Source organism: Pseudonocardia sp. ZF1, from assembly GCF_056835605.1.
In genome coordinates, this window is the sequence record NZ_JAJNBY010000001.1 from 4,486,715 (window position 1) to 4,544,385 (window position 57,671).

Annotated in this window: 55 protein-coding genes (2 of these 55 running past the window's edge); 21 read left to right on the forward strand and 34 right to left on the reverse strand. The window is 74.0% G+C overall.

Annotation, left to right across the window (positions count from 1 at the left end):
* Positions 1-2,248 carry the 5' portion of a maltose alpha-D-glucosyltransferase gene (gene treS, locus ZF1_RS21625; RefSeq protein WP_346105505.1) on the reverse strand. 71 nt of this gene lie to the left of the window's left edge, so only the first 2,248 of its 2,319 coding nucleotides appear in the window; the start codon lies at positions 2,246-2,248; the stop codon falls past the left edge of the window.
* Positions 2,249-2,642: 394 nt separating this feature from the next.
* Between treS and ZF1_RS21630 the strand changes: the two genes are divergently transcribed.
* The 6 genes from ZF1_RS21630 to glgB all read left to right on the forward strand — a co-directional run bounded on the left by ZF1_RS21630 (position 2,643) and on the right by glgB (position 10,682).
* Positions 2,643-3,998 carry a maltokinase N-terminal cap-like domain-containing protein gene (locus ZF1_RS21630; protein WP_482638214.1) on the forward strand — a complete coding sequence of 452 codons (1,356 nt, stop codon included), beginning with the start codon at positions 2,643-2,645 and terminating at the stop codon, positions 3,996-3,998.
* 168 nt (positions 3,999-4,166) lie between these two features.
* Positions 4,167-4,814, forward strand: coding sequence for a DedA family protein (locus ZF1_RS21635; RefSeq protein WP_073578481.1), 648 nt, complete (start codon positions 4,167-4,169; stop codon positions 4,812-4,814).
* Positions 4,802-6,049 (forward strand): glycosyltransferase, encoded by a 1,248-nt coding sequence (locus tag ZF1_RS21640; protein ID WP_482638215.1) that lies wholly within the window; start codon positions 4,802-4,804, stop codon positions 6,047-6,049. The genes ZF1_RS21635 and ZF1_RS21640 overlap by 13 nt, the downstream gene beginning before the upstream one ends.
* Complete coding sequence (locus tag ZF1_RS21645) at positions 6,046-6,909, forward strand: alpha/beta fold hydrolase (protein WP_482638216.1); 864 nt, start codon at positions 6,046-6,048, stop codon at positions 6,907-6,909. The genes ZF1_RS21640 and ZF1_RS21645 overlap by 4 nt, the downstream gene beginning before the upstream one ends.
* Complete coding sequence (locus ZF1_RS21650; protein WP_482638217.1) at positions 6,906-8,006, forward strand: glycosyltransferase family 4 protein; 1,101 nt, start codon at positions 6,906-6,908, stop codon at positions 8,004-8,006. Before ZF1_RS21645 ends, ZF1_RS21650 begins: the two co-directional genes overlap by 4 nt.
* An 87-nt stretch (positions 8,007-8,093) precedes the next feature.
* Entirely contained in the window at positions 8,094-10,682 is a 2,589-nt protein-coding gene (gene glgB, locus ZF1_RS21655; protein WP_482638218.1) for a 1,4-alpha-glucan branching protein GlgB, read from the forward strand.
* Between the two features lie 262 nt (positions 10,683-10,944).
* Here the strand turns inward: glgB and ZF1_RS21660 are convergent, their stop codons facing one another.
* From ZF1_RS21660 to ZF1_RS21670, 3 genes are all read right to left on the reverse strand, one after another.
* Positions 10,945-12,201: an MFS transporter gene (locus tag ZF1_RS21660; protein ID WP_482638219.1), complete on the reverse strand. Its 1,257-nt coding sequence runs from the start codon at positions 12,199-12,201 to the stop codon at positions 10,945-10,947.
* Between the two features lie 43 nt (positions 12,202-12,244).
* Entirely contained in the window at positions 12,245-13,564 is a 1,320-nt protein-coding gene (locus ZF1_RS21665) for a glycosyltransferase family 87 protein (RefSeq protein ID WP_482638220.1), read from the reverse strand.
* A gap of 117 nt (positions 13,565-13,681) precedes the next feature.
* The gene (locus tag ZF1_RS21670) at positions 13,682-14,629 is read right to left on the reverse strand and encodes a tetratricopeptide repeat protein (protein WP_405415416.1); all 948 of its coding nucleotides are present in this window, start codon (positions 14,627-14,629) and stop codon (positions 13,682-13,684) included.
* Positions 14,630-15,103: 474 nt separating this feature from the next.
* On the opposite strand from ZF1_RS21670, the gene ZF1_RS21675 reads away from it, so the two are divergent.
* On the forward strand, positions 15,104-15,349 hold the full coding sequence (locus ZF1_RS21675; RefSeq protein ID WP_062397308.1) for a hypothetical protein: 246 nt from the start codon (positions 15,104-15,106) through the stop codon (positions 15,347-15,349).
* Positions 15,350-15,512: 163 nt separating this feature from the next.
* On the opposite strand, the gene ZF1_RS21680 is transcribed toward ZF1_RS21675, so the two are convergent.
* Positions 15,513-16,316: an alpha/beta fold hydrolase gene (locus ZF1_RS21680; protein ID WP_476652447.1), complete on the reverse strand. Its 804-nt coding sequence runs from the start codon at positions 16,314-16,316 to the stop codon at positions 15,513-15,515.
* A complete protein-coding gene (locus ZF1_RS21685) occupies positions 16,313-16,627 on the reverse strand; it encodes a thiamine-binding protein (RefSeq protein ID WP_357436714.1) in 315 nt (104 codons plus the stop codon). Before ZF1_RS21685 ends, ZF1_RS21680 begins: the two co-directional genes overlap by 4 nt.
* Positions 16,628-16,692: 65 nt before the next feature.
* Here ZF1_RS21685 and ZF1_RS21690 point away from each other — a divergent pair, with 65 nt between their 5' ends.
* On the forward strand, positions 16,693-17,196 hold the full coding sequence (locus ZF1_RS21690) for a MarR family winged helix-turn-helix transcriptional regulator (protein ID WP_357436720.1): 504 nt from the start codon (positions 16,693-16,695) through the stop codon (positions 17,194-17,196).
* Between the two features lie 10 nt (positions 17,197-17,206).
* Here ZF1_RS21690 and ZF1_RS21695 read toward each other — a convergent pair whose 3' ends face one another.
* Positions 17,207-17,401 carry a hypothetical protein gene (locus ZF1_RS21695; protein ID WP_357436724.1) on the reverse strand — a complete coding sequence of 65 codons (195 nt, stop codon included), beginning with the start codon at positions 17,399-17,401 and terminating at the stop codon, positions 17,207-17,209.
* A gap of 84 nt (positions 17,402-17,485) precedes the next feature.
* Between ZF1_RS21695 and ZF1_RS21700 the strand changes: the two genes are divergently transcribed.
* A complete protein-coding gene (locus tag ZF1_RS21700) occupies positions 17,486-18,604 on the forward strand; it encodes a hypothetical protein (protein ID WP_482638221.1) in 1,119 nt (372 codons plus the stop codon).
* A gap of 13 nt (positions 18,605-18,617) precedes the next feature.
* Here ZF1_RS21700 and meaB read toward each other — a convergent pair whose 3' ends face one another.
* Positions 18,618-19,610, reverse strand: a complete 993-nt coding sequence (meaB, locus tag ZF1_RS21705) for a methylmalonyl Co-A mutase-associated GTPase MeaB (RefSeq protein ID WP_482638222.1) — start codon at positions 19,608-19,610, stop codon at positions 18,618-18,620.
* A gap of 75 nt (positions 19,611-19,685) precedes the next feature.
* The gene (locus ZF1_RS21710; RefSeq protein WP_208824852.1) at positions 19,686-20,873 is read right to left on the reverse strand and encodes an acetyl-CoA C-acetyltransferase; all 1,188 of its coding nucleotides are present in this window, start codon (positions 20,871-20,873) and stop codon (positions 19,686-19,688) included.
* Positions 20,874-21,011: 138 nt separating this feature from the next.
* Here ZF1_RS21710 and mce point away from each other — a divergent pair, with 138 nt between their 5' ends.
* The 3 genes from mce (at position 21,012) to ZF1_RS21725 (ending at position 24,468) form a co-directional block, all read left to right on the forward strand.
* Complete coding sequence (gene mce, locus ZF1_RS21715; protein WP_062397320.1) at positions 21,012-21,470, forward strand: methylmalonyl-CoA epimerase; 459 nt, start codon at positions 21,012-21,014, stop codon at positions 21,468-21,470.
* Positions 21,471-21,659: 189 nt separating this feature from the next.
* Positions 21,660-22,991: a crotonyl-CoA carboxylase/reductase gene (gene ccrA, locus ZF1_RS21720; protein WP_062397321.1), complete on the forward strand. Its 1,332-nt coding sequence runs from the start codon at positions 21,660-21,662 to the stop codon at positions 22,989-22,991.
* 130 nt (positions 22,992-23,121) lie between these two features.
* Positions 23,122-24,468 (forward strand): hypothetical protein, encoded by a 1,347-nt coding sequence (locus ZF1_RS21725; protein WP_482638223.1) that lies wholly within the window; start codon positions 23,122-23,124, stop codon positions 24,466-24,468.
* A gap of 112 nt (positions 24,469-24,580) precedes the next feature.
* Here the strand turns inward: ZF1_RS21725 and ZF1_RS21730 are convergent, their stop codons facing one another.
* The 4 genes from ZF1_RS21730 to nucS all read right to left on the reverse strand — a co-directional run bounded on the left by ZF1_RS21730 (position 24,581) and on the right by nucS (position 29,110).
* A complete protein-coding gene (locus ZF1_RS21730) occupies positions 24,581-24,817 on the reverse strand; it encodes a hypothetical protein (RefSeq protein ID WP_083474308.1) in 237 nt (78 codons plus the stop codon).
* A 113-nt stretch (positions 24,818-24,930) separates the two neighbouring features.
* A complete protein-coding gene (locus tag ZF1_RS21735; RefSeq protein WP_405415401.1) occupies positions 24,931-26,715 on the reverse strand; it encodes a 3-hydroxyacyl-CoA dehydrogenase family protein in 1,785 nt (594 codons plus the stop codon).
* A 140-nt stretch (positions 26,716-26,855) separates the two neighbouring features.
* Entirely contained in the window at positions 26,856-28,388 is a 1,533-nt protein-coding gene (locus tag ZF1_RS21740; RefSeq protein ID WP_405415399.1) for an aldehyde dehydrogenase family protein, read from the reverse strand.
* Positions 28,389-28,450: 62 nt separating this feature from the next.
* Positions 28,451-29,110: an endonuclease NucS gene (gene nucS / locus ZF1_RS21745; protein WP_251784096.1), complete on the reverse strand. Its 660-nt coding sequence runs from the start codon at positions 29,108-29,110 to the stop codon at positions 28,451-28,453.
* A 45-nt stretch (positions 29,111-29,155) separates the two neighbouring features.
* Between nucS and ZF1_RS21750 the strand changes: the two genes are divergently transcribed.
* Entirely contained in the window at positions 29,156-29,692 is a 537-nt protein-coding gene (locus tag ZF1_RS21750) for an NUDIX domain-containing protein (protein WP_455752482.1), read from the forward strand.
* Positions 29,693-29,750: 58 nt separating this feature from the next.
* Here the strand turns inward: ZF1_RS21750 and ZF1_RS21755 are convergent, their stop codons facing one another.
* Positions 29,751-30,989, reverse strand: a complete 1,239-nt coding sequence (locus ZF1_RS21755; RefSeq protein WP_405415396.1) for a cytochrome P450 family protein — start codon at positions 30,987-30,989, stop codon at positions 29,751-29,753.
* A 29-nt stretch (positions 30,990-31,018) separates the two neighbouring features.
* On the reverse strand, positions 31,019-31,738 hold the full coding sequence (locus ZF1_RS21760) for a TetR/AcrR family transcriptional regulator (RefSeq protein ID WP_346105469.1): 720 nt from the start codon (positions 31,736-31,738) through the stop codon (positions 31,019-31,021).
* Positions 31,739-31,840: 102 nt separating this feature from the next.
* Between ZF1_RS21760 and ZF1_RS21765 the strand changes: the two genes are divergently transcribed.
* From ZF1_RS21765 to ZF1_RS21790, 6 genes are read left to right on the forward strand one after another with little or no spacing between them, the layout of a single operon-like run.
* Complete coding sequence (locus tag ZF1_RS21765) at positions 31,841-32,614, forward strand: enoyl-CoA hydratase-related protein (protein WP_482638224.1); 774 nt, start codon at positions 31,841-31,843, stop codon at positions 32,612-32,614.
* Between the two features lie 23 nt (positions 32,615-32,637).
* The gene (locus ZF1_RS21770; RefSeq protein WP_208824832.1) at positions 32,638-33,543 is read left to right on the forward strand and encodes a transporter substrate-binding domain-containing protein; all 906 of its coding nucleotides are present in this window, start codon (positions 32,638-32,640) and stop codon (positions 33,541-33,543) included.
* Positions 33,544-33,577: 34 nt separating this feature from the next.
* A complete protein-coding gene (locus tag ZF1_RS21775) occupies positions 33,578-34,732 on the forward strand; it encodes a hypothetical protein (protein WP_482638225.1) in 1,155 nt (384 codons plus the stop codon).
* A 19-nt stretch (positions 34,733-34,751) separates the two neighbouring features.
* Positions 34,752-35,312 carry a hypothetical protein gene (locus ZF1_RS21780; protein WP_482638226.1) on the forward strand — a complete coding sequence of 187 codons (561 nt, stop codon included), beginning with the start codon at positions 34,752-34,754 and terminating at the stop codon, positions 35,310-35,312.
* Positions 35,309-36,610, forward strand: coding sequence for a serine/threonine-protein kinase (locus ZF1_RS21785; protein WP_482638227.1), 1,302 nt, complete (start codon positions 35,309-35,311; stop codon positions 36,608-36,610). Before ZF1_RS21780 ends, ZF1_RS21785 begins: the two co-directional genes overlap by 4 nt.
* Positions 36,607-37,215: a hypothetical protein gene (locus ZF1_RS21790; protein ID WP_482638228.1), complete on the forward strand. Its 609-nt coding sequence runs from the start codon at positions 36,607-36,609 to the stop codon at positions 37,213-37,215. The genes ZF1_RS21785 and ZF1_RS21790 overlap by 4 nt, the downstream gene beginning before the upstream one ends.
* Position 37,216: 1 nt before the next feature.
* Here ZF1_RS21790 and ZF1_RS21795 read toward each other — a convergent pair whose 3' ends face one another.
* The gene (locus ZF1_RS21795; protein ID WP_062397343.1) at positions 37,217-39,235 is read right to left on the reverse strand and encodes a protein meaA; all 2,019 of its coding nucleotides are present in this window, start codon (positions 39,233-39,235) and stop codon (positions 37,217-37,219) included.
* A gap of 217 nt (positions 39,236-39,452) precedes the next feature.
* Between ZF1_RS21795 and ZF1_RS21800 the strand changes: the two genes are divergently transcribed.
* Positions 39,453-39,785 carry a hypothetical protein gene (locus tag ZF1_RS21800; RefSeq protein ID WP_062397345.1) on the forward strand — a complete coding sequence of 111 codons (333 nt, stop codon included), beginning with the start codon at positions 39,453-39,455 and terminating at the stop codon, positions 39,783-39,785.
* 4 nt (positions 39,786-39,789) lie between these two features.
* Here ZF1_RS21800 and ZF1_RS21805 read toward each other — a convergent pair whose 3' ends face one another.
* Positions 39,790-40,641 carry a DUF1206 domain-containing protein gene (locus tag ZF1_RS21805; protein WP_346105459.1) on the reverse strand — a complete coding sequence of 284 codons (852 nt, stop codon included), beginning with the start codon at positions 40,639-40,641 and terminating at the stop codon, positions 39,790-39,792.
* Positions 40,642-40,840: 199 nt separating this feature from the next.
* Complete coding sequence (murA, locus tag ZF1_RS21810; RefSeq protein WP_062397349.1) at positions 40,841-42,109, reverse strand: UDP-N-acetylglucosamine 1-carboxyvinyltransferase; 1,269 nt, start codon at positions 42,107-42,109, stop codon at positions 40,841-40,843.
* A gap of 124 nt (positions 42,110-42,233) precedes the next feature.
* Here murA and ZF1_RS21815 point away from each other — a divergent pair, with 124 nt between their 5' ends.
* Positions 42,234-42,827: a cob(I)yrinic acid a,c-diamide adenosyltransferase gene (locus ZF1_RS21815; RefSeq protein WP_100878593.1), complete on the forward strand. Its 594-nt coding sequence runs from the start codon at positions 42,234-42,236 to the stop codon at positions 42,825-42,827.
* 24 nt (positions 42,828-42,851) lie between these two features.
* Here the strand turns inward: ZF1_RS21815 and ZF1_RS21820 are convergent, their stop codons facing one another.
* The 16 genes from ZF1_RS21820 to prfA form a co-directional block, all read right to left on the reverse strand.
* Complete coding sequence (locus ZF1_RS21820) at positions 42,852-43,592, reverse strand: GIDE domain-containing protein (RefSeq protein ID WP_337825587.1); 741 nt, start codon at positions 43,590-43,592, stop codon at positions 42,852-42,854.
* 61 nt (positions 43,593-43,653) lie between these two features.
* Complete coding sequence (locus tag ZF1_RS21825) at positions 43,654-44,103, reverse strand: DUF2550 domain-containing protein (protein ID WP_482638229.1); 450 nt, start codon at positions 44,101-44,103, stop codon at positions 43,654-43,656.
* Positions 44,104-44,122: 19 nt separating this feature from the next.
* Complete coding sequence (locus ZF1_RS21830) at positions 44,123-44,494, reverse strand: F0F1 ATP synthase subunit epsilon (protein ID WP_100878596.1); 372 nt, start codon at positions 44,492-44,494, stop codon at positions 44,123-44,125.
* Positions 44,495-44,544: 50 nt separating this feature from the next.
* Positions 44,545-45,978 (reverse strand): F0F1 ATP synthase subunit beta, encoded by a 1,434-nt coding sequence (gene atpD / locus ZF1_RS21835; protein ID WP_073578511.1) that lies wholly within the window; start codon positions 45,976-45,978, stop codon positions 44,545-44,547.
* Positions 45,978-47,000, reverse strand: a complete 1,023-nt coding sequence (locus ZF1_RS21840) for a F0F1 ATP synthase subunit gamma (RefSeq protein WP_482638230.1) — start codon at positions 46,998-47,000, stop codon at positions 45,978-45,980. The genes atpD and ZF1_RS21840 overlap by 1 nt, the downstream gene beginning before the upstream one ends.
* Before the next feature lie 12 nt (positions 47,001-47,012).
* Complete coding sequence (atpA, locus tag ZF1_RS21845) at positions 47,013-48,650, reverse strand: F0F1 ATP synthase subunit alpha (RefSeq protein ID WP_482638231.1); 1,638 nt, start codon at positions 48,648-48,650, stop codon at positions 47,013-47,015.
* 75 nt (positions 48,651-48,725) lie between these two features.
* Positions 48,726-49,556 (reverse strand): F0F1 ATP synthase subunit delta, encoded by an 831-nt coding sequence (locus ZF1_RS21850; protein WP_178376185.1) that lies wholly within the window; start codon positions 49,554-49,556, stop codon positions 48,726-48,728.
* Positions 49,556-50,104, reverse strand: coding sequence for a F0F1 ATP synthase subunit B (locus tag ZF1_RS21855; RefSeq protein ID WP_062397364.1), 549 nt, complete (start codon positions 50,102-50,104; stop codon positions 49,556-49,558). Before ZF1_RS21855 ends, ZF1_RS21850 begins: the two co-directional genes overlap by 1 nt.
* 63 nt (positions 50,105-50,167) lie before the next feature.
* Complete coding sequence (locus ZF1_RS21860) at positions 50,168-50,413, reverse strand: ATP synthase subunit c family protein (protein WP_020621511.1); 246 nt, start codon at positions 50,411-50,413, stop codon at positions 50,168-50,170.
* Positions 50,414-50,537: 124 nt separating this feature from the next.
* Positions 50,538-51,311 carry a F0F1 ATP synthase subunit A gene (atpB, locus tag ZF1_RS21865; protein WP_062397367.1) on the reverse strand — a complete coding sequence of 258 codons (774 nt, stop codon included), beginning with the start codon at positions 51,309-51,311 and terminating at the stop codon, positions 50,538-50,540.
* 360 nt (positions 51,312-51,671) lie between these two features.
* Entirely contained in the window at positions 51,672-52,148 is a 477-nt protein-coding gene (locus ZF1_RS21870) for a Cg1360 family ATP-synthase-associated protein (RefSeq protein ID WP_405415367.1), read from the reverse strand.
* Between the two features lie 279 nt (positions 52,149-52,427).
* Positions 52,428-54,275, reverse strand: a complete 1,848-nt coding sequence (locus ZF1_RS21875; protein WP_482638232.1) for a glycosyltransferase family 4 protein — start codon at positions 54,273-54,275, stop codon at positions 52,428-52,430.
* A 38-nt stretch (positions 54,276-54,313) separates the two neighbouring features.
* Positions 54,314-55,597: a serine hydroxymethyltransferase gene (locus ZF1_RS21880; protein ID WP_476652471.1), complete on the reverse strand. Its 1,284-nt coding sequence runs from the start codon at positions 55,595-55,597 to the stop codon at positions 54,314-54,316.
* Positions 55,598-55,672: 75 nt separating this feature from the next.
* Positions 55,673-56,335 carry an L-threonylcarbamoyladenylate synthase gene (locus tag ZF1_RS21885; RefSeq protein WP_476652472.1) on the reverse strand — a complete coding sequence of 221 codons (663 nt, stop codon included), beginning with the start codon at positions 56,333-56,335 and terminating at the stop codon, positions 55,673-55,675.
* Positions 56,336-56,439: 104 nt separating this feature from the next.
* Positions 56,440-57,342 carry a peptide chain release factor N(5)-glutamine methyltransferase gene (gene prmC, locus ZF1_RS21890; protein ID WP_062397371.1) on the reverse strand — a complete coding sequence of 301 codons (903 nt, stop codon included), beginning with the start codon at positions 57,340-57,342 and terminating at the stop codon, positions 56,440-56,442.
* Positions 57,343-57,410: 68 nt separating this feature from the next.
* Positions 57,411-57,671: the 3' end of a peptide chain release factor 1 gene (gene prfA / locus ZF1_RS21895; RefSeq protein ID WP_251784133.1), read on the reverse strand. It continues 816 nt past the right edge of the window; only the last 261 of its 1,077 coding nucleotides appear in the window; its start codon lies off the right edge, out of view; it ends in the stop codon at positions 57,411-57,413.

Consider the following 57,671-nt stretch of genomic DNA (forward strand, 5'->3'; position numbering starts at 1 on the left):
TCCGGAACCCGTTGAGGTCGTCGACGGTGCCGACGGTCTCGCCGGAGAACAGGTCGGTGACCGTCGCGCCCGGCGCCAGGTGCTCGGACCGCACGAACGCGTCCACCTGCTCGTCGGCGAAGTTCAGGACGGTCACGCTGGTCCGGTCGTCGTCGAGCAGGTGCACCATCACCAGCAGGCCGCGGTGCGACACGTCCGGCACGTCGACCTGGCGGGCCGTCGCCACCCCGGAGCGCTTGCGCACGGCCAGGATCGCCTGCATCTGGCGGACGAAGCTGGTCTCCTCGGTCAGCTGGTCGGGCAGCGACCCGTAGAGGCTGCGCCCGCGGGGCATCCCCGACGAGGAGCGCTCGGCGTCCGGCCGGTGCCCCATCAGGTCGTGCGCCGGCCGCGAGATCCACCGGGTGTCCCCGGAGTTCAGCAGGTCCGAGACCGAGTCCGGCGGCAGCGTCAGCATGCCCAGCAGGTCCCAGCCCGACAGCGCGAACACCCCGGGCTGGAAGGCGTTGAACATGACCAGCAGCAGGTGCACCCGCCGGATGCGCTCGACGTCGTCGGGGCCGATGTCGTCGAGCGCGGAGATGCCGAGCGAGGCGGCGATGACGGTCGCGGTGGTGCAGGCGATCCCGTTCGTCGTGAAGATCAGGTTGTACGGCGCGTCCGGTCCGGTGAGGACGTCGCACAGGTCGCGGCGGATCGTGTCGGCCAGATCCCCGCCGCGCATGTCCTCGCCGCGGAAGTGGAAGAGCTCGTCGGTGTGGCCCGCGGTCCAGTGCACGAGCTCGTAGGTCAGCTCGTCGTGGTTCTGCAGCGCGTGCACCAGCGACGCCGGGTCGACGCCCAGATCCAGCGCGGTGCGCAGGGTCAGCCGCAGGAACTCGGTGTCGGAGGTCGCGAGCGCGTGGTGGTAGGCGGGGCGGTTGATGAAGTCGTAGGACAGGTCCGCGCCCGCCTCGGAGGTGACCTTGATGTCGTCGACGGTCAGGTTCAGTTCCTGGAAGGTGAACCCGCCGACCTTGCGCACCATGCTCGCGATGAGGTGGTTCGCGGCCTCCGACAGCGGGTGCCCCTCGGACCAGCCGGGGTTCCCGGAGCCCGCCTTCTCCACGCCGAGGAAGCCGTTCGCGTCCAGGCGCAGCGCACCCGAGCCGAGGTCGGCCAGCGAGTGCAGGGCGTCGCCGATGACCATCCGCATGCCCGCGAAGGTCGGGTCCAGCCAGTTGACCGACGGCTGGCCGTCCTTGAAGTAGTGCAGGTACACCCAGCGCCGCACGACGCCGTCGACGCCGGTGACCTCGCCGGTCGCCGACCAGTTGGTCTCCTTCACGCCCTCGCGGTAGAAGATGACCCGCTGCAGCCGGCCGACGATGTAGCCGGCCTTCTCCAGTGCCTCCTCGGTCGCGGCGTCGAGGTTGGCCGAGTCCTTCCCCGGCGGTACGTCCGGCAGCATCCCCCAGTCGGACTGCTCGATCTCGACCATGTGGTAGATGCCCGGGTAGTCGCCGTAGGCGAGCTCGGCGAGCCGGAAGTCCGGGCCCTTGCCGGTGTGGCCGGGGACGATGTCGTCGATGATCGTGCCGCCGTGCCAGGTGGCGGTCGCGCACATCGCGCGGAACTCGTCCTCGGTGCCGAAGGCCGGGTCGAGCTCGTTGGAGATGCGGTCGAAGTGGCCGTCGACGCTCGGGGTGGGCTGCCAGCCCGAGAGTCCGCCCGCCTTCTTCACCGGCCCGGTGTGGACACCCTCGATGCCGATCGTCTCGAACGCCTGCCACAGCGCCTCGTCGCCCAGCGCCGCCAGGAACGACTCGCCGGAGGCGGTGATCAGCGAGATCGGGTAGGCGGTGAACCACACCGACGCCGTCTCGACCGCGTGCCGCGGGCCGGGGCTGGCGTAGGGGTTCTGCCACATCGAGCCCTGCCCGGAGAACTGGCGGGCCAGCTCGTCGGCGTGGCCGAGCATCGACTGGGACAGCAGCCACGACACGTAGACCGGGTTCTCCCCCGATGCCGGGCCGTCCTGCGACACCGACCGGCGCCGCACCGTGGACCGCACCCGGGCACGGTGACGCAGCGTGCGCGGACGCGCCTCGTGGTAGTACTCGGCGAAGTTCACGTCCGGTGGCTCCGGGACGTGCTCGGCCTCGGCGGGCACCGGTTCGACGGCGGCGAGCGGATCGGCCGGTGCGATCCGGGCCTGGGTCTCCGGGATCGTCGGGGGGATGTCGGCCTTCGGCTCTCGCTCGGTCACGCCGCCGGTCCTCCGGTCGCTGTGGGGGGCAGGTCAGGGCAGGTTCTGGGCATGTCCGGCCCACGGTGCGCCCTGCGACGGCGATCCGCACGCGGGCGCGTGCGCACCGTCGCGGGGTACCCGCGGGCACCACGTCCAGTATGGGTTTCCCGGCACGGGGATGCCGGACAGAAGCGTGATCACCGCCCGTGACCAACGGGTGGTCGATCCGACACGGACAGTACCGCCCACCCGACCTCCTGACCCGGCCGGGTCGGCCTGTCCCGGTTAGGGTTTTCGCCTGCGGGCCCGGGTGGCACCGACCGGTACCCCGACGTGGTGCGGGCGGTGGCCGCGACCGGTCCGCGGTGGTGTTCACAGGCCGGGCGGACGCCCGGCAGGAGGGGGACGACGCGTGCGGCCGACCGGAGCTTCCGAGGACCTGACGGCGCTCCCGGGCCTGTTGCGCGACTGGCTGCCCGGGCGTCGCTGGTTCGCGGAGAAGGGGCGCCCGCTGACCGGTGTCGCCGTCGCGTCGCGGCACCCGCTGCCCGCCGCCGAGGGTGTCACCGGGCTCGAGGTGCTGGTCCTCGCGGTGTCCTTCGCCGACGGTCCGGACCGGCACTACCAGCTGCTCCTGGCCCGCGCCCCGCACGCCCCGGCCGGGGCCGCCCCGATCGGCGACCACGACGGGCAGGTCCTCTACGACGGCCTGCACGACGGGCGCGTCACCGCGCTGCTGCTGCGGCTGATCGCCGAGGGCGCGGCCGTCGGTGACCTGTCGTTCGTGCCCGAGCCGGGCGCGGACCTGCCGCTGACCGAGACCGGCCGCGTCGTCGACGCCGAGCAGTCCAACACCTCCGTCCGCTGGGGCGAGCGCTCCATCCTCAAGGTCTACCGGCGCCTGTCCCCCGGTCTGAACCCCGACCTGGAGCTGCACCGGGCGCTGCGCGCGGCCGGGTCGACGTCGGTCGCGGCGCTGCAGGGCGGGATCGAGGGTGTCCTCGACGGCGAGCCCGCCACCTTCGCGCTGCTGCAGGAGTTCGCGGCCGGCTCGCACGACGGCTGGGAGCGGGCCACCGCGGCGGTCCGCGACCGGACCGACTTCACCGGCGACGCCCGCGCGCTCGGTGAGGCGCTCGCCGACGTGCACGTCGCGCTGCGCGCCGAGCTCGGCACCGCCGAGGCCGACCCGCGCGAGCTGGCGGCGTACTGGACCCGGCGGTGCGCCGAGGTCGCCGGCCAGGTGCCGGTGCTCGCCCCGCACGTGCCCGCGATCCGCACCGTCTACGACGAGGTGGCCGCGCTGGACGCGCCCGTCGTCGTGCAGCGGGTGCACGGCGACCTGCACCTCGGGCAGACGCTGCGCCGCCCGGACGGCCGCTGGCTGGTCATCGACTTCGAGGGCGAGCCGGCCGCCTCGCCCGAGGAGCGCCGCGCGCCGGACTCCGCGGTGCGCGACGTCGTCGGGATGCTGTTCTCCTTCGACTACGCCGCCTTCCACCACCTGCTGACCCGGTCCGACACGCCCGGGGCAGGTCTCGGTTCGGACACCGCCGAGGCACGCCTCGCTCACGACTGGTCGGCCGCGAACCGTGACGCGTTCTGCGCCGGCTACGCCGCCCGCGCCGGTGAGGACCCGCGCGCGCACGCCGCGCTGCTGCGCGCCTACGAGCTGGACAAGGCCGTCTACCAGGTGCTCTACGAGACCCGCAGCCGTCCGACCTGGCTGCCGATCCCGCTCACCGCGATCGCGCGCGGCACCGCTTAGCACGTCCGGGCCGTCGGCGACACCCGGTGGTCACCGGACCTTCCCGCCGACGACGCCGGGGCGACGCCCGACTCCCCGGGCGGCCCGGCGCGGGATCGTGGAATCCTCCCCGACCAGGAGGACACCCACCGTGAGACGACCACCCCCCACCCGGCCCGAGGACCTCTCGTGACCCCGGCCGGTCTGCTCGGTGCGGACGGTCTGGACGGCGTCCTGGGCCTCGTCCAGCGCCCCGACGGGCCCACGCTCGGCGTGACGCTGGCCGTGCTCTTCCTCGGTGTGCTGGTGGAGGGGCCGGTCGTCAGCGTCGTCGCCGGCTCACTCGCGGGCGCCGGGCTGCTCGACTGGTGGGTGGTGTGGCTGGTGGCGTTCGCCGCCGACGTCGTCGCCGACACCGCCTTCTACGTCCTCGGGCGCGGCGGGCGCCGACCGGCCATCGCTCCGCTGCTGGTCCGGCTGGGTCTGACCGAGCGTCGCTGGGACGCACTGCGCGCGAAGGTGGGGGGCCGTCCGGGCCGGTTGGTGCTGGGCGCGAAACTGGTGGACGTCGGCGCGATCCCCGCGTTCCTGGCCATCGGCCTGGCCGGGGTGTCGTACCGGCGATTCGTGGCCTGGGTGGTCCCGCTGACGGCGGTGCGTTCGGCACTGCTGGTCGGGATCGGCTGGGTGGTCGGGGGCCGGTTCGCCGCGGAGCTGGCCGACCGGCCGTGGATCATCGTGGCGGTGGGGCTGGGCGTGGGCCTGGTGCTCGTGGCCGGGCGCGCGCTGTGGGTGCGTGCCAGGACCTCGCGGAAGGAGAACGTGTGCGCGTCCTGATCGGGGCCGACACCTGGGCACCGGACGTCAACGGGGCCAGCTACGCCGGACAGCGGCTGGCGGCCGAGCTCGCCGCCCGTGGGCACGAGGTGCACGTGGTCGCACCGTCGCGCGGCCTGCGCAGCCTCCCGCCGCGCCGGGTCGGGCCGGTGACCGAACACCGGGTCCGCTCCTGCCGCGTCCCCAAGCCGCCGGACTTCCGGCTCTGCCCGCCGCCCGGGCTGCGCCGGACCTGCCGCGCGATCCTGCGCCGGGTCCGGCCCGACGTCGTGCACGTGCAGAGCCACATGGTGCTGGGCCGGATGCTGCTCACCGCGGCCGCCGACCTCGGGATCCCGTCGATGGCGACCACGCACATGATCCCGGAGAACATCATCCCGGCGATCAGCTTCCTGCACCTGCCGGAGTCCGGGCTCAAGAAGCTGTTCTGGTGGGACGCGGTGCGCGTGCTCAGCCGGGCCGGATTGGTCACCGCGCCCACCCCGCTGGCCGCGTCGATGGCCGAGCAGGGCGGCGTCCCCGGCCCGGTGCTGCCCGTGTCCAACGGCCTGGACCTGGGCCGCTTCCGGCCCGACACCACCGGTCGCGGGCCCGCGTTCCGCGCCCGGCACGGCATCGCCGAGGGCGTGCCGCTGGTCGGCTTCGTCGGGCGGCTGGACCGGGAGAAGCACGTCGACGAGCTGGTCCGCGCCACCGCGCTGCTGCGCGCCGGTGCCGTGCCCGACGCGCAGCTGGTCGTCGTCGGCGACGGCGAGGAGCGGGCCCGGCTGGGCGCCCTGGTCCGCGCCGAGCACCTGGAGCACGCGGTCACCTTCACCGGCCGGCTCACCGACGACGAGATCCCCGACGTCTACCCGGCCCTGGACGTGTTCGTGAACGCCGGCACCGCCGAGCTGCAGAGCCTGGTGACGCTGGAGGCGATGGCGACCGGGAAGCCGGTCGTCGCCGTCGACGCGGGTGCGCTGCCGCACCTGGCCCGCCCCGGGGTGAACGGCTGGCGCTACCCCCACGGCGACGTCGCCGCGCTCGCCGACCGGCTGGCCCGGGTGCTCGACGACCCCGACGGCGCGGCCGAGCTGGGGGCAGCGAGCCTGCAGATCGCCTCCGAGCACTCGCTGGCGACCACGGTGGACACCTTCGAGGAGCTGTACCGGACGAAGGCCCGCCCGGTCGTGCCGGTGCGCGCGTTCCGCTCGGCACGCCGCGCCCGCCGGCACGCGGACACCCGGCGGTGACCGCGACGCCGTCGCCCGCCCTCGCGGTGGCCTCTCCCGTGCACGTCGTCGACGGCGCGCCCACCGTCGTGCACACCCTCGGGGACCCGGACGGGGCGCCGGTGCTGGCGCTGCACGGGCTGCGCGGCAGCCACCACGGGCTCGCGCCGCTGGCGTCGCGACTGGCCGGGTACCGCGTCGTCGTGCCGGACCTGCCCGGGTTCGGGGCGTCGCCTGCGTTCACCGACCGCACCCACGACGTCGACGGCTACGCCCGCTGGGCCTCGGCGCTGCTCGCCGACCTCGGCCCGGACACGGTGCTCCTGGGGCACTCGTTCGGGTCGATCGTGGCCGCGGCCGTCTGCGCCGGCGCTGCGATCACCCCGCGGGCGCTGGTCCTGGTCAACCCGATCGCCGAGCCCGCCTCGGGCGCCGGCGGCGTCACCGGCCTCGGGACGGCCGCCACCGCGCTGCTGCACTCCGGTGCCGCCCGGCTCGGCCTCGACGGCCTGCTGCGCCACCGGCTGCTCGCCGACGCCGCGACCGTCTCCATGACCACCACCCGCGACCCGCTGCTGCGTCACTGGATCTCCGACGAGCACCGCGCCCACTTCGGCACCTTCGCCACGACGGCGTCGCTGCTGGAGTGCCTCCGCGCCGCCGGTTCCGGCTCGGTGCGGCCCTGGGCGCCCCGGGTCACGGTGCCGACACTGCTGCTGGCCGGGGCCCGCGACCGGGTCGCCCCACCGGCCGGGCAGCACGCGCTCGCCGCCGCCTTCGCCGACGCCCGGCTGGTCCTGCTGCCGCGCACCGGCCACCTCGTGCACTACGAGGCCCCGGCGTGGGCGGCCCGCGAGATCCGGGGTTTCGTGGCGCGGTGAGGGTGCTCGTCGACTGCCGCTACATCCGTCCCGGACGCCCGGACGGCATCGGCCGCTACACCACCGGGCTGGTCCGCGCGCTGGACCGGATCGCCCCGGTGGAGCTGCTGGTGTCCGACCCGCGCCAGCGCGACGGGCTGCCCGACCGGCCCGCGCACACCCTGCCCGCCCCGACCGGGGCCGGGGAGCCGCTGGTCGCGCGGCGGGTGAACCGGATCGTCGCCGGGTCACCCGATGCGGTCGTCTTCAGCCCGATGCAGACGATGGGCACGCTCGGGCGCCGCTACGCGGTGGTGCTCACCGTGCACGACCTCATCTACTACCGGCACCCGGCGCCGCCGCCGTGGCTGCCCGCGACGGTGCGGGCCGTGTGGCGGGCCTACCACCTGTCGTGGTGGCCGCAGCGACTGCTGCTCGCCGGCGCCGACGCCGTCGCGTGCGTGTCCGGCGCGACCGCGGGCCTGGTCGCGGCGCACCGGCTGTCCCGGCGCGAGGTCGCCGTCGTCCCGGACGCCACCGACTTCCACCTGCCGCCCGGCACGCCGACGCGGTCCCGGCCGCCGGGGAACCGGATCGTCTACGCCGGGTCGTTCATGCCCTACAAGGACGTCGCGACCCTGGCCCGGGCCGCGGCCCGGCTGCCCGGCCACGAGCTCCACCTGGTCTCCCCCGTCCCGTCCGGGGTGCGCGCGGAGCTGGCGCGGCTCGCCGCGCCGGCCCGGCCGGTGTTCCACGACGGCGTCGACGACGACGGCTACCGCGCCCTGCTCGACGGCGCCACCGCGCTGGTCTCCGCCTCCCGCGACGAGGGGTTCGGGCTCCCGGTGCTGGAGGCCATGGCGCGGGGCTGCCCCGTCGTCGTCACCGACATCCCGGCCTTCCGCGAGGTCGCGGGCGACGCCGGGGTGTTCGTCGCGCCGGGCGACGACGCCGGGTTCGCCGCCGCCGTGCGCGCGCTGGACACGACATGGACGCAGCGCTCCGACGCGGTGCGCGCCCGGGCCGCCGAGCAGACCTGGGACGGCGCCGCCGGCGCGCTGCAGGCGGTCCTGGAACGGGCGCTGGCCCGTCACCGGCGCCGGCGCGGGCGGGGATGACGCGGCCCCGCTCACGCTCGACTGCGATCCGGCAACACTGTGCGACCGCGCGCGGCGGGCGTTCGTCACCCGCAGTACGGTTCCGCAGTGACCTCCGAGGAGACCCGAGCGACCCGCTCCGAGACCGATGCGTACGCACCGGACCAGGCGACGACCGACCGGCTCCTGGGCGGTGCCCACCACGACCCCCACTCGGTGCTCGGCGCGCATCCGCACGTCGACGGCACCGTGGTCCGTGTCCTGCGGCCGCACGCCGTCTCGGTGGCGGTGCTGCCCGACGGTGACCGCGCGCAGGCCTGCGAGCTGACCAGGGTGCACGACGCCGGACTGTTCTCCGGCCTCGTCCCCGGCTCCGGCGGCGACTACCGGCTGCTCGTGACCTACGGCGACGGCGCCGGCGGCACGACCGAGCAGACGGTGGACGACCCGTACCGCTGGCTGCCGACGCTCGGCGACATGGACCTGCACCTCATCGGCGAGGGACGGCACGAACGCCTGTGGGACGTCCTCGGCGCACACGTCCGGGACTACGACACCCCCTCCGGCCCGGTCTCCGGGACCAGCTTCGCCGTCTGGGCGCCGAACGCCCGCGGTGTGCGGGTCACCGGTGACTTCGACGGCTGGGCCGGTTGGGCGCTGCCGATGCGCTCGCTGGGCAGCTCCGGCGTCTGGGAGGTGTTCCTGCCCGGCGTCGGCGTCGGCGACCGCTACAAGTTCCGCATCCTGGGCCCCGACGGCCGGTGGCGGGACAAGGCCGACCCGATGGCCTTCGCCACCGAGATCCCGCCGCAGACGGCGTCGGTCGTGACCCGTGACGTCCACGAGTGGACCGACGACGCGTGGATGGCCGACCGCGCCCGGCGCCGCCCGCACGCGGAACCGATGAGCGTCTACGAGATGCACCTCGGCTCCTGGGTGCCGGGGCTGGACTACCGCGAGATCGCCGAGCGGCTGGTGGCCTACCTGGACACCACCGGGTTCACCCACGTCGAGCTGCTGCCGGTGGCCGAGCACCCGTTCGGCGGGTCCTGGGGCTACCAGGTGACCTCGTACTTCGCCCCGACCTCGCGGTTCGGCACGCCCGACGACTTCCGGTACTTCGTCGACCGGCTGCACCGCGCGGGCTACGGCGTGATCGTCGACTGGGTGCCCGCGCACTTCCCGCGCGACGAGTGGGCGCTGGCCCGCTTCGACGGCACGGCCTGCTACGAGCACGCCGACCCGCGCCGCGGCGAGCAGCCCGACTGGGGCACGCTGGTGTTCGACTTCGGCCGCAACGAGGTGCGCAACTTCCTCGTCGCGAACGCGCTGTACTGGCTCGAGTCGTTCCACATCGACGGCCTGCGCGTCGACGCCGTCGCCTCGATGCTCTACCTGGACTACTCCCGCGCCGACGGCCAGTGGCTGCCCAACGTCCACGGTGGCCGGGAGAACCTCGACGCGGTGGCGTTCCTGCAGGAGATGAACGCGACCGTCTACCGGGAGCACCCGGGTGTCGTCACGATCGCCGAGGAGTCCACCGCCTGGCCGGGCGTCACCCGGCCCACCTACATGGGCGGTCTCGGGTTCGGGCTCAAGTGGAACATGGGCTGGATGCACGACACGCTCGACTACACCGGGCGCGACCCCATCCACCGCAGCTACCACCACAACCAGATGACCTTCTCGCTGATGTACGCGTTCAGCGAGAACTACGTGCTGCCGATCAGCCACGACGAGGTCGTGCACGGCAAGGGGTCGCTGTGGACCCGGATGCCCGGCGACGACTGGAACAAGGCCGCCGGGGTCCGCGCACTGCTGGCCTACATGTGGGCGCACCCGGGCAAGCAGCTGCTGTTCATGGGCGGCGAGTTCGGGCAACCGCGCGAGTGGTCCGAGCAGCGGTCGCTGGACTGGCACCTGCAGAGCGACGACCCGCTGCACGGCGGGATCACCACCCTCGTCGGGGACCTGAACCGGACCTACCGCGCGCAGTCCGCGCTGTGGTCGCGCGACACCACCCCGGACGGCTTCGGCTGGATCGACGCCAACGACGCGCAGGGCAACGTGTTCTCGTTCCTGCGCCACGGGGTCGACGCCGAGGGCCGCGCCACCGTGCTGGCCTGCGTCGCGAACTTCTCCGGCTCCCCCCGCGAGGACTACCGGGTGGGGCTGCCGTTCGCCGGGAACTGGACCGAGGTCGTCAACACCGACGCGTCGGCCTACGGCGGGTCCGGGGTGGGCAACCTCGGGCGGGTCAGGGGCGAGCAGGTCATGTGGCACGGCCAGCCCGCGTCGGCGGTGCTGCGGCTCCCGCCGTCGGGTGTGCTGTGGCTCGTGCCGGAGGAGACCGGCGGCCCGGTGCTGTCCGCCCCGGCGCAGGAGGCGGCCCCGGCCGCGACGGTCCCGCCGCCGCTGCCGGCCGCCGCGCTGCCCGACGAGCCGGAGGACACCGACGTCGAGGCACCGGTGACCCCGGACGACGACCTGCGGGTCTCCGCCGCCCCGGCGGACCCGGCCGGCCTCGTCGACCCGGGGCCGGACGACTCGCAGGACGTCCCGGGCGCCGATCCGGTCTCCACCTCGGTCGCGCCCGCGCCCGGCACCGTCGGTGTCCGGGCGGTGCGCACCGGCACGTTCGTCAACGGGAGCTCCGGGACGGGCGCGTCGGACACCGGGACCACCGCCGGCGACTGACCTCCGCTGACCGCGACCGGCCCCTCGCCGGGCCGGTCGCGGTCAGCGGTCGGTCGTGCGGGGTCCCCCGCCGGTCCGGTACGGGTCGGCACGGTGGCGGGTGTGGCGCACCTCCGCACCGGAGCGGTCGGGGGCGGCCGGGGGCGGCCGCACCGGGCCCGGTCGTCGCGTCACCGTGTCGTCCACCGGCGGACGGTCGCCCCGGGCCGGCGACCCGCGGGACGGTTCGTCGTCGGGGCCGATCCACACGCGTGCCATCGGCTCACCCCGTCGTGCGCCGGTCGCCGGGTACCGCCAGTACCGCCAGGGCCCCCAGCGCGGCGACCGCCCCGAACGCGAAGAAGCCCCACGGGTAGGCGAGGCCCGCGGTGAGCAGCACACCGCCGAGGAGCGGCCCGCAGATCGCGCCGAGCCGGCCGATCCCGCTGGCCGCCCCGAGCGCCGAGGCCCGGGCGTGGTCCGGGTAGTGCCGGCTGACGAACGCGTAGACGAGCACCTGCGAGCTGAACACGAACACGCCCGCGAGCAGGACGCTGACGTAGATCCCGCCGCCGGGCAGCGGCACCGCGAGCAGCGCGAGGAAGACCGCGCCCGCGGCGAACCAGCCGACCGTCGCCGTGCGCAGCCCGATCCGGTCGGCGACCCGGCCCGCGACGAGCAGACCGACGATCGCGCCGACGTTCAGTACGAGCAGCTGGGCCAGCGCCGCGTCGAGCCCGTACCCGGCGACCCGCATGATCTGCGGCAGCCAGGTGTTGAGGCCGTAGACCAGCAGCAGCCCCATGAACGAGGCGACCCAGAACGCCACCGACGAGCGCAGGTAGCCGTCGCGGACGAGCTGGGCGACCGGGTTGCGCGACCGCGGCCCGGCCGGTGCGGCCGTCGCGCGGGCCTCGGCGGGCAGCGTGTCCGGCAGGTACCGGGCCAGCAGCGGGACCAGCACGATCGCCGGGAGCGCGCCGAGCACGAACATGGGCCGCCAGCCCCAGACCGGGATGACCAGGATCCCGAGCAGCGAGGTCGCGACGGCGCCGACGTGGTAGCCGGTCATCAGGGTCGTGGTCGCGCTGCCGCCGCGCCCGGGCCTGCTGTGCTCGTTCACCATCGCCAGCGCCACCGGCAGCACCCCGCCCAGGCCGAGCCCGGCCAGGAAGCGCAGCGCGCCGAACGTCCACGGGCCGGTCGCGACTGCGCACAGCAGCGTCAGCACGGAGAACGCGACGACGGTCGCCAGCATCGCCCGGCGCCGTCCGACGAGGTCGGCGAGCGGGCCCGCCGAGAGGGCGCCGGCCATCACACCGAGCAGCCCGGCGGTGGACACCAGCGACGCCGTCGCCGGGGTCAGGCCCCAGGCGGGCTCCTCCAGCAGCGACGGCAGCACGACGCCGAGCACCACCAGGTCGAAGCCCTCGAGCGCCACCGCCGCCCAGCACAGTGGGGCCACCCAGCCCCCGTGGCGGACGGCGTCGGGGGCGGTGGTGGGTCCGCGGGCGGGGTCGGGCCGTGACGTCTGCGCCATCCGGGAGCCTCCTTGCGTCTCGGGTGGCGCGGAGTCTGGACCGTCAGGCCGGTGCGCGGGCCGACTCTTCCGCAGAGCGGAAGGATCCGCCGGGAACCGGTCCGGTCGCCGGAAGCAGCAGCGACCACCAGGTCACCAGGAGCACCGCCGTGTAGAGCGCCCGCCCGAGCGGGGTCGCCCAGCCGCCGTCGGCCCACAGGTCCGACCAGCTCACCGGGACGACGGCGAGACACCCGACCGCGACGACGACCCGGCGGCGGGTGTCCCCCGCCTCCCCGGACGCGACGAGCGCCAGCAGCCCGGGCACGAGCAGCAGCAGGTAGTTGTGCCAGGCGATCGGCGCGGCCAGCAGACCGGTGGCGAGCACCGCGAACAGCGCCGTCCCGCCCGGGTCGGTGCCCGCGGCCGGGCCCGCTCCGTACCGGCGGGTACGCCGCCCGAGGTGGACGAGCGTGCCGACCGCGACCCCCGCGCCCACGAGGGTCCCGACGACGGTCGGGATCCCCCAGCGCAGCGCCTGGCCCGGGAGCGACGCGTTGTCCGGGGTGGGGCCGACCGGCTCGGCCAGCGCCATCGCCAGCCACTGGAACGCCGTCGGCCACCCGGCGACGGCGACGCCGACGAGCGTCGCGACCGCCGCGGCGGCGATCCCGGCCGCGAACGGCCGCCACCGGGCCTGCACGGCGGGGAGCAGCAGCACCGGCGCGAGCGAGGGCTTGAGGGCGACCGTCACGCCGTAGCAGGCGGCGGCCAGCAGCGGGTGCCCGCGCCGTTCGGCGACCCAGCCCGCGGTCAGCCCGGCCAGCAGCAGCGGATAGATCTGGCCCAGCAGCAGCGTCCCGTGCAGCGGCGACGACGCCAGCACCACCACGAGCGCGCCGGTCGTCCAGCGGCGGCCCAGCCGCAGCTCCCGGCAGACCAGCAGCACCGACCCGGCGACGAGCAGCACCGACAGCGCCGTCAGCAGCCGGTAGCCGGTGACCGGGTCGGGCAGGGCCAGCGGCGCGAGCAGCACCGACAGCAGCGGCGGGTTGAGGTTGTGCAGGCGGGCGCCGGTGTCGTAGATCGCGGCGCTGCCCGGGCCGTGCCGGACCAGCGCGTACGCGGAGGCGCGGAAGGTGTCGAAGTCGACGTGCATCCGCGCGATGTCGGTCGCCGGGATCCAGCGCAGCAACGGCGGGCCGCCCAGCAGGAAGAGCAGTGCCGCGGTCACCAGCGCGGCGACGGCGACGACCGGCGCCACCGGCCGGGCGAGGCGGTGCACGGCGTCGCGCACCGTGCGCGCCCGCCGCGCCGTCCGCCCGGTCCACCCCGTGCGCACGGGGTCCGCCGCGGCGGGGCCCGACCGGAGGTCCGCGGTCATTGCGTGTCCCGCCGACCGGCCGATGCCGACCCGGTCCTCGTGGGCACCGTCTCCGGCGGCCGCGGGGTCCGCAGGCGGACCTCCGGCGGCCGGTGGGTCATCGGGGCGGGATCCGGCTCAGAACAGGGCGCGGGCGAGCGCGCGCCGGGCCGTGGCGACCCGCGGGTCGTCGGCCGGGAAGAGCTCGAAGAGCCCGACGAGGTGCCCGCGGGCCCGGTCACGGTCCTCGCCCCCGGTCCGGGCGACGGTGGCGACCAGCCGGGTGAAGGCGGCCTCGACCCGGTCGGCGGCCAGCTCGGCGTCGGCCGCGGCGAGCTGGGCGTCGACGTCGTCGGGCGCGGCGTCCGCCCGCTCGATCGACGACGGGTCGGCCTGCTCGGCGCGGGCGAGGAAGCGGACCTGCGCCAGCGCCGCCTTCGCCTGCTCGTTGGCGGGCTCGGTGTCGAGGATCGCGGTGTAGGCGGCCTCGGCGGCGGCGTAGTCACCCTGTTCCAGGGCGTCCTCGGCGGCGGTGAAGCGCGGGTCCTCGGGCTCCTCGACGGGCTCGTCCGAACCGGCCGCGGCCGCCCGGCGCTCCCCCTCGGCGATGGCGGGCATCCGGTCGCGCAGCGCGTCGAGCAGGGACGTCACCCACTCGGCGACCCGGTCCTCGGGGATCGCGCCGTTGACCGCGTCGACCGGCTGACCGCCGACGAGCACGACCAGCATCGGGACCTGCTGCACGCCGAAGGCCTGGGCGACCCGGGGCTGGGTGTCGATGTCGACCCGGGCCAGCCGCCAGGCGCCGCCGCCGGTCGAGGCGAGCCGCTCCAGCTCGGCCGACAGCTGCTCCTCGCGCGGGTAGCGGCTGGCCCACAGCTCGACGACGACCGGGACCTGCAGCGACGGCTCGAGGACCTCGTTCTGGAAGCCCTGCTCGGTCGCGTCGACGACCCAGGAGCCGTCGCCCCCGCCGGGCGCGGGCGGAGCACCCGCGCCGCCGCCGGACGGGGCGGGACGGTTCGCCGCATCGGCACGGGCCTTCAGCCCGGAGAGGTCGACCGCCCCGGCCATGGCCGAGGACATCGCCGCACGCTGGGCCGCCTGACGAGGATCTGGGCGAGACACGCCGACCATCCTGGCACGTCCGGGTGTCCGGCGTGACACGCCCCGCCCGGTGACACGCGCCCCCGCGCGACGCGTGCGCCACCGGCCGGTCGGCGTCATCCCCTCGCCGGCTCGGGCGCTCGTCCGCTCCCGGCCCGTCCCCTCCCCACCCCGGGCGACGCTGCTCCGTCCGGCCGCCCCTGCGCCGTTCGGTCGCCGGCCCGGCCCCCGGTACCGGGCCGCACGGCCGACGGCGGGGACGACGGCGCTCCCACGATCACCGGACCGGCGGAGCAACACCGGGCGTCGTCACTCGTTGAACACCCTGCAGGGACTCGATGCTGACTCTGCGTGACCGCGGCGGGGCGTTCCCCCGGTTGCCCCACCCCGCGGTTCCCTTCCCCGACAGAACGACCGCCGGCACCCCGGCGCACAACGGAGGGCTCCAACCCGATGAGCAACATGCAGACGACCGACAAGCCGACCCTGGCCTACGCGTCGCTGGCGCTGGGCATCATCGCGATCGCCGCGTTCCTCGTCCCGATCGCCGCCTGGATCCTGGGTGCCGCGGGCCTGGTCACCGGCTTCCTCGCCTACCGCAAGCCGGGCATGGCCAAGCTCGCCCAGATCGGCATGACCGTCAGCTTCGTCGGCATCCTCGCCGGCGTGTACTACTTCTCGACGATCATGGCGGGCTGACGACGGCCCTCCTCGCGGTACGCCGCGACGACGACACGGCCTCCGGACCCGGTCCGGGCGCCCGACGGCCGGTGACGGGTCTCCCGTCACCGGCCGTCGTCGTCCCGGCCACCGGCGCTCCGGTGACCCCGCCCCGGTGCGCGTCGGCCGGCAGGGCCCGTCGTCAGGCCGGCGCGGCGAGCCCGGCCAGCAGCTCCGCCGTCTCCTCCGGCCGGGTGAGCATCGGGAAGTGCCCGCCCGCGAGCTCCACGAGCCGCGCGCCGACCCGGTCCGCCTCCCGCCGTCCCGCGACGGGGCTGACGACCCGGTCCTCCGCGCACACCACCGACACCGTCGGCACCGCGGGCCACGACGACACCGGGCACGGCTCGGCGAGCAGCGACCAGTCCTGCAGGCGCAGCTCCGCCGCCGCGTCCGCGACCACGGCCCGCCCGTCGCGTCCCGCCGCGTCGAGCTCGTCGGCGACGCCCCGGTAGAGCCCGTCGGCGACGGTCCGTGCGTCCGGCCAGTACGTGCTGACCCCCGGGCCGCGACGGACCTCCGCGTCGTAGCCGGCGACCATCAGGTCGCGCTCGGCACGCATCCGGTCCCGGTAGGGACGACCCGGCTCGGGGACGAGCGCCGCGACCAGGACCAGCGCCCGGACGCGGTCGGCGATCCGGCCGGCGGCCGCGGTGGCCACGAGGCCGCCGAGCGAGTGGCCGACCAGCACGAGCGGCGGACCGTCGCCCCGGTGACCGGGCCCGCCCGGCCCGTCGCCGGCCCCGGACAGGACCGCGCCGACGAGCTCGGCGTGGCCGACCCCCGGCTCGTCGGACGGGAGGTCCGGCGCGACCGCCGCCACACCCCGGGCCGCCAGTGCCTCGGCCACCGGCGCCCACGACACCCCGCGGTGCCAGGCGCCGTGGACCAGCACGACCCGTGCCGGACCGGGTCCCCCGGCCCCCGGTCCGGCCGGGGCGCTCACGCGCCGCCCCCGCGCAGGTGCTCCTCGACCCGCTCCACCTTGGCCCGCAGCTGCCCCTGGTACCCGGGCCGGATGTCGGCCTTGAGGACCAGGCTGACCCGCGGCGACACGGCGGTGACGGCCTCGACGGCGCGCTTGACCACCGCCATCCCCTCGTCCCAGGTCTCGGACTCGATCGTGGTGAACATCGAGGTGGTCTCGTTCGGCAGGCCGGACTCGCGGACCACCCGGACGGCCTCGGCGACGGCCGCACCGACGCTGCCGTCCCCGGAGTCCGATCCGGACGGGGCGATGCTGAAGGCGAAGAGCATGCCGACACCGTGCCACGCCCGGCGTACGGAACGGATCCGGTCACGGCACTTGCTAGCGTCGGGCCATGGCATCCCGCGGGTCGCTCCCCTTCGACCCGATCCAGCGTGCGGCCGAGCTCTGGGAGGAGCGGGTCGGCCCCGCGCGCACGATGGCGACGGTCACCAGCGTGATGCGGGTGCAGCAGATCCTGCTCTCCGCCGTCGACACGGCGCTGCGGCCGCACGGGCTGACCTTCGCCCGCTACGAGGCCCTGGTGCTGCTGGACTTCGCGCGCCGCGGCAGCCTCCCGATGCGGGTGATGGGCGAGCGCCTGCAGCTGCACCCGACGAGCGTGACCAACATCGTCGACCGCCTGCAGGGCGACGACCTCGTCCGGCGGATGCCGCACCCCACCGACCGCCGCGCCACCCTGGTCGAGCTGACCACCGAGGGGCGCGCCCGGCTGGAGAAGGCCACGGCCGCGGTGACCGGCATCGACTTCGGCCTGTCCGGGCTGGACCCGGCGGAGGAGGAGCAGCTGACCGCGCTGCTGCGCTCGGTGCGCCGCGCCGCCGGCGACTTCGCCTGATCCGCGCACCTCAGCCGGCCCGTCTCCGCCGTCCCGGCCCGCCCGGTGGCGGACCGCCGTGTCCCGGGCCGCGCCAGCTGCGCATCACCGATCCGCGGGGCGGCCGGGGCCACAGCATCCGCCGCACCGCGGCCCGCCCGGCCAGCGCTCCGCTGAGGCCGGACAGACCCACGCACGCCAGGTAGTCGATGAGGTCCACGGGCACGCTCCGGAGGATTCGGGGGTGGTGGTGACACGGGTTGCGTCAACGGTGTTGACCCTACGACGGGGCACCGACAGAATCGGTCGCGTGCACGCTCCACTGCCCTCTGCCGACCGGCCCTCCCCCGCCCGGCCCGGTACCGGCGCGGCGCTGCGGGCGGCGCGCGACCGGCGGGGATGGTCCCAGTCCGAGGCGGCCCGCGCGCTGGCCGCGCTCGTCGCCGGGAGCGGCGGCACCGCGCGGGCCGCGAGCCTGAAGACCCAGCTGTCGCGCTGGGAGAACGGCCACGCCGTCCCGGACGCCGCGCACCGCGCACTCCTGTCCGAGCTGTACGACAGCACCCCCGCCGGGCTCGGCCTCGCCGACGCGACCGGACCGGACCCCCTCGACGGGGCGGCGCGGCTGCGTGCGGCGCTGGAGCGGGCCGCCGCCGTCGGGGAGGAGGAGCTGGACCTGCTGCGCGCCCAGTGGGCCGCCACCACCGCGCTGGACGACCGGCTGGGCACGGCCGCCGCCCACGACGCGGTGGCCGCCGTGGTCGCCCAGCTGCGCGAGCCGGCCGCGCACGCGCGGGACCCGCGCCGGGTGCGGGCGCTCACCGGGCTGCTGGCCGCGGCCGCGCTGCGGCTCGGGGACCAGGAACGCGACCGTGCCGCCCCGGACCGGGCGTGGGCGGCCTACGTCGAGGCGGAGTCCGCCGCCCTGCGAGCCGGTGACCCGGGGACCGCGGACGAGGCCCGGCACCGGCGGGAGCGGCTGCTGGCCGAGCTGCCGGCCGTCGACGCGCAGGACGGTGCTCCGGATCCGGCCGGACCGCACGGCGCCACCGGACGGCGCGCGGCCACCTCGACGGGCGCCGCCGGGCCCGGGGACGAGACCGGGGACGAGACCGGGCACAGCGGCGAGACCGGGCACAGCAGCGGGACCGGGGACAGCGGCGAGACCGGGCGGGCCGGCCCCGGGCCCTGCCCGACCGTCGACGTCCACACCGCGCCCGGGTGGCTCACCGTCGCCGACGGCCCGCCGCAGAGGCCGGTCCGCGAGCGCACCGACCTCGCCCTGGACGAGGTGCTCACCGCCCTGCGCGACGGCGACGGCCCCGCCGCGCGGGCCGCCCACGCCCGGGCCCGGGCACTCGCCCTGCGCAGCGGGTCGCAGCGCGTCCTCGACCGGCTCGCGACGCTGCCCGGGGCCACGCCCCCCTGACCGGGGTACCGGCTCAGCCCGACTGTTCCAGCAGCTCGTCGGCGGCGGCCCACGGGTCCAGCTCGCCGCCCAGCACCCGCTCGGTGAGGGTGTCGAGCGCGTCGCCGCCACGCACCCGTTCCATCCGGGCCCGGACCTGTTCCATCCCGATGCCCTCGATCTCGCGGCGCGCCCGCTCGCGGCGCCGCCGTTCCCGTTCACCGGACTTCTCGGCCCAGGCGAGGTGCTCGTCGAGGGCGTCGGCGACGGCCCCGATCCCCTCCGAGCGGGACGCGACCGTCGAGAGCACCGGCGGCTCCCACGGCTCGGCGCCGATGCTCGTTCCGCCTGCGCTCCTCTCGGCACCGTCCGGCGTGCGCAGGTGCAGCATGTTCCGCAGCTCGCGCACCGTGCGGCGGGCCCCCTCGCGGTCGGCCTTGTTGACCACGAAGACGTCGCCGATCTCCAGGATCCCGGCCTTGGCCGCCTGGATGCCGTCGCCCATCCCGGGCGCGAGCAGCACGACGGTGCTGTCGGCGAGCCCGACGATCTCCACCTCGGACTGCCCGACACCGACGGTCTCGATCAGCACGACGTCGCAGCCCGCCGCGTCGAGTACCCGCAGGGCCTGCGGCGTCGCCCAGGACAGCCCGCCCAGGTGCCCGCGGGTGGCCATCGACCGGATGAAGACGCCGTCGTCGTCGGCGTGGTCGCCCATCCGCACCCGGTCGCCCAGCAGCGCCCCGCCGCTGAACGGTGAGGACGGGTCCACCGCCAGCACCCCGACCCGGCGTCCGCGCGTCCGCAGCTCGGTGACCAGCGCCGACGTCGACGTCGACTTGCCCACCCCCGGGGACCCGGTCAGCCCGACGACGTGCGCGCGCCCGGTGTGCGGCGACAGCGCCGCCGACACCTCCCGCAGCTGCGGGCCGGCGTTCTCCACCATCGAGATGAGCCGGGCGACGGCGAGCTGTTCGCCGCGGCGGGCGCGTTCCACCAGGTCGCGGGGGTCCGGCGGTCCGGACACGGTCGGCCTCCTTGTCGGGGGGCGGATGCACGTCGGCCCCCGCCGAGGCGGGGGCCGACGTGGACTACACGGAGATCAGGCCTTGGGGACGCGCACGATCAGCGCGTCGCCCTGGCCACCGCCGCCGCACAGCGCGGCCGCACCGACGCCGCCACCGCGCGCCTTGAGCGCGAGCGCCAGGTGCAGCGCGATCCGCGCGCCGGACATGCCGATCGGGTGGCCGAGGGCGATGGCGCCGCCGTCGACGTTCACCTTCTCCTCGTCGATGCCGAGCTTGCGGGCGGAGACGATGCCGACCGCGGCGAACGCCTCGTTGATCTCGATGAGGTCGAGGTCGGCGGGCTGGATGCCCTCCTTCTCGCACGCCTTGGCGATCGCGTTCGCGGGCTGCTCGTGCAGCGAGGCGTCCGGACCGGCGACGACGCCGTGCGCGCCGATCTCGGCGATCCAGTCCAGGCCCAGCTCCTCGGCCTTGGCCTTGCTCATCACGACCACGGCGGCCGCGCCGTCGGAGATCTGCGAGGCCGACCCCGCGGTGATGGTGCCGTCGGCGGCGAAGGCGGGCCGGAGCTTGCCCAGGCCCTCGGCGGTGGTGTCGCCGCGCACGCCCTCGTCGGTCGAGAAGACGACCGGGTCGCCCTTGCGCTGCGGGATCTCGACCGGGGCGATCTCCTGGTCGAACGTGCCGTCCTGCGCGGCGCGGGCGGCGCGCTGGTGCGAGCGGGCGGAGAAGGCGTCCTGCTCCTCGCGGGTCAGGCCGTAGCGCTCGTTGTACTTCTCGGTGGAGGCGCCCATCGCGACCTGGTCGAACGCGCAGAACAGACCGTCGTAGGCCATGTGGTCGGTGAGGGTGGCGTCACCGAACTTGGTGCCCTCGCGGGACTTGGTGAGCAGGTGCGGGGCCTGGGTCATCGACTCCTGGCCACCGGCGACGACGATGTCGAACTCGCCGGCGCGGATGAGCTGGTCGGCCAGCGCGATGGCGTCGACACCGGACAGGCAGACCTTGTTGATGGTCAGCGCCGGGACGTCCATCGGGATGCCGGCCTCGACGGCGGCCTGACGCGCCGGGATCTGTCCCGCGCCGGCGGTGAGGACCTGCCCCATGATCGTGTACTGGACCTGGTCGGGGGCCACACCGGCGCGCTCGAGCGCGGCCTTGATGGCCACGCCGCCCAGCTGGGCCCCGGAGAAGCCCTTCAGGGAGCCGAGCAGACGGCCCATCGGGGTGCGGGCGCCGGCGACGATCACGGTTCCGGACACGGGGTCCTCCATCAGGCTTCGTTGTCAGGTGGGCCGCCACCATACCCACGACCACGACCCGTCCGGACGCACCGAACGGTGGGGGTGACCAGTGGCACAGGCACCTACCGACGAGTAGAACCGGTAGCTTCTGCCCCCATGACGACAACCGAGGACGCCCTGTCGCCGCTGGTCGTGGCCGTGGACCACGTGGGCATCGCGGTGCCCGACCTGGACGAGGCCATCCGCTGGTACGCGGAGAACCTGGGCCTGGTCGCGGTGCACACCGAGACCAACACCGAGCAGGGCGTGCGCGAGGCCATGCTCGGGGCGCCCGGCGAGGCGGCCGGCGCCACGAAGGTGCAGCTGCTCGCCCCGCTGAACGAGGACTCGACGATCGCGAAGTTCATCGGCCGCAACGGCCCGGGGCTGCAGCAGGTCGCCTACCGGGTCACCGACGTCGCCGCCGCGGCGGACGCGCTGCGGGCGAAGGGCCTGCGCCTGCTCTACGACGCCCCCCGCCGCGGCACGTCGAACTCGAAGGTCAACTTCGTGCACCCGAAGGACGCCGGCGGGGTGCTGGTCGAGCTCGTCGAGCCGGCCGCGGACGCGCACTGACGGACGACGCACGACCCCGTCCCGAAGGACAGTACGGACGTCCGGTGGGGTGCATCACGAAGCGCACTTCGGGTATCACCCTCACCGGCGACCTACGGTTAAGATACTACGCAGTAACTTGCGGTATCCCAAGCATCATCGGGTGAGCCCACCCGACTCCCCTGACAACGTCGCCATCGGAGGCCAGCAGTGAAGGACATCCGCGACGCCATCCTCGCCGGACGGTTCACCGACGTCGGAGGCCTGGAGGTGCCCGAGCACTACCAGGGCGTCACCGTCCGCGCCGAGGACGCGGACATGTTCGAGGGTCTGACCACCAAGGAGAAGGACCCGCGCAAGAGCCTGCGCGTCGAGGACGTCCCGGTCCCCGAGCTCGGCCCCGGTGAGGCGCTCGTGGCCGTCATGGCCAGCGCGATCAACTACAACACCGTCTGGACCTCGATCTTCGAGCCGGTCTCGACGTTCAGCTTCCTCAAGCGCTACGGCAAGCTCTCGCCGCTGGCCAAGCGGCACGACCTGCCCTACCACGTGGTCGGCTCCGACCTCGCCGGCGTCGTCGTGCGGACCGGGCCGGGCGTGAACAGCTGGAAGCCGGGCGACCAGGTCGTCGCGCACTGCCTCTCGGTCGAGCTGGAGAGCCCGGACGGGCACTCCGACACGATGATGGACCCGGAGCAGCGCATCTGGGGCTTCGAGACCAACTTCGGCGGCCTCGCCGAGCTGGCCCTGGTCAAGTCCAACCAGCTGATGCCGAAGCCGGACCACCTCACCTGGGAGGAGGCCGCGTCCCCGGGCCTGGTCAACTCCACCGCCTACCGCCAGCTGGTGTCGAAGAACGGCGCCGACATGAAGCAGGGCGACGTCGTGCTGATCTGGGGCGCCTCCGGCGGCCTCGGCTCCTACGCCACCCAGTTCGCCCTCAACGGCGGCGCCACCCCGATCTGCGTCGTCTCCTCGGAGGAGAAGGCCCAGATCTGCCGCGACATGGGCGCGGAGCTGGTCATCGACCGCAACGCCGAGGGCTACAAGTTCTGGAAGGACGAGACCACCCAGGACCCGAAGGAGTGGAAGCGGCTCGGCGCGAAGATCCGCGAGCTCACCGGCGGCGAGGACCCTGACATCGTCTTCGAGCACCCGGGCCGCGAGACCTTCGGCGCCTCGGTCTACGTCACCCGCAAGGGCGGCCAGATCGTCACCTGCGCCTCGACCTCGGGCTACATGCACGAGTTCGACAACCGCTACCTGTGGATGAACCTCAAGCGGATCGTCGGCTCGCACTTCGCGAACTACCGCGAGGCCTACGAGGCCAACCGGCTCGTCGCCAAGGGCATGATCCACCCGACGCTGTCGCGGGTGTACCCGCTGACCGAGACCGGCCAGGCCGCCAACGACGTCAAGCAGAACCTCCACCAGGGCAAGGTCGGCGTGCTCGCGCTGGCTCCCGAGGAGGGACTCGGTGTCACGAACCCGGAGAAGCGCGAGAAGCACCTGTCCGGCATCAACCGGTTCCGCGGCGTCTGACCCCCGATCGGTCGTCCGGAGGCCCCGTCCGTGTCACACGGACGGGGCCTCTGTCCATAGCGGGGTGAACCCCGTGACCCTCGGTGCGAACTCACGTCTGTGGAACGTCGGCGACGGTACGGTGAACGACATGGCCGGTGACCACGATGTGCCCGTACCCCGGACCGGTTTCTCGATCGCGCGCCGCGGCTACGACCAGGCGCAGGTCGACAGCCACCTGCGCCGGCTCGACGCCGAGGTACGCATGCTGGCGGCCGACCGTGACGCGGCGGTCGCCCAGAACACCCGGCTGAGCCGCGAGCTCGACGACGCCCGTACCCGCGCCGAGGCCATGCAGCAGCAGGTCAACCGGCTCGCCGGCCCGCCGCAGAGCGTGCAGGGCATGAGCGAGCGGCTCCGGTCGATGCTGCGTCTCGCCGAGGACGAGGTCGCCGAGATGCACGCCGCGGCGAACCGCGAGATCGCCGAGCAGCGCCGCCAGGCCGAGGAGCACGCCCGCGCCGTCGTCGAGGACGCGCGCGTCCGGGCCGAGCAGACGGTCGCACAGGCCGAGGCCACGGCCGCGGAGGCCGCGCACCGGACCGCCGAGCGGGAGCGCGCCGCCGAGGAGAAGCAGTCCCGCGTCGAGCGGGAGCTGGCGGCGCTGCGTGAGCGCACCGAGGCCGAGCTCGCCGAGCGGCGACGCGTCACCGAGGCCGAACTGGCCGAGCAGCGCACGACGACCGAGCGCGACCTCGCCGAGCAGTGCAGCACCACCGAGCGCGAGCTCGCCGAGGCCGAGCGCACCGTCACCGCCCGGATCACCCGCGCCGACACCGAGGCCCGGGAGAACCGCGAGCAGGTCGAGCACGACTTCCGGATCGCGATGGACCAGCGCCGTACCGAGGCGCTGACCTCGCTGTTCGCCGAGCGCGACGCGCTCGAGGCCGACATCTCGCGCCGTGAGCGCGAGGCCGCCGAGCGGATCCGCCGCGACCTGGACCAGGCCCGCACCGACGGCGAGAAGATCCGGTCCGACGCCCGCCGGGACGCCGAGGAGACCACCTCCGCCGCCCAGCGCCGCGTCGAGCAGCTCATCGGGCTGCGCGCCCGGGTCGCCGAGCAGCTGCGTGGCGCGCGGTCGCTCATCGAGTCCGGCGTCGACGACCTCGATGCGGGCCCGGCCCTGGCCGACCTGCCCGCCGACGGGCCGCCCGCGGGGCAGGCCCCCGTCGAGCAGCCCGCGGCCGGGACCGCCGAGCCGCCGACCACCGTGGCTCCCACGGCGCCGGGCGCGGCCGACACCCCCCCGAGCACGCCCCGCACGGTCGAGGAGGCCGTCGCGGCGACGGAGCGCCGGCCCGCCGCCGCGGGGAGCGAGCCGGAGCCCCCGGCCGGGCCGACGGGCAGCGGGAGCTCCGGGTCCGGCCGCCCCCGGCCCTCGCCGCGGGCCCGCAGCAGCTACGGCGGCAGCAAGCGCACCGCACGCACCCGCTGAGCGGGACCCGTCCGCGCGGCGCGGTACGGCCGGGAACCGGCCCCGCGCGGCGCGGGGCCGCCGGGAACCGCACCGCGCCGCTCGGTACCGCCGGGAACCGGCACCGCGCCGCTCAGTGCCGCCGGAAGCCCGCCCGCCGACGGTCGCGCGCGTTCCAGCACGGCAGGTGCCAGTGCCGCCGCTCCTCGACCCCGCGGCCGTCCTCGGCGGGCCAGGTCACCACGTGCGGCATCCCCGAGGGCAGCAGCTGGTCGCAGCCGGGGCACCGGTAGTGCTTCACGGTGGTGCCGCCCGGCACCCGGCGGACGTAGTGCTCGCCGTCGCGGCCGCTCTCCAGGTCGGTCGTCATGCCGCTGCCCAGCGGTGGCGCGACGGGACGGCCCCGCCCCCGTTCCGAGGGGCGGGGCCGTCGTGCACGCCGTCCTGCCATGCCCCCCAGTGTCCCAGGGGTGCCGGGATCCCTCAGCGCTTGGTGTAGTCCCGGAACCCGTGACCGGTCTTGCGCCCGAGCCGGCCCGCGGTGACCAGGTGCTCCAGCAGCGGCGCGGGGGCGAACCCGGCCTGGTGGAACTCGGCGTAGAGGGACTTCTCGATCGCCAGCGACACGTCGAGCCCGACGACGTCGAGCAGCTCGAACGGGCCCATCGGCAGCGCGCAGCCGGTCTTCATGGCGGCGTCGATGTCGTCGGCGGTCGCGTAGTGCGCCTCCAGCATCTTGACCGCGTCGTTCAGGTACGGGAACAGCAGCGCGTTGACGATGAACCCGGCCCGGTCACCGCAGCTGACCGGGACCTTCTTCAGCTTCTGGCACACGTCGAGGATCGTGGCGGCCACATCGCGCGAGGTGCCGATCGTGGACACCACCTCGACCAGCTTCATCACCGGTGCGGGGTTGAAGAAGTGCATGCCGATCACGTCGCCGGGGCGGCTCGTGACCGCGGCGCACTCGACGACGGGCAGCGAGGACGTCGTCGTCGCCAGGATCGCGCCCGGCTTGCAGATCTCGTCGAGCGCGCCGAACATCGCCCGCTTGACGTCGAGCTCCTCGGCGACGGCCTCGACGACGAGGTCGACCTCGGCCATGTCCTCCAGCGCGGTGGTGCCGCTGATCCGGGCGAGGACGGCGTCGCGACCCGCCTCGTCCAGCTTGCCGCGGGCGACCGCCTTGTCCAGGGACTTGCGCACCAGCGCGACCGAGCCCTCGACCTTGGAGTCGCTGCGCCCGCGGACGACGACGTCGTAGCCGGCCTTGGCGAACACCTCGACGATGCCCGAGGCCATGGTGCCGGTGCCGATCACGCCGACCCGCTGCACGTCGCGCAGGGTCACGTCGTCGGGCACGGCCGAGGCGGGGGTCTCGCCGTCGGCGACGACGGTGGAGCTGTGCGGGGCGGAGTAGGTGTAGAAGCCGCGCCCGGTCTTCCGGCCGAGCAGCCCGGCGGTGATCATCTGCTTGAACACCGGGTTCGGCGCGTGCATCAGGTTGCGCGACTCGCCGTACATCGTCTCGAGGATCTCGTAGGCGGTGTCGAGGCCGATGAGGTCGAGCAGGGCCAGCGGGCCCATCGGGTAGCCGCAGCCGTAGCGCATGCCGGCGTCGAGGTCCTCGCGGCTGGCGTAGCGCTCGGCGTACATCTTCGCCGCGTGGTTCAGGTAGCCGAACAGCAGCGCGTTGGCGATGAAGCCGGCGCGGTCGCCGATGACGACCGGGACCTTGCCGAGGGAGTCGGCGAACGCCTGGACGTCGGAGATGACGTCGGGCTCGGTGACGACGGTCCGCACGACCTCGACCAGCTTCTGCACCGGTGCCGGGTTGAAGAAGTGCATCCCGACGACCTTGCCGGGACGCGTGGTGCGCACGGCCAGCTCGGTGACCGACAGCGACGAGGTGTTCGAGGCGAGGATGGTGTCCTCGGCGACGACCTTGTCGACCTCGGCCAGCAGCGCGGTCTTGGCGTCCAGGCTCTCCGGGATGGCCTCGACGACCAGCTGCGCCGGCGCCAGGTCGGCCAGGGTGGTGGTGACGGTGATGCGACCGAGGAGCTCGTCCGCCTGCTCCCGGGTGAGCTTGCCGCGCTCGATGGCGCGGTCGGTCGAGGCCGTCAGGTGGGCCCGGCCGCGCTCTCCCGACGCCTCGTCCACCTCGACGGCGACCACGTCGAGACCGTTGCGGGCGAAGACCTCGACGATGCCCGCCCCCATCGTGCCGAGGCCGACCACTCCGACGGTCCGGAACTCACGTGTCACGCTGCAACCTCCTGGTTCGACAACCCTGTCTTCCGCGTCGTCGCGCATCCTGTCATCCAGCGGTGCTACCAGTGGGTAACATGCGACCAGGACCACCCCGACGTGCGGGAACGGTCCTGGTCGTCGGGTGAGGGGGTCCCTCAGCGCCCGTGGCGGGCCTTGACGATCCCGACCAGCGTCTGCATCGTGCGCGCGGTCCGCCGGAAGCTGGTGACGACGATCGGCATCCCGAACCGCTGCCGGGCGATCGACTGGGCGCGGGTGAACTCGCGCAGGCCGTCGGCGCCGTGGATGCGTCCGAAGCCGGACTCCCCCACCCCGCCGAAGGGCAGCGACGGGATCCCGGCGAAGGAGATCACGCCGTTGATCGAGACCATCCCGCAGCGGAGCCGCTCGGCGATCTGCTCGCCGTGCTTCGCGGAGAACACGGTCGCGCCGAGGCCGTAGCCGGTGGCGTTGGCGCGGCGGACCGCCTCGTCGACGTCGGGCACCCGGTTGACCACGACCAGCGGACCGAAGGTCTCCTCGGTGACCGCGACGGAGTCCTCGGGCACGTCGGCGATGACGACCGGCGAGATCGACCCGCCCTGGGCGGGCACCGAGTCGGCGCCGCCGACGATCGCGCGGCCACCGCGCTCCAGGGCGTCGGTGACGTGCCGGCGCACGATCTCGGTCTGCGACGGCATCGTCATCGGCCCGAGGTCACCCTCGTTCGTGGCCGTGCCGACCTGCAGCTTCGACGCCGAGGCCCGCACCTTCTCCAGGAACCGGCCCGCGACGGACTCGACGACGTAGACCCGCTCCACCCCGACGCAGGTCTGGCCCGCGTTGGACATCCCGCCCCAGACGGCGGCGTCCGCGGCGGCGTCGAGGTCGGCGTCGGCGTCGACGATCAGCGGGTCCTTGCCGCCGCACTCCATGAGCACCGGAACCAGGTTCTCCGCGCAGGAGGCCATCACCCGGCGGCCGGTCGCGGCGGACCCGGTGAACGCGATCTTGCCGACGCCGGGGGCGCGGCACAGCTCGGCGCCGGTCGGCCCGAACCCGGTGACGACGGTCAGCAGCGGGTGGCGGCCCACCTCGGGAACGGCCTCGGCGAGCGTGCGGGCGATCTCGTGCCCGACGCCCGGGGTCAGCTCCGAGGGCTTGAACACCACGGTGTTGCCGGCGGCCAGCGCGTAGGCGATCGAGCCCATCGGGGTGAAGATCGGGTAGTTCCACGGCCCGATGACGCCGACGACGCCCAGCGACCGGTACGCCACCGACGCCGCCTGATTCGCCATCAGCAGGCCCGGGGACACCGAACGCTTCCCGAGCACCTTCGCGGCGTTGGCCGAGGCCCAGTCCAGGTGGTCGATGGCGAGCACGACCTCGAGGCGGGCGTCGTCGAGCGGCTTGCCGGTCTCGGCGGCGACGACACCGGCAACCCGGTCGAGCTGCGCGACCAGCACCTTCTTCCAGGCCGCGAGCCGGCGACGGCGCTCGGCGAACCCGAGCCCGTCCCACCACACCCCGGCCTCGCCGGCGTCGCGGACGGCGGCACGCACGTGCTCGCCGTCGTGGACGGGGTAGCGGGCGAGCTCCTCCCCGGTGCGCGGGGAGAGGGACGCGAAGTCCCCCGAGGCGGGCGCGGCGGCGGTCGTGCGGGCGGAGTCAGCGGCGGTGGCACTCACGCGGTCAGGCTAGACGCCGTGGCAGGGCCCGGCCGGGCCTGCGCTGGCCCGGCGGGGCCGCCTCAGAACAGGAGCAGGTCGTCGCGCGCCATCCCGCGCAGCGCGTCGTAGTCGACGGTCACGCAGCGGATCCCGCGGTCGACGGCCAGCGTGCGGGCCTGCGGCTTGATCTGCTGGGCCGCGAACACCCCGTGCACCGGCGCGAGCAGCGGGTCGCGGTTCATCAGCTCCAGGTACCGGGTGAGCTGCTCGACGCCGTCGATCTCGCCGCGGCGCTTCACCTCGACCGCGACGTGCGCGCCGTTCCCGTCGCGCAGCAGCAGGTCGACCGGGCCGACGGCGGTCATGTACTCGCGGCGGACCAGCGTGTGGCCCTCCCCGAAGGTCTCCGGGTGCGCGGCGAGCAGCTCCTGCAGGTGCGCCTCGACGCCGTCCTTGACCAGGCCGGGATCGACACCGAGCTCGTGGCTGGAGTCGTGCAGCACCTCGTCGATGGTGATGACCAGCGACTCGTCGGCCTTGTTCCGCACCGTCCACACGCCGGGCTCCTCGGTGAGCCAGCACGGTGGCGACATCCAGTTGAGCGGCTTGTAGGCGCGGTCGTCGGCGTGGATGCTCACCGAGCCGTCCCGCTTGACCAGCAGCAGACGGAGGGCCATGGGCAGGTGGGCGGTCAGCCGTCCGACGTAGTCCACCTGGCAGCGGGCGATGACGAGACGCACCCGGCTCACTGTAAGGCCGGGTGGATGGATCATCCTGGGCGGGTGATCGAGCAGACCTCGAGCCGCCGGGTGTACGCCAACGACTGGATGACCGTCCGGGAGGACGGCATCCGGCGTGCCGACGGCACCCGGGGGATCTACGGCGTCGTCGACAAGCCCACCTACGCCCTGGTGATCCCCCGCGACGACGACGGCCGTCTGCACCTGGTCGAGCAGTACCGCTACCCGGTGGGCGGCCGCCGCTGGGAGTTCCCGGCGGGCACCGCGCCCGACCGGGCCGACGTGGACCCGGCCGAGCTGGCGGTGCGCGAGCTCGTCGAGGAGACCGGGCTGGCCGCGGCGCGGATGACCCTGCTCGGCACGCTGGACTGCGCGCCGGGCATGTCCAGCCAGCGCGGTCACGTCTACCTCGCGACCGGGCTGACCGCGGGCCCGCCGCGCCGCGAGCACTCCGAGCAGGACATGCGCGCCGCCTGGTTCACCCCGGACGGGTTCGAGGCGATGGTCCGCCGCGGCGAGCTGACCGACGCCCAGTCGCTCGCCGCCTGGGCGCTGCTGATCCTGCACGACGCGCGGGCATGATCGGCGGGAGTGGAGCGCAGGACGCAGTGCACTGCCCCCGGCGCTCCACTCCCGGCGATCACCCGGTGAGCACCGGCAACGCCGCCACCCGGCTGAACCCGGGACGGGGCAGCCAGGTGACCTCCGCGGCCGGCACGGCGAGCCGCAGGCCGGGGAAGCGTTCGAACAGCATCCGGAAGGCCACCTCGCCCTCCTGCCGGGCCAGCGCGGCACCCAGGCAGTAGTGCGCGCCCTGCCCGAACCCGAGGTGTCCCTCGCCCCGCCCGGTCTCCCGGGCGACGTCGAGCTCGTCGGGCCGGTCGTAGGCCCGCGGGTCGTGGTTGGCCGGCAGCAGCCCGGCGATGACCGGGGTCCCGGCGGGCACGACGGTGCCGCCCAGCTCGACGTCGACGGTCGGGTACCGGAACTGGGTGAACTGCACCGGGCCGCGGGCGCGCATCAGCTCGTGCACCGCGCCCGGCCAGCCCGCCGGGTCGGCCCGCAGCGCGGCGAGCTGGTCCGGGGCGCCCAGCAGCGCCAGCACGCCGTTGGTGACCAGGTGCGCCGTCGTCTCGTGCCCGGCCATGACGATCGCGAAGATCATCGTGACCATCTCGCGGTCCGAGAGGCGGTCGCCGTCGTCGTCCTGGGCGGAGATCAGAGCGCTGACCAGGTCGTCGGCGGGCTCGGCCCGGCGGGCGTCGATGAGGGCGTGCACGTGGGCGATCGCCGCCCGCAGCGCGGGCCCGGTCCGCTCGCGGTCCATCGTGGTCAGCACCGCGCCCCATTCGTGCCACTGCGGGCGCTCGGGCCCGGGCACCCCGACGAGCTCGCAGATCACGGTGATCGGCAGCGGGTAGGCCAGCGCCTCCACCAGGTCCACCGGCGCGCCACCGGCCCCGGCGGCGGCCACGTCGTCGAGCAGGGCGGCGGTGATCTCCTCCACCCGCGGGCGCAGCGCCGCCACCCGCTTCACCGTGAACGCGCGCGACACGAGCTTGCGCAGCCGGGTGTGCTCGTCGCCGTCGACGGTGAGGATGGTGCGCACCAGGTAGCCCGCGACGTCGTCGGGCACCCCCATCGTCGCCATGATCTTCTCGCGGATGTCCGGCCCGCCCGCGAGCGCCGGATCGGTCACGAACCGCGGGTCGGTCAGGACCGTGCGGACGTCGTCGTAGCGGGTGACGAGCACGGCGGGCGGGCTGCCCAGCATCGTCACGGTGGTGGTGGGCGCCTGCTCGCGCATCCGCCCGTAGGCGGTGTACGGGTCGGCGGTGACGGCCGGGTCCATCAGGTCCACGGCACTCGGTGCGGCCATCTCGGGGATCCTCTCCTCGCGCGCCCGGGTCAGCGGACGCGACGTCTCCACTCGTCGTCGATGTGGGCGACCAGTGGCCGGTACAGGGCGGCGACCTCCCCCGCGAGGTCCGCGGCGCGGGACGCGGGGGCGGGCCCGGCGAGCTGCCGGGCCAGGCCGTGCTCGATCAGTGCGGCGGTGCGCGCCGGGCCGGCCGGGGCGAACGCGCTCCCGGTGCCCTCGGCGAGGAAGTACCCCCAGGTCACCGCGCCCCAGGCGTGGATCTGCTCGTCGGCGGCGATGTCGTCGTCGACCAGGCGGGCCGCGCGCAGCAGCCGGAAGTGCTCGCGCACCACGGCGTCGCGGCGGCGCCCGAGCTCCCCGAGGGTCCCCGCGGCCTCGTGCGCGAGCCGGCCGAGCACCTCGGTGTCGCCGAGGTAGAGCACCCGGGCGACCTCGTCGGCGCGCAGCCGCTCGTAGAGCACGCGCGACATCCCCCAGGGCAGGGCGACGACGTGCTCGGCGAGCATCCGGTCGGCCAGCTCGGCGAACAGCCGCCGCTGCGACCGCAGCAGCACGGTGAGGAACAGCGCGTCCTTGCTGCGGACGTGCAGGTAGACGGTGCCCTTCCCGACGCCGGCGCGGCGCGCGACGTCCTCCACCGTGACCCGCCGGTAGCCCTGGCGGACCAGCAGCTCGGCCGCCGCGTCGAGCACCCGTTCCATCCGCGCCAGGTCCGCCCCGTCCCCGGCCGGCACCACTGCCGTCACGCCACCTCCCGACCTTGTGACCGGATCTACGAATCCGGTCATGCGGTCAGGCTAGCCCCGACGGGTCTCGGCGTCGAGGGTTTTCCGGGCTACCGTCGACCCATGCCCGACTACGAGCACCTGCTGGTCAAGCAGGACGGCGACACGGTCCGGATCACGATGAACCGCCCGCAGCGACGCAACTCCCTCACCGAGGACCACCTGCGCGAGCTGCTGGACGCCTTCGAGAGCGCCGGACGCAGCGACGCGACCGGGATCGTGCTCGCCGGGGAGGGCAAGGCCTTCTCCTCGGGCCACGACTTCGGCGACGTCGCCGCCCGCGACCTGGCGGGGGTCCGCTCCCTGCTGCGGCTGTGCACGACGGTCATGCGCACCGTGCAGGAGGTGCCGCAGGTCGTGATCGCCCGGGTCCACGCGACGGCCTGGGCCGCGGGCTGCCAGCTCGTCGCGTCCTGCGACCTCGCCGTCGCCGCGGAGTCCGCGACGTTCGCGCTGCCCGGCGGCAAGGGCGGCTGGTTCTGCCACACCCCGGCCGTCCCGGTCGCGCGGAACATCGGACGCAAGCGGCTGATGGAGCTGGCCCTGACCGGGGACCCGGTCGACGCGGCCACCGCCGCCGACTGGGGCCTGATCAACTACGCCGTTCCCGACGGCGACCTCGACGCCCGCGTGGACGAGCTGCTCGCCCGTGCGACCCGGGGCAGTAGGCTGTCCAAGGCCGTCGGCAAGCAGACCCTCTACGCCCAGCTCGACCGTCCCGAGGCCGACGCCTACGGTGTCGCGGCCGAGGTCATGGCGTCGATGTCGCAGTCCGGGGGCGCCCGCGAGGGCATGGCGTCGTTCCTGGAGAAGCGGGCCCCGGAGTGGACCGACTGATCGACACCTAGGCTCGCGGGACCATGCAGATCCGCACCACCACCCGGCTGAGCCGGCGGCGCCTGCTGGGGGCGGCCGCCGCCCTCGGCGGGACGGCGCTGGCCGGGCCGCTGCTGGGCGGCTGCGGGGGGCCGTCGGACCCGCTGTCCCGGCTCCGAGCCGGCGGCGACGTCGTCGTCGGGCTGTCCGGGGAGCGCCCGTTCGGCTACACCGACGGCTCCGGCCGGGCCACCGGGGAGAGCCCGGAGGTGGCCCGCGCGGTGGTCACCGACCTCGGCGGCAGCGGCTTGGCCGCGGTCCAGACGAGGTTCGACCAGCTCGTCCCCGGCCTGCTCGACGGCCGCTTCGACGTCATCGCGGTCGGGCTGACGATCACCGCGCTGCGCTGCCAGCAGGTCGCGTTCTCCCGCCCCGACTACGTGGCGGGTACCGGCCTGGTGGTCCCGGCCGGGAACCCGCTGGGCGTCGCGACACTGGCCGGGGTCCGCCGGTCCGGGGCGACGCTGGCGGTGCTCGACGGCAGCGCCGAGCAGGAGTACGCGCTCGCGGCCGGCATCCGGGCCGAGCACATCGTCACCGTCGACTCGCAGGGCGCGCTGGTGCGCGAGGTCGCGAACGGCGGTGCGCAGGTGGGGGCGCTCACCCGCATCTCGCTGCTCGACGAGGTCCGCCGCAACGCGGGCATCGGTCTGGAGGTGACCGCCGCGTTCGCCCCCGAGGTGGCGGGACGACCGGTCGTCGGGGCAGGGGCGTTCGCGTTCCGCCCCGCCGACGGTGCCTTCCGCGACGAGTTCGACCGCGGGCTCACCGCGCTGCAGGACTCCGGGCGCTGGCTGGAGCTCGCCGCGCCGTTCGGGTTCACCGCGGCGAACCTGCCGCCACGCGACCTCACCGTCGACGAGCTCTGCGCCCGCACCCCCGACTCCTGAGCCGCGCGGCCGCCGGACTGGAATGATCCGGGCCATGGCGCTGCGCATCGCGGGTATCGACGTTCCCGGCCCGTCCGACCTGCTCTCCGGCGCGGCCTCCGTGGTCGAGGCGACCGGCGACCTCGCCGGGACCGTCGCCGGGCTGCCCGCCCGGGCCGGGGAACTGCTGGAGGAGGTCGGCTCGCTGGTCGGCCGGATCGGCACGATCGCGACCCGCGCCGAGCAGCTGCTCGACCGGGTGGACGGCGTCGTCGACCGGGCCGAGGGGCTGATCGGGACCGTCGACACCGTCGCCGGGGAGGCGACCGGGCTCGTGGCCCGGGTCCGCCCGGTCGCGGAGCAGGCCGAGGCGCTCGTCGCCCGGGTCACCGGCGTCGCGGGGAACGCGGAGGAGCTGGTCGCGCGGGTCACCGGCGTCGCCGGGAACGCCGAGGAGCTGGTCGCGCGGGTCGGCGGGGTCGCCGACGAGGCCGACACCCTGGTCCGCAAGGTCACCACCGTGTCCGAGCAGGCCGACGGCCTGGTCCGCCGGGTCACCACCGTCTCCGACGAGGCGGGCGAGCTCGTCCGGCGCGTCACCACGGTGTCGGAGGAGGCGGGCGACCTGGTCCGGCGGGTCACCACGGTCTCGCAGAACGCCGAGGGCATCGTCGAGCAGGTGTCGGTGGTCACCGGGAACGCGAGCGGGCTGCTCGCGCGGGTCGACACCGTCACCGGCGAGGCGGGCGGGCTCATCCGGACCGTCGGCGAGATCAGCGAGCGCGCCGGCGGCCTCATCGGGCAGGTCGAGACCGTCACCACCGACGCGACCGGTGTCGTCACCGCGGCGAAGGCGGTGTCCGACCGGGCGGGCGAGGTCGTCGGGCAGGCCGCGGGCGCCAGCGAGCAGGCCGGTGAGCTGCTGGACCTCTACGGCCCGCTGGCCCGCCGGGCGGCCCCGCTGGCCCAGCGCTTCGTCGACGAGCTCTCCGAGGAGGAGGTGCGCGCCGCGATCCGGCTGGTGGACCAGCTGCCGAAGTTCACCGAGCACATGGAGGAGGACATCATGCCGATCCTGACGACGCTCGACCGTGTCGGACCGGACGTGCACGAGCTCCTGGACGTGCTCAAGGAGGTCCGGCAGGCGATCATCGGGATCCCCGGCTTCAAGCTGCTGAGCCGCCGGGGCAGTGAGAAGGACGAGAGCTGACCCACCGGGAGGACGGGGCGTGGACCGGACCTGCGGCGAGCAGACGTTGTACGCACGGACCCTCGAGAGCAGCGCGACGTTCGGTCCGCGCCAGGGCCGTGAGGTCGTCTTCGGCCGCAACCGGCCGCTGGTGCACCTGGCCGGCTCCCCCGGGCGCGAGCACGCCCTGGAGGTCCGGGTGAGCGGCCCGGAACCGGGTGGCACCGGCGCCCTCCCACCCGACGCGCACACCTACGAGCCCCCGGTCTGGCCGCTGGACCCCGACGAGCGCCGGGTCGTCGTACTGCTGGCCCGGCGCTATCTGCAGGGCGACTCCCGCCCCACGCCCCAGAGCTGGCGGCAGGTCGGGGAGGGCATGCAGGCGCTGGACCCGGAGGCGGGCTGGACCCACCGACGGGCCGAGCACACCGTGCGTGCGGTCCGCGAGCGGCTCTCCGCCGCGGGTGTCGCCGGGCTGCTCGCCGAGGAGGTGGAGCCGCCGGTCGGCAACGCGCTGAACGAGAACCTCGTCGCCGAGCTCGTCCGCAGCCGCTCGATCACCGCGGCCGACCTCGACGCATTGGACCGGGAGACGCCGTGAGCACGGTCCTGGTCCCGGGCGCCGTCGTCGCCGGGCGCTACACCGTCGGCGAGCGGCTCGGCGCCGGCGGGATGGGCGTCGTGCACCGGGCCCGGGACACCGTGCTGCAGCGCGACGTCGCGCTCAAGCAGGTCCTGCTGCCCGACGACGGCGACCCGGGCGGGTCCGACGGGGCCGGTCCGGCGGCGACCCGGCGGCTGCGCCGGGAGGCCGCGGTCGCCGCGCAGCTGCACCACGGCCGGATCGTCACCGTCTTCGACGTCCTGGAGCTCGACGGCGGCCCGCTGCTGGTCATGGAGTACGTGCCCGCGGAGAGCCTCGCGGCGCTGCTCCTCCGATCCGGACCGCTGCCGTCCGGCGTCGCCGCCCGGATTGGGGCGCAGGTGGCCGAGGCACTCGCGGCACTGCACGAGAACGGGATCGTGCACCGCGACGTCAAGCCCGCGAACGTCCTGGTCTCCGCCGACGGCCCGGTGAAGCTCACCGACTTCGGGATCGCGCTCATCCCCACCCGGCACGCGCACACGGTCGGAGCCCTGGGCACCCCCGCGTACTTCGCACCCGAGACCGCCCGCGGCGCGGACCCCGCCCCGCCCGCCGACGTCTACTCCCTCGGGGCCACGCTCCGGGTGCTGACCGAGGGCGAGCCACCCTACGGCTGGGCCGAGGACAGCCCGCTCGCGCTCATCCGGCGGATCGCCGAGGAGCCGGTACCGGCCCCGTCGGGCCGGGGGCCGGTACCGGAGCTGCTGACCACGATGACGGCCACCGACCCCGCGGCCCGGCCGACCGCGGCCGAGGCGGCACGGGCGCTGTGGGCGCTCGCCGACCGGCCCGAGCCGGTACCGGCCGCACCCGCGCCGGGCGACGGGTCCCCGACCCGTCCCGACGACGTCACCGCCGGGCCCGATCACGGCGTCGGGGACCCGCGGCAGCGACGACGCGGGGCCCTGCTGGTCGGCGCGGCCGTGGTGCTCGCCGCGGCCGCGGTCGTCGGCACGACCCTGGTGCTCCCCGGCGACCGGCCGGACACCACCGCCGCACCCGGCGGGTTCCCGGAGGCCGTACCGGCCCTGGCCGTCGGCGACCAGCGCACCGCCGATCCCTGCCTGGTGGACCCGGCCGTGCTGGCGCCGTGGGGTGCGCCGCAGACCGTCCCCGACCACGGCGGCTTCGCCTCCTGCGACGTCGACGCCTTCCGCGAGGGCACCGACACCGTAGGGTGTCGGTCCGCTACCAGCAGCGCACCGACGACCCTCCCGACGGCGCACGGGAACGTCGCAGCGAGCTCACCGTGATCCGGCGCCCCGCCGAGGGCACCGACTGCGAGCGCTACCTGTGGCTGGCCGACGGCACCGTGGTGCAGGTGCAGAGCGGGTTCGCCCCGTCGGCCGCGGCACAGGCGGCCCCGGACCCGTGCGCCCCCGCCGAGGCGGCCGCGGCGTCGGCGGCGGCCACCCTGGCCCGCGGTGTGCCCCGCCGCACACCGCCCATGTCGAGCGCACTGTGGGCCGCGGACGCGTGCACCCTGCTGCGTCCGGAGGACCTGACCGTGCTGCCCGGGCCGAACCGCTCGGAGTTCTTCCGCGACGTGGCGGGCTGGCGGTGCGGCTGGGACGCGGGCGACGCCGTCGACGCCCTGCAGATCACCCTGTCCTTCGACCGCTACGACGACCCGCGGGGCACCGACGCCCGCCGGGGCCCGGGCACCGACACCTGGACACAGGCCGACGGCGACACCGCCTGCAACGCCGAGGTGCCCGTCCGGGACTTCGTCGGCACCAACGGGCGGCCCATGTCGGAGGTGCTGCGGGTCAGGACCGCCGAGGGCGGCCTCGGTACCGGCGAGCTGTGCGACCTGGCCGCCCGCCTCGCCGGTACCGCGCGCACGCGGCTGGGCTGACTCAGTCCAGACCCTGGGACCGCCGGATCAGGGTGACGATCTCGTCCATCATCCCGGTCAGCCGGAAGTTCTTCGGCGTGAAGACCGCCGCGACCCCGCCCTCGCGCAGCCGCTTCTCGTCCTCGGGCGGGATGATCCCGCCGACGACGACCGGCACCTCCCCGGCCCCGGCCTCGCGCAGCCCCCGCACGACCGCGGGCACGACCTCCAGGTGCGACCCGGACAGCACCGACAGCCCGACGGCGTGCACGCCCTCCTGGACCGCCGCCGCCACGATCTGCGACGGCGTCAGCCGGATCCCCTGGTAGACCACCTCGAACCCGACGTCGCGGGCGCGCACGGCGACCTGCTCGGCGCCGTTGGAGTGGCCGTCGAGGCCGGGCTTGCCGACCAGCATCCGCAGCCGCTGCCCCAGCTCGTCGCCGGTGGCGCGGACCCGCTCGCGGACCTCGGAGATCTCGGTGGCGCCCTCGCCGGACATGCTCGCCCCCGCCACTCCGGTCGGGGCCCGGAACTCCCCGAACACCTCGCGCAGCGCACCGGACCACTCGCCGGTGGTGACGCCCGCCTTCGCGCAGTCGATCGAGACCTGCATGAGGTTCTGCTCGGTCTTGGCCGCGTCGCGCAGCGCCCGCAGCGCCTCGTCGACGGCGTCCTGGTCCCGCGCGGCGCGCCACTCGCGGATCGCCTCGACCGCGGACCGCTCGGTCGCCGGGTCGACGGTGAAGATCGCGTCGGCGCCCTCGGCCTGCAGCGGGCTCGGCTCGGTCGTGTCGAACTTGTTGACCCCGACCACGACCTCGTCGCCGGACTCCAGCCGTCGACGGCGGGCGGCGAGGGAGTTGACCAGCTCGCCCTTCATGTAGCCGGACTCGACGGCCGCGACCGCGCCGCCCATCTCCTGCACCCGGTCGATCTCGGCGCGGGCGCCCTCGACGAGCTCGGACACCTTGGCCTCGACGACGCGGGAGCCGTCGAAGATGTCCTCGTACTCCAGCAGGTCGGTCTCGTAGGCCAGCACCTGCTGCATCCGCAGCGCCCACTGCTGGTCCCAGGGCCGCGGCAGGCCGAGCGCCTCGTTCCAGGCGGGCAGCTGGACCGCACGGGCCCGGGCGTCCTTGGACAGGGTGACGGCGAGCATCTCCAGCACGATGCGCTGGACGTTGTTCTCCGGCTGCGCCTCGGTCAGCCCCAGCGAGTTGACCTGCACGCCGTAGCGCAGGCGTCGCTGCTTGGGGTTCTGCACGCCGTAGCGCTCGAGGGTGATCTCGTCCCAGAGCCGGCCCAGCGCGCGGAGCTTGCACATCTCCTCGACGAACCGGATGCCGGCGTTGACGAAGAACGAGATGCGCCCGACGACGTCGCCGAACTTCTCCGGCGGCACCTGCCCGGAGTCGCGCACCGAGTCGAGGACGGCGATCGCCGTGGACAGCGCGTAGGCCAGCTCCTGCGTCGGCGTGGCCCCGGCCTCCTGCAGGTGGTAGCTGCAGATGTTGATCGGGTTCCACTTGGGGATCTCGCCGACCGACCAGGCGACCATGTCGGTGATCAGCCGCAGGCTGGGCCCGGGCGGGAACACGTAGGTGCCCCGCGACAGGTACTCCTTGACTATGTCGTTCTGGGTCGTCCCGGCCAGCTTCGCGCGGACCTCGGCGTAGTCCAGACCCGACTGCTCCGCCTGCTCCTCGGCGACGGCCACGTACAGCGCGAGCAGCCACATCGCCGGGGCGTTGATCGTCATCGAGGTGTTGGCCTCGGCGACCGGGATCCCCTCGAAGAGCGTGCGCATGTCACCGATGTGGCTGACCGGCACGCCGACCTTGCCGACCTCGCCCTTGGCGAGCTCGTCGTCCGGGTCGTAGCCGGTCTGGGTCGGGAGGTCGAAGGCCACGGACAGGCCCGTCTGCCCCTTGGCCAGGTTGCGGCGGTAGAGCTCGTTGGTCTTCTCCGCCGAGGAGTGACCGGCGTAGGTGCGGATCACCCACGGACGGTCGCGCTCACGATCGGTGGGGTACGGCACCGGAACCTCCGTGTCGTCGCGGGAGCACAGTCGGCACTGCCTGTGATGCGGACTGAGACTACTCGTCAGTAGCCGGCGACGGGCACGGAGTCGTCCCTCGTCACAGTCCTGCGTTCGGCAAAGTACGCGACGCGCGCGGGAAACCGAGCGCTGGATCGGTTCACCACCCGACCCCTCGGACAGGGCGCGTCGCCCGTCCGGGTGCGACCATCGGCGGATGGAGCTCGACCTGGTCCCGCGGCTCGGCGCCGTCATCGGCCTGGCGGTGGTGCTGCTGGTGCTCGGGCTGCTGCTGCGCTGGACCTACGGCCACCAGAAGCACCACGCGCTGCCCACCGACGACCCGGACGACCCGGTGGCCACCGGGCTGCTCACCGAGGTCTCCCGGGTACCGGGCCAGGAGGCCGCCCGCGTGCTGCGCGACCGGCTCCGCTCCGAGGGCATCCGCGCGACGACCTCGCGCGCCGACGGCGGCGGCTGGGCGCTGCTCGTCTTCCCCCGCGACGTGAAGGACGCCCGCGTGGTGCTGAGCCGCCGCTCCCTGGACTGAGCGCTCAGTCCACCCGGTGGTAGCGGGCGTCGAGGAAGCAGAACACCCCGTAACAGGCGATCCCGACGCCCACCGCGACCAGCAGGAACACCCCGTAGGGCTGTTCGCGCAGCGTCTTGAGCGCCGAGTCCAGCCCGTTCGCGCGCTGCGGGTCGAAGGTCAGCGCGGCGACGCCCAGCAGGATGCCCAGCACACCGATCGCGATCCCCTTGGCGATGTACCCGGCCTGCCCGGTACGGGCGTTGATCCGCCGCAGCCGGGTGTCGGCGCCGCCGAGGTCCTGGTCCTCGGTGAACTTCTTCCGGTAGCCGTTCCAGGCCAGCACACCGCCGCCGACCAGCACACCCAGCCCGATCAGCGCGGTGAGGATCTGGCCGCCCGGCAGGCCGAGCAGTCCGGCGGTCGCCCGCCCGCCGCCGCCGCTCGAGGCGCGCCCGCTGACCGCGGTGGTCGCCGCGGTGACGGCCAGCACGGCGTAGACGACCGCCTGTCCACCGGCGACGACCCGCTTCGCCGTCCGCTTCGTGCTGTCGCCGACGTAGTGGAAGCCCCACACCGCCGAGACCGTCCGCCACAGGACGACCGCGGCGAACCCGACCACCAGCACCCACAGCAACACCCGGCCGGCCGGCTCGGCGGCGATCGCCCCGAGGGCGCCGTTCTGGTCGGCCTGCCCGCCCGAGCCGAGCGCGATCTGGACGGCGAGCCACCCGATCAGCAGGTGCAGCACCCCGTTCGCGGCGATGCCGACCCGGGCGGCGACGCGCACCGGTGTCGAGTGCGCGGCGTCCCGCGCCCCGCGGCCCGCCTTGCGGCCGGCCTGCGAGACGTCCGCGGCATCGGGGGTGCTCACCATGACGGTCCTCCTCGTCGAGTCGACGCGAAGGGTGGCACGGCGCGGACCGGTCCGCCGGGCTGATGGGCCGTTCGGAGCAACGGCGAGGCGGCCCCCGGGCCGTGTCGCGCCGAGGGTTGTCGCCCACCCCGGCCGGATCGCCGCCGGGTACCGGCGCCGCCACGGCGAGCCGCCGTCGGCGCCCTGCGGGGCCGAGCGCCTACCGCTCCGGCTCGCCCGCGACCCGCCGGATGTCGGCGCCGAGCGCGGACAGGTTCTCCACGAACCGCGGGTAGCCGCGGTCGATGTGCGCGACGTCCCAGACCTCGGTCGTGCCCCGTGCGCACAGCCCGGCCAGTACCAGCCCGGCCCCGGCCCGGATGTCGCTGGCCCACACCGGCGCGCTGGACAGCTCCGGCCGCCCCCGTACGACGGCGTGGTGCCCGTCGGTGCGGGCGTCCGCACCCAGGCGCACCATCTCGTCGACGAAGCGGAAGCGCGCCTCGAACACGTTCTCGGTGATCATCGACGTGCCCTCGGCGACGGCGGACAGCGCGATCGCCATCGGCTGCAGGTCCGTCGCGAAGCCCGGGTAGGGCAGCGTCACGAAGTCGACCGCCTCCGGGCGGCCGGGCATCGCGACCGAGAACTCCTGCTCGGCGGTGGTGATCTCGGCGCCCGCGCTGCGGAGCTTGTCGAGAACCAGGTCGATGTGGTGCGGGTCGACGCCGCGCACGGTGACCTCGCCCCGGGTCATGGCGGCCGCGAACGCCCAGGTCGCACCGACGATCCGATCCCCGATGACGCGGTGCGTGGTCGGCTGCAGCCCCGCGACGCCGTGCACGGTCAGCGTGGAGCTCCCGACGCCCTCGAGCTTCGCGCCCATCTGCTGCAGCATCACGCAGAGGTCGACGATCTCCGGCTCGCGGGCCGCGTTGTCGATCACCGTCGTGCCCTCGGCGAGCACCGCGGCCATCAGGATGTTCTCGGTCGCGCCGACGCTCGGGAAGTCCAGCCAGATCTGCGCGCCGTGCAGGTCGCCCGCCGTCGCGGTGACGCTGCCGTGCACGATGTCGGTGGTCGCGCCGAGCTTGCGCAGCCCGTTCTGGTGCATGTCCAGCGGCCGCGAACCGATCGCGTCGCCCCCGGGGAGCGGGACGACCGCCCGCCGGCAGCGCGCGACCAGCGGCCCGAGCACGCACACCGACGCGCGCAGCTTGGAGACCGAACGGTAGTCGGCCTCAGCCCCGGGGTCGGCGGGCACGTCGATGTGCACGGTCGACCCCTCGATCGCGACCGTGCAGCCCAGGCTTCGCAGGACGTCGGCCATCAGCGGCACGTCCAGGATCTCCGGGCAGTTCTCGAGCGTCGTCCGTCCCTCGGCCAGCAGCGCCGCCGCCATGAGCTTGAGCACGCTGTTCTTCGCCCCGACGACGTCGACGGACCCGCTCAGCCGGGCCCCGCCGTTGACCGCGAAATGCTCCACCACGACCGGAACGGTAACGGGACCGTCACCACGCCGGATGCCCGCCCCGGACGGCCCTGAGCCTTCGGACCGTCCGGCGCACCCCCGCATCTGGTCGCCGAGGCACCGGCGCACCTAGCCTGTCGGGGTGGCGGTGCATCTCACGCGGATCTACACGAAGACCGGCGACGACGGTACGACGGCCCTGGGCGACTTCAGCCGGGTCCGGAAGACCGATGCCCGGCTGGCGGCCTACGCCGACACCGACGAGGCGAACGCCGCGATCGGGGTCGCCGTGACCGTCGGGGGACTCCCGGAACGGGTCGTCGACCCGCTGCGACAGATCCAGAACGACCTGTTCGACGTCGGTGCCGACCTGTGCACCCCGATCGTCGAGAACCCCGAGTACCCGCCGCTGCGGGTCACCGAGGGCTATGTGACCCGGCTCGAGGGCTGGTGCGACGAGTTCAACCCCGAGCTGCCCAAGCTCAACTCCTTCATCCTCCCCGGCGGCACCCCGGGCGCGGCGTACCTGCACGTCGCCCGGACCGTCACCCGGCGTGCCGAGCGGTCGGTGTGGGGCCTGCTGGAGGTCGACCGGGAGCACACCAACCCGCTGACCGCGCAGTACCTCAACCGGCTCTCGGACCTGCTGTTCATCCTCGGCCGGGTCGCGAACCCCGACGGCGACGTCCTGTGGCAGCCGGGCGGCCCGCACGGAGCACCGACCACGGACACCTGACCGGACCCGCTCCGGACGGCCCGCTCAGGTCAGCACCGCCACCAGCAGCGCGACGACGGCGCCGCAGCCGAACACCACGGCACGCCGCATCGCGGTGCCGCTGCGCCTCCGGCTGCGCTCCAGGTGGTCGCCGCGCTCGGCGACGGTGAGCGTGAGCGGGTGGCCGGCCGCGGCGGACAGCCGTACCCGGTCCCCGGACAGCCGGGCCTCCCCCACCACGGTGAGCCGGGAGCCCGGCTCGATCCGCCACTCGGTGCGCTCTCGGGCCACCGTCGGGTCGACGAGGCGGAACAGGCCGAACTCGCGGCCCCCGCCGTCGTCGGTGACCCGGCGGCGCTCGGCGACCGGGATCTCGGTGCGCGCGTCACGGGGGTCGACCACGACCTCCGCGCCACCGTCGGTCAGCCGGAACGGCCGCTCCCGCCGCTGCTCGGCGACGACCTGCCGTTCCTCCCGGTCGTCCCGGCCGCGGGAGAGCGCCTCCTCGACGAACCGGAACCAGACCGAGTCGACCCCGGTCAGCGGGGCCGGGCGGGCCTCGTCGTCGAGCGGCTCGACGGTACCGGACAGCGACACCACCTGGCGGAACGCCGGGGCGTCGAGCTCGTCGCGGACGGACCCGGCCATGGCGACGAGCTCCGCGACCGTCACCGGAGTCGCGGCCAGGCCGCGCGTCCAGCGGGCATGCCCGTCGCGGGCCTCGCGGAACGACGTCCACGCCAGCCGGCCGAGAATGCCCGCGAACGCCAGGAGGACCAGATCCACGGCGGCAGCATAGAACGGACAGAACGGACGACAGGTCCGTAGAGCTACCGATCCGGCGAGGTCAGGACGCCTCGCGGTAGCCGTGCCCCTGCCCCGGCGGGGTGGACTCCAGCCAGGCCATGAAGCCGGTGCGGACGCCCGCCGACATCGCCAGCTCGACGTCGATGCCCCGGCCCGCGGCGTCGCGGCCGCGGCAGCGCAGCACCTCGACCGCCATCGGGATCGCGAACTCCTCCGACCGGTGCGGCGGCCGCCGGTCCACGATCTCCAGGTCGGCCCGGTCCATCACGACGGTCGCACCGATCCGGAAGCTGGTCAGGCGGTACCAGGCGAACCGCTCGCCCTCGTAGCGCCCGACGCCGAAGTGCCAGTCCGTGACAGCGAAACGGCGGCGCAGACACAGGTCCACACCGCCGTTGCGCATGAGTCGTACCCGCCGTACGGCGAGCCAGATCAAGGGGACGACCAGGCACAGCAGCAGAACTCCGACGAACGCCGCGATGAGCTCCACTGCCTGCCCGGTCCCCGTGCTAGTTCGCCTCGGCCGCCCGAAGGCGGGCCTCGGCCCGGGCGATCGCCGATCTGCCCTCGTCGGTGGACGAGTCGGCGCCGTCGCGCGCCCGCCGGGCCCGCTCGACATCGATCTCGTCCGCCTGCTCGGCGAACTCGGCCAGGATGGACACCCGCTCCGCCGACACCGACAGGAACCCGCCGTGCACCGCGATGGTGCGCTTCGAGCCGTCGGTGGAGTCGATGCGGACGACCCCGGCCTCTTCCATCTGGGCCAGCATCGGCTGGTGGCCGGGCAGGATGCCGACCTCGCCGACCGTGGTCCGGGCGAGCACGAAGCGTGCGTCACCCGACCACAGCCGGCGCTCGACCGACACGAGCTCCACAGTCATCTCAGCAGGCATAGTCGAACTCCGCTGTCTCTTCGCTCCGCAAGCGTCGCTCAGCCTTCGAGCTTCTTGCGGTTCTTCTCCAGGTCGTCGAGACCGCCGCAGAGGAAGAACGCCTGCTCGGGGACGTCGTCGAACTCGCCCTTGGCGATCTTGTCGAACGCCTCGATGGTCTCCTTGAGCGGGACCGTCGACCCCTTCTGCTGGGTGAACTGCTCGGCCACCAGCAGGTTCTGGGACAGGAAGCGCTCGATCCGCCGTGCGCGGCCGACCAGCTGCTTGTCCTCCTCGGACAGCTCGTCGATGCCGAGGATGGCGATGATGTCCTGCAGGTCGTTGTACTTCTGCAGGATCCGCTTGACCTCGTTGGCGACGCGGAAGTGCTCGTCGCCGACGTACTGCGGGTCCAGGATCCGCGAGGTCGAGGTCAGCGGGTCCACCGCCGGGTAGATCCCCTTCTGGGAGATCGGCCGGGAGAGCTCGGTGGTGGCGTCGAGGTGCGCGAACGTCGTCGCCGGAGCCGGGTCGGTGTAGTCGTCCGCGGGGACGTAGATCGCCTGCATCGAGGTGATCGAACGACCGCGGGTCGAGGTGATCCGCTCCTGCAGCTCACCCATCTCGTCGGCCAGCGTGGGCTGGTAGCCCACCGCGGACGGCATGCGGCCGAGGAGGGTCGACACCTCCTGGCCGGCCTGGGTGAACCGGAAGATGTTGTCGATGAACAGCAGGACGTCCTGCTCCTGCACGTCGCGGAAGTACTCCGCCATGGTCAGCGCGGAGAGCGCGACGCGCATACGGGTGCCCGGCGGCTCGTCCATCTGACCGAACACCAGGGCGGTGTTCTTCATGACGCCCGACTCGGTCATCTCCGTGATGAGGTCGTTGCCCTCACGGGTGCGCTCACCGACGCCGGCGAACACCGAGGTGCCACCGAAGTTCAGCGCGACACGCTGGATCATCTCCTGGATCAGCACGGTCTTGCCGACGCCGGCACCACCGAACAGACCGATCTTGCCGCCGACGACGTAGGGCGTCATCAGGTCCAGGACCTTGATGCCGGTCTCCAGCATCTCCGTCTTGCCCTCGAGCTCGTCGAAGCGCGGGGCCTTCTGGTGGATCGACCGGAGGTCACCGGTGAACTGGATGGACGGGTCGTCCAGGCAGTCGCCGAGGGCGTTGAACACGTGGCCCTTGACCTGGTCGCCCACCGGCACGGAGATCGGGCGGCCGAGGTCGGTGACCTCCTGGCCGCGCACGACGCCGTCGGTCGGCTGCATGGAGATGGCCCGGACCAGGTTGTCACCCAGGTGCGTGGCGATCTCCAGCGTCAGCTTGCGCTTGTCGCCGGAGAGATCCACCTCCAGCGTGAGGGCGTTGAGCAGGTTCGGGACCTGGTCACGCGGGAACTCGACGTCGACGACCGGGCCGGTCACCTGGACGACGCGCCCGGTGATCGGGCCGGCCGAAGTTTCGGCGGTCGTGGTCATCAGCTCTCACTTCCTGCGCTGGCGAGAGCGTCGACCCCACCGACGATCTCGCTGATCTCCTGGGTGATCTGTGCCTGGCGAGCCTGGTTGGCCTCCAGGGTCAGGCTACGGATCAGTTCGTTGGCGTTGTCCGTCGCGGCCTTCATGGCCCGCTGCCGGTTCGCCGACTCCGACGCCGCCGACTCCAGCAGGGCCGCGTAGAGGCGGGCCCCGATGTACTTCGGCAGCAGCGCGTCGAAGAGCGTGTCCGGGTCCGGCTCGAACTCGTAGAGCGGCTGGAGCCCCTTGCTCTCCGGGTGGTCCCGCTGGCTCTCGGCCGTGTCGGCGTCGGCGTCGCGGGCGACCGAGGGCAGCTCCGACCCGGCACCGACCGGCCTCGAGGAGGCGCTGTCGGCCGCGTACTCGACCTCGAGCGGAGCCATCCGCCGGGCCTGCGGCACCTGGGTGATCATGTTCTTGAAGCTGGTGTAGACGAGGTGCAGCTCGTCCACGCCGGTCACACCGTCGGTGTTGCCGTCGTGGTCGTCCTCACCGGCCATGAACGCGTCGACCAGGGCTTTCGCCGCCTCGGCCGCGTGCTCGTAGCCCGGCTGCTCGGAGAAGCCGGTCCACGACTGCTCGATCTCCCGGTTGCGGAACCGGTAGTACGAGACGCCCTTGCGGCCGATCACGTAGAGGACCGGCTCCTTGCCCTGCTCGCGGAGCAGGGCCTGGAGCTGCTCGGCCTCCTTGAGGACGTTGGCGTTGTAGCCGCCGCACTGACCGCGGTCACTGGTGACGACCAGGACCGCGGCCCGCTTCGGCTGCTCCCGCTCGACGAGCAGCGGGTGGTCCAGCGCCGAGTTCGACGCGAGCTCCGACAGGGTGCTCGTCATCAGCTCGGCGTACGGACGTGCCTCGTCCACCCGCGCCCGGGCCTTCGCGATCCGTGAGGTCGCGATCAGCTCCTGGGAACGGGTGATCTTCTTGATGGACTGCGTCGACCGGATACGCCGGCGCAGCACCCGGATCTGTGCCGCCATCGGGTATCAGCCTCAGTTCTTCTTGACCGTGACGGTCTCCTGCTCGACATCGTCCTCGTCGAGGGCCTTCTCGGCCTTCTCCTTGGGGACGACCGAGGAACCGTCGGACGCGGTGAACTCGTTGCGCTTGAACTCGTCGACCGCCTTGGTCAGCGTCTCGACGGCGTCGTCGGAGAGCTTCCCGGTGTCGGTGATCTCGTTCAGGGCGCCGGAGGCGTGGCGACGCGAGTACTCGCGGAACTCCGACTCGAAGCGCTGCACGTCGGCGACGGGCACCGAGTCGAGCTTGCCGGAGGTGCCCAGCCAGATCGAGACGACCTGGTCCTGCACCGCGACCGGCGCGTACTGCGCCTGCTTGAGCAGCTCGACCAGGCGCTCGCCACGGCCCAGAGCGGCGGCCGACGCGGCGTCGAGGTCGGAACCGAAGGCGGCGAACGCCTCCAGCTCACGGAACTGCGACAGGTCCAGACGCAGCGAGCCCGAGACCGTCTTCATGGCCTTGATCTGCGCCGAGCCGCCGACCCGGGAGACCGAGATACCGACGTTGATCGCCGGCCGGACACCCTGGTTGAACAGGTCGGACTCGAGGAAGACCTGGCCGTCGGTGATCGAGATGACGTTGGTCGGGATGTAGGCCGACACGTCGTTCGCCTTGGTCTCGATGATCGGCAGACCGGTCATCGACCCCGCGCCGAGCTCGTCGGAGAGCTTCGCGCAGCGCTCCAGCAGACGCGAGTGCAGGTAGAAGACGTCGCCCGGGTAGGCCTCACGGCCCGGCGGGCGGCGCAGCAGCAGCGAGATCGCGCGGTAGGCCTCGGCCTGCTTGGACAGGTCGTCGAACACGATGAGGACGTGCTTGCCCTGGTACATCCAGTGCTGGCCGATGGCCGAGCCGGTGTAGGGCGCGAGCCACTTGAAGCCGGCCGGGTCGGACGCGGGGGCCGCGACGATCGTCGTGTACTCCATCGCACCGGCGTCCTCGAGGGACTGCCGGACACCGGCGATCGTGGAGCCCTTCTGGCCGATGGCGACGTAGATGCAGCGGACCTGCTTCTTCGGGTCGCCCGACTCCCAGTTCTCCTTCTGGTTGATGATCGTGTCGACGCAGACCGCGGTCTTGCCGGTCTTGCGGTCGCCGATCACCAGCTGGCGCTGGCCGCGGCCGATCGGGGTCATGGCGTCGATGGCCTTGATCCCGGTCTGCAGCGGCTCGCCGACGGACTGGCGGTCCATCACGCCGGCCGCCTGGAGCTCGAGCACGCGGCGGGCGTCGCTCTCGACGTCGCCGAGGCCGTCGATCGGGTTGCCCAGCGGGTCGACGACCCGGCCCAGGTAGCCCTCGCCGACCGGCACGGACAGGACCTCGCCGGTACGGGTGACCTGCTGGCCCTCCTCGAGGCCGGTGTAGTCGCCCAGGACGACCGCACCGATCTCGTTCTGCTCGAGGTTCAGCGCGACGCCGCGGACGCCGCCCTCGAACTCGAGCAGCTCGTTGGTCATGGCCGAGGGCAGACCCTCGACGTGGGCGATGCCGTCACCGGTGTCGGCGACGGTCCCGACCTCACGGCGGGACGTGCCGCTCTCCAGCGACGAGACGTAGCTGGAGATCGCACTCCGGATCTCCTCGGAGGAGATCGTCAGCTCTGTCATGGCTGCGTCGTTCCTTCTCTCGAACGGGGTCTTCGGGTCGTTCCGCCGGGGTCCGGCGATCGCGTCCGAAGCAGGTCAGCTGGGCAGGGATCGGCGAGCTGCGGCGAGTCGACCCGCCACGCTGCCGTCGATGACCTCGCCGCCGACCTGCACGACCAGGCCTCCGAGGAGGCTCCGGTCGAGCTCGACCTGCAGGGAGATCGTGCGGCCGTACATACGGCCCAGGGTCTCGGCGAGCTTGGTCTCCTGCTCGGAGGAGAGCTCGACGGGTGTGCGCACCTTGGCGACCGAGCGGTCCCGGCGGGCCGCCGCGAGCTCGGCGAGCTCCTCGGCGACGACGTCGAGGTGCCGGCTGCGGGGCAGCCGGACCGCTTCGCGGAGCAGCGTCGCCGTCACCGGGTAGACCTTCTCGCCGAGCACCGAGTCCAGGAGCTGGACGCGACCCTCGACGGGCCGGGCGGCGTCGCCGAGCAGGCTCGCCAGCTGCGGCTCGCGGGCCACGATCCGGCCGAACCGGAACAGCTGGTCCTCGACCTCGTCGAGGGAGCCGTTGCGGTCCGCGATCGCGATGGCCGTGCGGCGGGCCAGGCCCTCCGCACCGGTGACGATGTCGCGGGCGGTGGACCAGCGCTTGCGCGCCAGCTCGGAGACGAGGTCCACGGTCGGCTGCGAGAGCTGGGACCCGAACAACCGGCGGACCAGGTCCGCGCGGGCGTCCTCGGGGGAGGACGCGTCGGCCAGCAGGCGCCGGACGGAGCGCTCGGAGTCCAGGAACCGGGCCACCGCGAACAGCTCGTCCGCGGTCGTGGTCAGGTCCCGGGCCGACGCGGAGTCGGTCCAGGAGTCCAGCCGCTCGGTCAGCGCCGCGAGGGACTCACGGCTGGCGGGCTGCAGGACAGCCGCCATCAGTTCGCCCCGCTCCGCTGGGCCACGCCCTGCTGGTCGAGCTCACCGAGGAACGAGTCGATCGTCGCGGAGCGACGCGAGTCGTCGGCCAGCTGCTCGCGCAGCAGGCGCTCGGCCAGCTGGACCGACAGGCCCCCGACCTCGTTGCGCAGAGCACGCTGGGCGGCGTCGCGCGACGCGGCCACCTGCTCCTCGCCACGGGCCTTGATGCGCGCGGCCTCGGCCTCGGCCTCCTCGCGGAGCTCGGCCTTGATCTGCTGGCCCTCGGCCCGGGCGTCGTCGCGGATGCGCGCCGCCTCGGCCCGCAGGCCGGCGAGCTGCTCCTCGTACTCCTTCTTCAGCCGGTCCGCCTGCTCCTGGGTCTCCTGAGCACGCTTGAGGCCGCCCTCGATCGCGTCGGTCCGCTCCTCGTAGAGCGTCTCGAAGCGCGGGACCGCGAACTTCCAGAGCAGGAACAGCAGGATCGCGAACGCGACCACACCGAGCACGAGCTCATCGAGGTGCGGGAGAATCGGAAGCGGCTGTTCGGCGGCGAGAATCAGTTCCACCGTGTGTCCTTCCCTGACATGGCCGCCGGTACCGGGACCGGCATGAGAGTGATCTGCCGGCTCTTACTGCGCGATGAAGAAGAGCACCAGGCCGATCAGCATGACCAGCTCGGCGAGGACGAAGGTGGTCCAGCCGATACCCATCAGCTGGCCGCGGGCCTCCGGCTGGCGGGCGGTGCCGCTGATGACGGCCGACCAGATCAGGCCGACGCCGATACCGGCGCCGATGGCCGAGGCGCCGAACCCGATGGCCGCGAGGCCCGGGTTGATGTTGGCGGCTTCCTGGGCCAGAACCTGGGTGACGTTCACTTCGGGTTTCCTTCCGTCGGGTCCGCGGGATGCGGGTCGTTCGGTGTATCGGCCCGGACGGGCCGGCGGATGAAGCAGGTGGTGCGAGCGCGGTGCCGGCGGCACCGGGGTCTCGGTGGTGCTGTCAGTGGTCCTCGGAGATCGCCGCGCCGATGAACACGGCGGCCAGCAGGGCGAAGACGTAGGCCTGGATGACCTGGACGAGCGCCTCCAGGAACGTGAACGCGATCCCGGCGGCGAACACCACCGGGGACGCGATGACGAGCGCGGAGCCCGCCGACACCAGGAACGCCGCACCCACGGCGGTCAGGGCGAGGATGAGGTGGCCTGCGAACATCGCGGCGAACACACGCAGTGCCAGCGAGAGCGGCTGCACCAGGAACTTCTGCAGCAGCTCGATCACGATGATCAGCGGCGCGATGAAGACCGGGACGCCCGGCGGCAGCGCGGCGTGCTTGATGTAGCCGAAGAACCCGTGCTTCTTGAACCCGGCGTAGTGGTAGAAGACGTAGACGAACAACGCCAGCGCGATGGGGAACCCGATCCGCGACAGCGTCGGGAACTGGATCACCGGGATGATCGCGAAGATGTTGTTGACCAGGATGAAGCTGAACAGGCCGAGGATCAGCGGGATGTACCGCTTGAAGTCCTCGGAGCCGATCTGGTCACGCGCCATCGTGTTGCGCGGGATGTTGTAGAAGGACTCCAGTCCGAACTGGAATCGGCTCGGCACGATGGACAGCTTGCGCGTGCCCAGCGTGAAGACGGCCGCGACGATGATCAGCGACAGGACCGCCAGCACCATCGGCTTGGTGACGGCGCCGAAGATCGGCGGGTACTCGAACAGACCTGCGCCGGGCGGAGTGAACTCCTCGGCCGCCAGTACCAACGTGCCCAATGGGGGTCCTTCCGGTGCTCCCGTTCCGCATCCACGCGGAACGGGGGATCGCCTGCAAGGTGCCTCGTGGCGCGATGTGTTTCCGGGCGGCCGGGTCGAAACACCGGAAGTCACCCACATCGCCTACGTGGCGGATGCTATCAGCCGTACTTCTACACGATGTCGGGGGCTCGTACGCACCTCACCTGCGCGTTCGTCCGACGAAACGATCTTGATCGGGTCCGGTGGGTCGCGTCGGGTGATTCACCGTTAACTCCCCCGGCGGTCGCCGCCCGGCCATCCGCCCGACGCCCTCGACAGCCCCCGCGGACGCCCGCGAGGGCGCCGCAGGAACGGACGAAACGGTCGTCGAACCCCAGGTCAGGCATTCGTGGACCCCGGATCGGTGCCGATCAGGATCTGGAGCTTCTGCCCTGCCCAGGCCTCCGCCGCCGTCGTCGTGATGAAGACGACGAGCATGGTGACGGCCAGTGACATGCGGTGCAGACCCGGCGCATCCCCGAGGGTGAACAGGGCGAGCAGGAGGATGATGGCCTTCATCGCGAGGCCGCCGAATGCGGCCAGCATCACAGCGCCCGGCTCGAGATGGGTCGTACGCAGCATCAGCACCGGCGTGAGCAGGGCCGAGCCTGTGGCCAGCAGGCCACCGAGGGCCGCGGCGGACAGGCCCGGGACCCCGGCCGCGACGACCCCGCCGACGGCGCAGACCACCGTGGTGGCCGCGCCGACCAGGGCGGCGCCGCGGGCCATCGACCCCGACAGCCGCCGCACGACCTGCGCCTGGCCGAGCGCGGGACCGTCGTACTCCACGGTCCCCCAGCGGTCCCATCGCCACACGGTGCGTCCGCCTCCCGGCTCACCGGCCGCCCCACCAGCGGGTACGGCTCCGCGCACACGGTAACCGGCGGGTCCGGCGCCCCGACCGGCGCCGTCCCCCGCGGTGTCCCGTGCCGCCCGGCCGCGTCGGGAGGCGCCCGGGCGTCGCCGGCCGCCGTCGGGCAGCACCCGGGCGCTTCTCGACGCGCTCGGCGGGCCCGGGACCGGGCGGCGTACGGGGCGGGCGGGGCCTGATCCGTGAGCGCGGACACCTCTCCCCAGGGCCAGGACCGGCGCGGGTCAGGCGTCGCGGTCCCGGGCGGGGTTGTGCGCGGGGGTGGGGACGGTCGGCTGGTCCGGCCCCGGTGTCGCGGCGGGGTGGGCGCGGTGGCCGGTGCCGCGCGGGTGCTGCGGGCGGGGTGGGACCGGCCCGGGGTCGGTCGGGGCCGGCGTCGGCGGTCCGGCGGCCGTGCCGCGTGGCATCCGCGGACGGGCGGCGACGGGCCGGGACGGGGTCGGTGGTGTGGACGGCCCGGCATCGGCGGACGTCATCGGGCCGACGTGTTCCGGCCCCCCGGTCGGGGTGCCCGCGAGCCGGGCGGGTCCGGGTCCGGCGGGCGCAGGTCCCGCAGTACCGGCGACCAGCGGTCCCCCGGTGCCGGCGGGCGCGCGTCGCGTCCCGGTCCGCGACGGGCCGCGCCCGCCGCTCGGCCGGTGCACGCCCCGCGTCCACGGCGCAGGCCCCCCGGGTGCGTCCCGACCCGATGTGTCCCGCCGTGACGGGTCCCGACCGGACGTGTCCCCGCCCGGCACGACCCGGCCCGGCACCGGTGCCGCCGCGGCGGGGCCCGGCGGTCCGGGGCCGTCCTCGACCAGACCACCGGCGGACGGCCGGGCGGGGGGCGCCCGGCGCCCGGGCCCGGCGTCCGGGAGGTCGTCGGTCGAGGCGATCGCCGTCTCCCCCGCGGCGACCGGCGCCGCGGAGGCGGCGGTGCGCATCCGCGACCGGTGCGGCACGGCCGAGGCCACGAACGCCACGACCAACGCGATCCCGGTCGCGGCGAGTACCAGCCCGGCGCGGGGGACCAGGGCGAGCGCGACCGCGCCGAAGGCGATCACCGCGACCCACAGGTAGACCAGCAGCACCGCGCGCCGGTGGCTGTGCCCGACCTGGAGCAGGCGGTGGTGCAGGTGCATCTTGTCCGGACTGAAGGGACTGGTCCCGGCCCGGGTCCGGCGCACGACCGCCATGAGCAGGTCCAGCGACGGGATGAAGACGATCCCGACCAGCACGATGACCGGGGAGACCAGGGCCAGGATGTTCCCGGCCGCCGTGTCGTCGGGCGGGATCCGGCCCGAGGCGGTCGTGATCGCCGCGGAGAGCATGACCCCGACCATCATCGAGCCGGTGTCGCCCATGAAGATCCGGGCCGGGTGGAAGTTGTGCGGCAGGAACCCCAGGCAGGACCCGGCGAGCACCACCGCGATCAGCGAGGGCACGAACGCGGCCGGGTCGTTGCCGTTCTTGCTGATGAGGCCGATGCAGAAGACCGCGGTCGCCAGCGTGGTGATCAGCCCGATGCCGGCGGCGAGCCCGTCGAGGCCGTCGACGAAGTTCATCGCGTTTACCAGCACCACGGTGACCAGCACCGTCATGAGCACCGATTGCCCCTGCCCCAACAACAACAGCGAGCCGCTGAGGAACGACTCCCCTCCGATGGGGATCCATACCGTCACCCACTGCACGCCGTAGAGCACCAGCAGCCCGGCCGCGGTGACCTGCGCGGCGAACTTGGTGAGGGCGTCGAGGTCGTAGCGGTCGTCGAGCATCCCGACGCCGACCAGCAGCCCGGTCGCGACGACGACCCCGACGACCTCGGTGCTCTGCTCGAAGTAGGCCAGCCGCAGGGCCGGGAGCTGCAGCGACAGCAGCAGCCCGGCCAGCACCCCGCCGAACATCGCGAGGCCGCCCCACCGCGGGGTCGGGGTGACGTGCACGTCCCGTCCCCGCGGCCAGGCGACCGCGCCGACCTTCAGCGCCAGCATCCGGACCGGCCCGGTCAGCAGCAGCGTGACGACGGCGGCGACCAGCCCGACGAGCAGGAGCTCCCGGATGGGGAGTCCGTACGTGAACTGGTCAGTGGGCACGTCGCGAGCGCCTCTCCGCCTCCGCCGTGGGTCTCAGGTCACCCCCGAGGGTAGGCCGGTGCCTTCGAGACGAGCGCGGTGACCGCCTTCGCGACGTCGGCGAGCTCGGCGTCGCCGGCCGTGGTGTCGTGCTCGGCCTTGACCGCGCGGGCCAGCAGCGCGCCGACCTCGGCCATGTCGGCCTCGGTCATGCCCTGCGTGGTGACGCTGGGCGAGCCGACCCGGATGCCGGACGGCTTCATCGGCGGCGCCGGGTCGTAGGGGATCGCGTTCTTGTTCAGCGTGATGCCGGCGCGGTCGCAGCGGGTCTCCGCCTCCGAGCCGGTGACGCCGATCGGACGCAGGTCCAGCAGCGCGAGGTGGTTGTCGGTGCCGCCGGAGACGGCGCGCATGCCCTCGGACTCCAGGCTCGTCGTCAGCGCCTGGGCGTTCGCGATGACCTGGCGGGCGTAGGCCTGGTACTCCGGCTGCGCCGCCTCCTTCATCGCGACGGCCTTCGCGGCGACCGCGTGCATCAGCGGGCCGCCCTGGGAGAACGGGAAGACCGCCTTGTCGATGGCCTTGGCGTGCTCCTCGCGGCACAGCACCATGCCGCCGCGCGGGCCGCGCAGGACCTTGTGCGTGGTGGCGGTGACGACGTCGGCGTAGGGCACCGGCGACGGGATCGCCTTGCCGGCGACCAGGCCGATGAAGTGCGCGGCGTCGACCATGAGCTTGGCGCCGACCTCGTCGGCGATCTCGCGGAACACCGCGAAGTCGATCAGGCGCGGGTACGCGGTCGCACCGGCAATGATGATCTTCGGCTGGTGCTGCTTGGCCAGGTCGCGGACCTGGTCGTAGTCGATGACCTCGGTGTCCTCACGGACGGTGTAGGACACCGCGTTGAACCACAGGCCGGAGAAGTTGACCTTGCTGCCGTGCGTGAGGTGGCCGCCCTGCTTGAGGTCCATGGCCAGCACGGTGTCGCCGGGCTTGGCGAACGCGGCGTAGGCCGCGAGGTTCGCGCTCGCACCGGAGTGCGGCTGGAGGTTGACGTGCTCGGCGCCGAAGAGCTCCTTGGTCCGCGCGTTGCCGATGTTCTCGGCGACGTCGACGACCCCGCAGCCGCCGTAGTAGCGGCGGCCGGGGTAGCCCTCGGCGTACTTGTTCGACAGCGTCGACCCGAGCGCCGCCAGCACCGCGGGGCTGGTCAGGTTCTCGCTCGCGATGAGCTGCAGTCCGCCGCGCAGGCGCTCGAGCTCGTCCAGCACGACGCCCGCGATCTCGGGGTCCTGCTGCTGCAGTGCGTGGAAGTCCGGTCCCCAGAAGGTCTGCTCGCTCACGCCGGGACACGCTACCCGCTGCCATCCCCGCAGGCCGCGGCCGTGCAGGCGTGATCACACCCGCGGGTGGCCCCCTCAGACCCGGTCGACCTCCTGGCCGACGACCTCCTCGACCTGTTCGGCGGTCACCCCGCCCTCGCGCAGCATGCGCGGCCGGGCGCCGGTGAGGTCGACGATCGTGGAGGCGACCGGGTCACCGGACGGGCCGCCGTCGAGGTAGACCTGCGCGCTCGAGGCCAGCTGGGTGATCGCCTCGGTCACGTTCGACGCCGGCGGGTTGCCCGAGGTGTTCGCGCTCGACACCGCCATCGGCCCGACCTCGCGCAGCAGCTCCAGCGCGACCGGGTGCAGCGGCATGCGCAGCATCACCGTCCCGCGGGTGCTGCCCAGGTCCCAGGCCAGCGACGGCGCGTGCTCCAGCACCAGCGACACCTCGCCCGGCCAGAACGCCTCGATCAGCGCCCGGGCGGACTGCGGTACTCCTGAGACGAGGCCGTCGATGGTGGTCCAGGAACCGACGAGCACGCCGACCGGCATGTCCGGGCCGCGCCGCTTGGCGGCGAGCAGCGCGCGCACGGCGGTGCCGTTGAACGCGTCGCAGCCGATGCCGTAGACGGTGTCGGTGGGCAGGACGACCAGCTCACCCGCCCGGACGGCGCGCGCGGCGGCGGTCAGACCGCGTGCGCGCTCGGCGGGGACGCTGCAGTCGAACAGCGGCTGGGTCTGCGGTGCACTCACGATCCGCGAGGATACGACCGTGCCGCGCGGGGGTGCGGGGCGGCTCACATCCGCGGCGCCGGCGGGACGTCCGGACGACCGCTCCCAGCTGGGTGGGACGGGCGTCAGGGGCAGGGGACGCGGCGGGCGGTGACGAAGCGCGGGCGGCCGGTGAGGTCGTCGTGCTCGGTGACCTCACCCAGCGTGCGCCGGCGACGCAGCAGTGCCGGGACCGTCTCGCCGTGGGTGTCGTCGTGCTCGATCGCGAGGTGCCCGCCGTGCCGCAGCCATCCGCTGGCCCCGCGTACGACGGCCTGGATGATCTGGGTGCCGTCGGGCCCGCCGAACACGGCGCCGGGCGGGTCCCACCGCTCCACCTCGGGCGGCACCGGCGTCCCGTCCGGGACGTAGGGCGGGTTGCAGACGACCAGGTCGACCGCACCCTCCAGCTCGATGAGCAGGTCGGTCCACCGGACGTCGGCGACGTGCAGGGTCACCGGGCGTCCGCCCGCGGCGACGTGCGCGTCGAGGTTGCGCCGGGTCCAGGACAGTGCCGACGGGTCGGCCTCGAGAGCGTGCACCTCGGCGTCGGGCCGGGACACCGCGAAGGCCAGCGCGAGCGCGCCGGAGCCGGTGCAGAGGTCGAGCACCCGGGGGCGGCTCACGTCGCGGATCGCGGCGAGGCCCCACTCCAGCAGCAGTTCCGTCTCCGGGCGCGGGGTGAACACCCCTGGTCCGACGGCGACCTCGACCGGGCCGAGTACCGCGGTGCCGAGGATGTGCTGCAAGGGTTCGCGGGTGGCGCGGCGGGCCACGAGGGTCTGCAGCCGTTCGACGACCGGCGGGTCCACCAGCGGGGTCATCAGCAGCGTGGACCGCGACGAGCCGAGCACGTGCGCGGCGAGCAGCTCGGCGTCGACGCGCGGCGACGCGACACCGGCGGCGGCCAGGGTGCGCTCGGCCTCCGCGATCGCCACCCGGAGCGGCAGCCGGCTGCCGGTCGTGGGGCTCGCCGTCGTCTCGGTCACGGCTCCAGTGTCCCGGCTGCGGGGCGCGGGGACACCGCAGGTGACCGGAGCATCACCTGAGCGGGGGATCATTCCTGTCCCTGCTCCCCCGCCATGGCCTCGGCGCGCTCGGCCGCGGTCAGAGCGGCGAGGACGTCGACGAGGTGGCCGTCGAGCACCGCGGACAGGTTGTAGGCCTTGAACCCGACGCGGTGGTCGGAGATCCGGTTCTCCGGGTAGTTGTAGGTGCGGATCCGCTCCGAGCGGTCCACCGTGCGGACCTGCGAGCGACGCTGTTCCGACGCCGCCTCGGCCGCCTCGGCCTCGGCCTTCGCCTGCAGCCGGACCCG

What these genes read in the sequence shown, in the direction of transcription:
- ZF1_RS21660 (WP_482638219.1), bottom strand. Translation starts at nt 12,201, where the DNA reads ATGGCGCAGACGTCACGGCCCGACCCCGCCCGCGGACCCACCACCGCC.
- ZF1_RS21665 (WP_482638220.1), bottom strand. Translation starts at nt 13,564, where the DNA reads ATGACCGCGGACCTCCGGTCGGGCCCCGCCGCGGCGGACCCCGTGCGC.
- ZF1_RS21670 (WP_405415416.1), bottom strand. Translation starts at nt 14,629, where the DNA reads ATGTCCTCGGCCATGGCCGGGGCGGTCGACCTCTCCGGGCTGAAGGCC.
- ZF1_RS21675 (WP_062397308.1), top strand. Translation starts at nt 15,104, where the DNA reads ATGAGCAACATGCAGACGACCGACAAGCCGACCCTGGCCTACGCGTCG.
- ZF1_RS21685 (WP_357436714.1), bottom strand. Translation starts at nt 16,627, where the DNA reads ATGCTCTTCGCCTTCAGCATCGCCCCGTCCGGATCGGACTCCGGGGAC.
- ZF1_RS21690 (WP_357436720.1), top strand. Translation starts at nt 16,693, where the DNA reads ATGGCATCCCGCGGGTCGCTCCCCTTCGACCCGATCCAGCGTGCGGCC.
- mce (WP_062397320.1), top strand. Translation starts at nt 21,012, where the DNA reads ATGACGACAACCGAGGACGCCCTGTCGCCGCTGGTCGTGGCCGTGGAC.
- ZF1_RS21725 (WP_482638223.1), top strand. Translation starts at nt 23,122, where the DNA reads ATGGCCGGTGACCACGATGTGCCCGTACCCCGGACCGGTTTCTCGATC.
- ZF1_RS21730 (WP_083474308.1), bottom strand. Translation starts at nt 24,817, where the DNA reads ATGACGACCGACCTGGAGAGCGGCCGCGACGGCGAGCACTACGTCCGC.
- ZF1_RS21755 (WP_405415396.1), bottom strand. Translation starts at nt 30,989, where the DNA reads ATGGCCGCACCGAGTGCCGTGGACCTGATGGACCCGGCCGTCACCGCC.
- ZF1_RS21765 (WP_482638224.1), top strand. Translation starts at nt 31,841, where the DNA reads ATGCCCGACTACGAGCACCTGCTGGTCAAGCAGGACGGCGACACGGTC.
- ZF1_RS21770 (WP_208824832.1), top strand. Translation starts at nt 32,638, where the DNA reads ATGCAGATCCGCACCACCACCCGGCTGAGCCGGCGGCGCCTGCTGGGG.
- ZF1_RS21775 (WP_482638225.1), top strand. Translation starts at nt 33,578, where the DNA reads ATGGCGCTGCGCATCGCGGGTATCGACGTTCCCGGCCCGTCCGACCTG.
- ZF1_RS21800 (WP_062397345.1), top strand. Translation starts at nt 39,453, where the DNA reads ATGGAGCTCGACCTGGTCCCGCGGCTCGGCGCCGTCATCGGCCTGGCG.
- ZF1_RS21805 (WP_346105459.1), bottom strand. Translation starts at nt 40,641, where the DNA reads ATGGTGAGCACCCCCGATGCCGCGGACGTCTCGCAGGCCGGCCGCAAG.
- ZF1_RS21830 (WP_100878596.1), bottom strand. Translation starts at nt 44,494, where the DNA reads ATGACTGTGGAGCTCGTGTCGGTCGAGCGCCGGCTGTGGTCGGGTGAC.
- atpD (WP_073578511.1), bottom strand. Translation starts at nt 45,978, where the DNA reads ATGACCACGACCGCCGAAACTTCGGCCGGCCCGATCACCGGGCGCGTC.
- ZF1_RS21840 (WP_482638230.1), bottom strand. Translation starts at nt 47,000, where the DNA reads ATGGCGGCACAGATCCGGGTGCTGCGCCGGCGTATCCGGTCGACGCAG.
- atpA (WP_482638231.1), bottom strand. Translation starts at nt 48,650, where the DNA reads ATGACAGAGCTGACGATCTCCTCCGAGGAGATCCGGAGTGCGATCTCC.
- ZF1_RS21850 (WP_178376185.1), bottom strand. Translation starts at nt 49,556, where the DNA reads ATGGCGGCTGTCCTGCAGCCCGCCAGCCGTGAGTCCCTCGCGGCGCTG.